Genomic DNA, 56866 nt, shown 5'->3' on the forward strand with positions numbered 1-56866 from the left:
TTACCTTTGGGGCAACCCCAACCGCCCGGCCCGGGGCCAACGCCCCCAACGCCCCCGGTCCCGCCCGCGGTCGGCTCCCCCCGGGCGGGCGGGGTGACCCCCCGCGCCGGAGCGGACCGCGCCGGAGCGGACCGGGCCCGAGGCCCGGCCCGCTCCGGAGTCGGCTGCGATCGCGCTGTGCTCAGGCCTTCCGGCGGCCGAGGCCGATCGCCACCAGGAGCGCCGCGGCGACCACGATCGCGACGTCGATCGCCAGCACCGTCCGCACCCCGTCGAAGAGCGAGGCCCGGGTGGTGGCCAGGACGCCGAGCAGCGGGATGCCGATCGTGAGGCCGACCTGCTGGGTGGTGGTGACCAGGCCGGTGGCCAGGCCCTGCTCCGAGTCGGGCACGCCGCTGGTCACGGTCACCCCGTACGAGATGATCGCGCCCAGGTGGAACATGCTGGCCACCGACACGGCGACGGTCGCGACCAGGGCGCCGGAGCCGCTGCCCACGGCGAGCAGGGCGGCGGTGAACAGGCCCTGGCCGAGCAGCGAGGCGACGAGCGTGCGGCGGGCGCCGAAGCGGCCGATGACCTTCGGGGCGTACGTACCGGCGAAGACGGAGGCGACGCCCTGGACGCCGAAGACCAGACCGGTCCGGAAGGACGACAGCCCCAGCGTCTCCTGGAGGTAGAGGGTCAGCACGAACACGACCGTCGACATCATCGAGAAGGTCACCAGACCGCCCACGTTGCCCCAGGCGACCGTGCGCCGCCTCAGCATCGGCAGGGACACGAGCGGGGCCGAGGACCGGGACTCCACCACCACGAACGCGGCGAGCAGCGCGAGTCCGGCGACGAGCGTGCCCCACACGTCCACACCGCCGAAGCCGCGCTGGGCCGCCGTCGACAGGGCGTAGATCAGCGCGAGCAGACCACCCGTGACGGTGACGGCGCCCGGCACGTCCAGGCGCGGCCGCTGCGGGGTGCGCGACTCGGGCAGCAGGCCGGGGGCGAGGAACAGCACGATCGCCGCGGCGACCGCGAGCAGCCCCATCGTGGACCGCCAGCCGAGGGTGTCGGTCATGACACCGCCGAGCACCATGCCGATGGTGAAGCCGAGGGACAGCAGGGTGCCGGAGATGCCGAGCGCCCTGTCGCGCAGCGGGCCCTCGGGGAAGGTCGTGGTCAGCAGGGACATGCCGGTCGGCACGATGACCGCCGCGCCCAGGCCCTGCAGTGCGCGCCCGGTCAGGAAGGACGCCGGGTCCCAGGCGAGGGTGGCGAGCAGGGAGGCCGCGCCGAAGACCGCGAGGCCGGTCAGGAACAGCTTCTTGCGGCCGTAGAGGTCGGCGATCCGGCCGAAGAGGAGCAGGAAGCCGCCGGACGGCAGTGCGAAGGCGGTGACCGCCCACTGGAGGGCGGACCGGCTCAGGCCCAGGTCCTTGCCGAGCGCCGGCAGGGCCACGTTCAGTACGGAGAAGTCGAGGGCCACCATGAACTGGGCGGCGCAGAGGACGAAGAGGACCAGCTTGGCCCGGCCGGAGAGCCGGTCGTTCTCGAGAGCCGCCGTGTGCGGCACGTTGGTTGTCGTGTGTGTGTCGATCGCCATGACCACTACCTTCGTGGCCCGGGAACGTCCGTGAAGAGTGGGAACTTATCCTGTTGCCGGCACCACCAGGCAGCCGACAGGGGGATTTTCGTGGCGACACCGATCGACAGGCACCGGCGGACGGAACTGCGCGAGTTCCTCATGAGCAGGCGCGCCAGGGTCAGTCCGGCCGAGGCCGGGCTGCCGGACGGCGGAGGCCGCCGGCGTACCCCGGGCCTGCGCCGCGAGGAGGTCGCCGTGCTGGCCGGGGTCGGGGTCTCCTGGTACCAGTGGCTGGAGCAGGGCCGCGACATCACCGTGTCCTCGCACGTCCTGGACGCGGTCAGCCGGGTGCTCAGGATGAGCAGCGCCGAGCGCCGGCACCTGTACGTGCTCTCCGGACTCAACCCGCCCGCCCTGGAGGTCGCGCCGGGCGACCGGGACATGTGCGACGGACTGAAGCGGCTGATCGACGCATGGATGCCGTTCCCCGCGCACATCATGGACTCGTACTGGAACACGGTGCTGTACAACGACGCGGCCGCGCTGGTGTTCGGGATGCGTCCGGAGATCGTGCAGAACTGCCTGATCGCCTTCTTCACCGACCCCCTGTACCGGGCCCGTTCCACGCAGTGGGAGGAGATCGCCTGCGACGTCGTGGCCCAGTTCCGGGCGGCCTGCTCCGAACACCCCGAGGACGAGGGGTTCCAGGCGGTCCTGGAGGAGGCGCGCGAGGTCAGCCCGGAGTTCGTCGCCCTGTGGGAGCGGGGCGACGTCCGGCCCGGGGGCCAGCTCCGCAAGCACATCGAACACCCCGTCGTCGGCGGGCTGCGCGTGGAGTCGACCCAACTGCGGGTCCCGGCCCGCCCCGACCTGTCGATCGTGCTGCACACCCCGCTTCCGGGCACCGACACGGCCGAGAAACTGGAGTGGCTGACCTCACCGGAGGGCCGGCGCGGCCTGATGTACCCCGTCGCGGGCTGATCCCGGCCGCGCCCCGCGGCGCCGTGCTACGGGGTCGGGCCAGGGCGTCGGGCTACGGGGTGCGCCGGCTGCCCAGAACCGTGACGGCGGCGATCATGCGGTCCCAGAAGCGTTCGGTGTCGAGCGTCACCGCGACCCGGGCGTTCACCGGGCGGCCCAGGTACTGGTGGAGGTCCACCACCGTGGCGCCTCGGGTGTGTTCGCCGTGCAGTTCCACCGTGACGTTCGCGTCGACGCACGTCACGATCGCCGGATCGATGACCCGGGCCACCGCGACGGGGTCGTGCAGCGGGGGGTGGGGCATGCCCCACAGTCGGCTGTAGGCGGAGGCGAAGTACGCCAGCAGCTCGGCGCAGATGTGCCCGAGTTCGGTGCCGAGTCCTTCGAAGCGGGCCAGTACCTGCGGTGTGGCCAGCGCCTGGTGGGTGACGTTGAGCCCGCACATGGTGAGGGGCACGCCGCTGCGGAAGACGATGTCCGCGGCTTCCGGGTCCGCGTGGATGTTGAACTCGGCCGCCGGGGTGCGGTTGCCCCGCTCGGTGGAGCCGCCCATCAGCACGATCTCGCGGATGTGGGCCGCGCTGTCGGGGTAGCGGGTCAGGAGCAGGGCGATGTTGGTCAGCGGGGCCGTCGGCACCAGGGTGACCGGTTGCGGGTGCTCCATGAGGATCCGGTGGATCAGGTCCACCGCGTGCTCGGGGACGACGTCGACCGTGGGCTCGGGGAACTCCGGTCCGTCCAGCCCCGATTCGCCGTGTACGTCGTCCGCGACCGCCAGCGGCTGGAGCAGCGGCCGGTCGCAGCCGGCCGCGATGGGTACGTCGGTGATCCCCGCCACCGTGCACACACGGCGGGCGTTGAGCGTCGTCTTCTCCAGGGTCTGGTTGCCGGCGACCGTGGTGATGGCGAGCAGGTCCACCGCGGGGTCGGCCGCCGCCAGCATGATGGCGAGGGCGTCGTCATGCCCGGGGTCGCAGTCGATGATGATCGGGACGGGCACGGGGCAATCCTCGCAGTCGGGGGCCGCTGATCTGCCCAGTCTGCCGTCGGCGTGGGTGTGGAAGCCGTCGGTTCCGCGCCAAATCCAAAGCTCGGTGGCGAATACACGTACCATCGGCGGCCCGCTCCGCCGGAACTCGCCCACCGAGGTGCGGAACCGATTCTGCGCGCGGTCGTTGACATGCTGGGTGCACCCCCCCGCTCCGGGCCCTCCGTTCCCCGGGGCGGGACTCACCCCTTCCCGCTCCAGCGCACCGGCAGCGCCGCCACCCCCCGGAGCATCGTGCCGGAGCGCCAGACGAGGGAGTCGGGCGCGGCGGCCAGGCCGAGGTCGGGGAAGCGCCGCAACAGGGTCGCGAGCGCGATCGAGCCCTCGGCGCGGGCGAGCGGAGCCCCCAGACAGTGGTGGACGCCGTGGCCGAAGGCCAGGTGGCCCCGGGGCGCCCGCCGGATGTCGAAGCGGTCCGGGTCGGGAAAGTGCCGGGGGTCCCGGGAGGCCGCGGCCAGGGAGAGCATCACGCTGTCGCCGGCGGGTATGAGGGTGCCGCCGATCTCCACCGGCTCGGCGGCGAAGCGGAACGCGGCCGCGGTGACGGGTCCTTCGTAGCGCAGCATCTCCTCGACGGCGCCGTCGAGCAGGCCCGTGTCGGCGCGCAGGGCGGCGAGCTGGTCGGGGTGGCGCAGCAGGTTCAGCAGGCCGCCGGAGATCAGGTTCACGGTGGTCTCGTGGCCGGCGACGAGCAGGAGGAAGGCCATGCCGAGCAGTTCCTCGGGGGACAGCCCGTCCTCGCGCGCGGATGCCGAGACGAGCGCGCCCATCAGGTCCGCGCCGGGATCACCGCCGGGATCACCCGCGGGAGCTCCGGCGGCCCCGCCGACCGCGGCGGCGCCCTTGCGCCGGATGAGCGCGGCGAAGTAGCCGGTCATCTCGGCCACGGCGGCGCCGGCCGCCTCGGGCGAGCTCGGTGCCACGATCTCGTTCGACCAGGTACGCAAGCTCACCGCGGCGCTCGGAGTCGACTGGAACCGCGCCGAAGTCCGCTACGGGGACGAGGAGTTCGTCGGGTAGTACGGCGACCTGTCCGGCCGCCCGCGGGCCGGTCTTCCGCCGTGGGCCGGGTCCGGGGTGGGGCAACGCGTGCCGCCCACCCCGCCCCGTCCCGCTATCCGGCCGCTGTTACGTCCACTGCTCGACCGGCGACTTGCCGGGGAGCGGCTTGCCGATGACGGCGAGCGGTATGAAGAAGTTGACCTGCCCGATCGCGACCGTCAGCGTGATGAGCGCCTTGGCGTCGTAGTGCGCGGACACCTCGGCGAACAGCTCGTCGGACACCCTCTCGCCGTCAACGGTCGGCTGCAGCACGGCCTCCACCAGCGCCAGCGCGGCGCGCTCGGCCTCGGTGAAGTACGGCGCGTCCCGCCAGGACGCCACCGCCGCGAGCCGCTCCTCGGTCTCCCCGCCCTTGCGCAGGAGATCCGAGTGCATGACGGTCAGATAGGTGTTGCCGACGATCTGCCCGGCCCGGAGGTGGACCAGGCCGATCGTGGTCCGGGGCACCGACTGGTTGGCGGTGGCCTTGTACAGCAGCCCAGCCACGTCCTCGATCTCGGGGACGAAGTCAACAGGGTTGGAGACGCGCGAGCGCAGCGTCCCCTCCGGGGTGGTCGAACGTGTTTCCATGGCCGGCTTCCTTTCAGGATCTTCAGGTTGTTGCCGGAGCCATGACGGAGCGCGGCGGACAGATGTGACCGCGGCCGGGCACACGGGGCGGATTTGGCTCGAATCAGGCCGACGGGGGCGCAACCCGCCCCGGGGCGTCCACGAGGCGTTGGAGCGCGGGCGCGTACAGGTCCGCCAGGCGTTCCGGGGACGTACGGGGTGTCGCGCCGTCGGGGCGGTGCAGGCTCAGTGTGGCGCCGAGTCCCAGCAGCAGGCCGGCGATCAGCTCCGCGCGCAGCTCCGCGTCCGGGCCGGGGAGCAGGCCGGCGATGCGGGCCGTCACCTGCTCGCGGAAGCGGTCGCGCAGGCGGGTCCGCTCGTCCTCGATGCCGAGGGAGAACACCACGCGCAGCAGGGGATCGCCCCGCAGGTCCTCGCGCAGCCGAAGCGTGGTCAGCACCAGGTGGCGGCCCAGGTCTGCGGGCTCCGCCCCGAGCAGGGCGTCGGCCGCAGCCCGGAAGTCGGTCACCGTGTCGAACAGCTCTTCCTTGCTGCCGAACCGCTTCACGATCAGCGACGGGCTGACACCCGCGTCCGCCGCGATGCCGCGCATGGTCACCTCCGCGTACGGGCGCAGCGTGAACGCCCGGCGCGCTGCGCGGACGATGGCGTCGCGGCCGGTTCCCGTACCCGTGGCGGGGTCCTCGGCAGGGGTCATGCGCTCTCCTGTGCGGCGGGCCGCGGGCTGCGGCGGCGGTCCTGCGACCGTACAGGCCGCCGCGCGGGCAACAGGAGCGCGGCGCCCAGCGCGGCGAGCGCCGTACCGCCGGCGATCAGGAAGATCAGCAGGTACGCGTGCAGCGTGGGTGCCTCCCGGCCGCCCGCCCGGAAGGTGACGTGGGCCAGCACCACCGTGACCACGGTGCTGCAACAGGCCTGGCCGACCGAGCGCATGAGGGTGTTCAGGCCGTTGGCCGCGCCGGTCTCGCTCACCGGCGCGGCCTGCATGACGAGCGCGGGCAGCGCCGAGTACGCGATGGCCGTGCCCGAGGCGACCACCGTGGCCCCGGCTACGATCGGCCAGAGGCTGTGGCTGGTGAAGAACCGTACGACGTACCCCGCGGCCATGACGGCGGCGGCGACCGCGAGCGCCGTCCGGGGCCCGTACCGGGCGGAGAGCCGCGCCGACACCGGGGACAGGGCGACCATCGCGAGGCCGCCCGGCAGCATGCACAGTCCGCTCTCCACGATGGACGCGCCGAGTCCGTAGCCGGTCGTGACCGGTTCCTGGACGAGCTGCGCGGTGACCAGGGAGTTGGCGTAGAAGGCGAAGCCGATGAGGAGGGCGGCGACGTTGGCGAGCAGCACCGCCGGCCGGGCGGACACCCGCAGGTCGACCATGGGGGAGGAGTGGCGGAGCTCGTAGCGGCCCCAGGCCAGGCCGACCAGGACGGATCCGGCGAGCAGGCCGAGGGTGCGCGGCGCGGCCCAGCCCCATTCCGGGCCCTGGGTGACCACCAGCAACAGGCCGACGAGAGTGGCGGCGAGCCCCAGCGCGCCCACCGTGTCGAACCGTCCCGGAGCCCTCTGCGACGAAGCCGGGACGATCCGGAGCACGAGCAGCACGTCCAGCAGGCCGAGCCCCGCGGAGGCCCAGAACATCGTGTGCCAGTCGAAGTGCTCGACGACCAGCGCGGCCACGGGCAGCCCCACGGCGGCGCCGATGCCGAGCGAGGAGCTCATCAGCGCGATCGAGGGCAGTACGCGCTCGGCCGGGAGCTCGTCGCGGATGATGCTGACCCCGAGGGGGATGACGGCGAGCGCGGCCCCCTGCAGGGCGCGGCCCGTGATGAGTACGCCGATGTCGGAGCTGACGGCGCACAGGACCGAGCCGGCGGTCAGCACCCAGAGCGAGGCGAGGAGCACCCGGCGCTTGCCGTACAGGTCGCCGACCCGGCCGAGGACGGGGGTGAAGACCGCGCCGGTCAGCAGGGTGACGGTGACCAGCCAGCCCGCGGCCGCCGGGGTGCTGCCCGTGAGCTCCGGGACGTGGGGCAGCAGGGGGACGACCAGGGTCTGCATGACGGCGACCACGACGCCGCAGAAGGCGAGGACGGGCACGACGAAGGTCGGCCGCGCGGGTATCGCTGGGTTCATGAGGCTCCAGACGCCGATCCGGGCAGGGGTGCACAAGCGTTCACCCCCAGGGTAAACGCTTGTGCACCCCTGCCCGGTCGACTCCTGGTCGCGCGGACCGGAGCGATCTGCGCCGACGACGTCGATCTACACCGCGAGCGCCTCGATGATCGCGGGAAGGCCCGGAGTCGGCAGGACCCGCTGGAGCCGGAAGCCCGCCCGGTCCAGCAGCGACTCGAACTCGGCGGCGGTGCGCTCGCGGCCCTTCAGGGCCATCAGCATGACGATGTCCAGCTCCAGCGCGGGATGCGGCGCGCTGTTCCCGGGCAGTACGGAGTCCACGACCAGCAGCCGGGCGCCGGTCTCCGCTGCCCGGCGGATCGAGCCGAGGATGCGCAGGCAGTCCTCGTCGTTCCAGTCGTGCAGGATGTGCTTGAGCAGGTAGAAGTCACCGCCGGACGGCACGGCGGTGAAGAAGTCGCCGCCCTCGGTCCGCCACCGCCCGGTGAGCCCGGGCCGGTCCAGGACGTGCTCGGCCACGGTGGCCGACTGGTCGAAGAGCACGCCGGCCAGGGACGGCTCCTGGCTCAGCACGGCCCCGAGCAGCCCGCCGCGGCCGCCGCCCACGTCGATCACCCGGGCGCCCGCCGGGAACGCGTAGCTCTGCGCGACCAGTTCGTCCTCGGCGCCGGAGAACGCCGCCATGCCGCTGTCGAAGGTGGCCCGGTCCTCGGGCGACTTCTGCAGGTGCTCGAAGAACGGCATGCCGTAGACGAGGTCGAAGGACGGCTGCCCGGTGTACAGGGTGTCCTGGAGCCGGGGCGCGGACCGCGCGAACATCGGGTCCGTGATCATCAGCACGCCGGCGTGCTGGGACCCCGGCACGTCGGTCCGCAGCGGATGCCCGTTCTCCTCCAGCCGGAAGGCGCCCCGGTCGTCCTCGAGGAAGAGGCCGCGGCTCGCCAGCAGCCGCAGGACGCGCCGCAGGGCGCCCGCGTCGGTGCCCGTACGGGAGGCGAGGTCCTCGGCGGTGCGCGGGCCTTCGGAGAGGTGGTCGGGGATCCGGTGGACGACCACGGCCCGCAGGGCGGCGGACTGGATGTGGCCGAACATCAGGTCGTGCAGCGGGGACGGGAGGAAGGGGTCGGCGGGCTCGGCGGGCTCGGCGGGGCTGGTCACAGGCGCGCTCCTGTCGGATCAGGGAGTACAGGGTGCGCCGTCATCGTCACCCGTGCCCCGGGCCCGCCGAGGGGCTTTCGGCCCGGCCGCCCGCAGTCAAGACGAGTTCAGGGCAGCCGGAGCGGATCCGGGCTGCCTGAGGCGTCAGGCAGTCGAGGCGTCAGGCAGCGGAAGCTTCAGACCACGGAAGCTTCAGACCACGGAAGCGTCAGACCGCCGCGAGTGACAGGTCCCGCAGGCGCTCCAGACGCTCGCGCGTCTCCTCGTCCAGCGGCACGTACGTCATCAGCCGCGGACCCGCCGCCGGCCCCAGCCACAGGTTGGTGTGCTCCACGTGCAGCAGGCCCACATGGGCGTTGCGGATGTACTTCACCTTCCCGCCCTGATCGACCACCTCGTGCCGGGCCCACACCTCACGGAACTCCGCCGACGCCGACTCCAGCCGGGCCAGCAGCGTCTTCCAGGCGGGCTCGGCCAGGTGCTCGGCCATCGCGGCCCGGAACTTGGCCGCCATCAACCGCCGCGCATCCGGCATGTCGACCACGGCCGCCTGCCAGTCCGGGTCGGTGAACGCCAGCCACATGCAGTTGCGGTCCTCGGGCCGCACCTTGTCCAGATCGCACAGCAGCCGCCCGTACGTCGTGTTGTACGCGAGGATGTCGTAGCGGCTGTTCTGGACGCAGGCCGGCAGCGGGTCCAGCTGGTCGAGCATCGCCCGCAGCGCCGGGGTCACGCTCGGGCACTGCGTGTGTGGAGCCGGATCCAGGGCGGCGGCCAGCGAGAACAGGTGCGTACGCTCGCTGGCGTCCAGCAGCAGGGCGCGCGCCAAGGCGTCCAGCACCTGCGGGGATACCTGGATCTCACGGGCCTGCTCCAGCCAGGTGTACCAGGTGACGCCGACGGCGGAGAGCTGCGCGACCTCCTCGCGGCGCAGCCCGGGCGTACGCCGACGGCGGCCCCGTACGAGCCCGACCTGCTCGGGAGTGATCCGCTCACGGCGGCTGCGCAGGAATTCCGCCAGCTCGTGCCGGCGTACGTCGCTCTCGGGGGCCACAGTGGTCATGGGTTCAGGGTGCCGCACCGCTCAGCCGGATGCCAGGTACTCCTGGTACCAGGATAAAGAGACTCTGGTACCAGGCTGAGAGCGGGAGGATCGTTTCGCTTCGTGAGCAAAACAACCATCGCCACGACCTACTCGTCCCCGTCGGCCCGCACCGGCACTGACGGCGCCGGCACCGGCCCCGGCACCGGCTCCGGCACCCACCAGGTCCCCGTCATCCGCCACGGAGCGGTGCTGGGTTCCCTCGGGCTGTTCACCGTGCTGCTGGGCGCCGCCCTCCCGCTGATCGACTTCTTCATCGTGAACGTCGCGCTGCCCGCCATCGACAGCGACCTCGCCGCAGGGCCCGCCATGCTGGAGCTGGTCGTCGGCGGCTACGGCGTCGCCTACGCGGTCCTGCTGGTGCTCGGCGGCCGCCTCGGCGACATGGCCGGCCGACGCAGGCTCTTCCTGATCGGCATGGCCGCCTTCGGCCTGACCTCCCTCGCCTGCGGCCTGGCCCCCACCGCCTGGACCCTGGTCGGCGCACGGGTGGCCCAGGGAGCCGCCGCCGCGCTGATGCTGCCGCAGGTGCTCGCCACCATCCAGGCCACCACCCAGGGCCCCCGCCGGGCGCGGGCGATGAGCCTCTACGGCGCCACCGCGGGGCTGTCCATGGTGTTCGGGCAGATCCTGGGCGGTGTCCTGGTCGCCGCCGACGTCGCCGGCCTCGGCTGGCGCTCGGTGTTCCTGGTGAACGTCCCCGTCGCGGTCCTCGGGCTGGTGCTCGCCCTCCGCTCCGTCCCCGAGACCCGCTCGGAGCGCCCGGCCTCCGTCGACGTACCCGGCACGCTGCTGCTCGCGCTGTCGCTCGTATCCCTGCTGCTGCCGCTGACCGAGGGCCGGGCCACCGGCTGGCCGCTGTGGACGTGGGTGTCGCTCGCCGTCTTCCCGCTCGCCGCCGTGGCCTTCTACCGCACCGAGCGCCGCGCCGACCGGCTCGGCCGTACCCCGCTGGTGCCGCCGAGCCTGCTGCGCCTGGAATCACTGCGGCGCGGACTGGTGATGGTGATGCCGTTCTCGATCGGCTTCAGCGGATTCATGTTCGTGATCGCGGTGGCCCTGCAACAGGGTCTGCGCATGGGGCCGGTGACGGCCGGACTCGCCCTGGTGCCGATGGCCGCCGCCTTCTTCGCGGCCTCTCTCGCAGGCCCGCGCCTGGTCGGCCGGTACGGCAGCCGGGTCGTCACCGCGGGCAGCGTGCTCCAGGCCGTGGGCGTGGCCCTGCTCCTGTTCACCGTCTGGCGCGACTGGCCCGGCCTCGGACTCGCCGCACTCGCCCCCGGCGTCGCCGTCGCCGGCCTCGGCCAGGGGCTCCAACTGCCGGTGCTGATGCGGCTGATGCTCTCGGACGTACCGGCCGACCGGGCCGGGGTGGGCGGCGGAGTCATGATCACCACCCAGCAGTCGGCCCTCGCCCTGGGCGTCGCGACCCTGGGCAGCCTCTTCCTCGCCCTGATCCCGGCGGTGGGCATGCGGGACGCCCTCGCCGTGACCCTGCTGGTCCAGCTCGGACTGATCGCCCTGACGGCCCTCCTCAGCCTGCGTCTGCCGCGCGTCATGCGCTGAGGGGGCCGCGGTCCGGGTCCCGCCCGCCTCAGCGCAGCCGGGTGAGCCGGGCGCCGAACGAGGGCTCGGGCAGGCCGTCCCGCGCCAGCACCGGCACGCTCTTGGCCCCCTCCCCGTCACCGACCGTCAGTACGCCGATCTCGGCGCCGGCCTTCGCGGAGTGCGGCACCGTCGCCGCGCCGGCCTTGAGGGAAACCCGCAACTGCTGGCCGGGTACGCCTGCCACGTTCAGGTCCTTGGCGGCCACCAGCGGCGCGCGGCCGCCGAACTTGTCGTCCACGTACCCCACGACCTGCCCCTGGCGGATGACCGGGGCCGAGGTGAGCCCCTGGCGGACCGACTCGATGACCTTCTTGCTGTTCGCCAGCACGAGGGCGAGGCTGCGCAGGGCATTGGGGTCGGAGCCCTCGGCCCGCTGTTCCATCAGGGCGCCGAGGATCAGCGGAGTTTCCTCGCCGACGCTCTTGTACGAGGCCCACATCAGCGCTCCGCCGGCGGGCGTGCTCGAACCGGTCTTGATGCCCATGACGCTCAGGCCGCGCTCCGCGAGCAGGCTGTTGTTGTTGACGAGCTGCTCGGGCAGACCGGGGATGGTGGCGCTCTGCAGCGAGACGACCGCGCGGAACGCGTCGAACTTCATGACGACCTCGGCGAGTTTCAGCTGGTCCACCGCGGTGCTGACGGTGCCCGCGTCCAGGCCGCTGGGGTCCGTGTACGTGGTGTCCTGCATGCCGAGTGCCGCGGCCGCGGCGTTCATCTTCGCGACGAAGGCCGCCTCGGAACCGCTGCCGGCGTCCCACCGGGCCAGCAGCCGGGCGATGTTGTTGCCCGAGGGGATCATCAGCATCTTGAGCATGTCCTGCTGGCTGTACTTCGTCCCCTCGACCAGCCCCTTCACCCGGGACTCGTTCTCGGAGGTGCCGTCGGCCACGGCCTTGGCGTCGATCGCGATCTGCGGGCCCGCTTCGGCCTTGCCCAGCGGGTGATCCTTGAGGATCACGTACGCCGTCATCACCTTGGCCACACTGGCCGTCGGCACCGGCTTCTGCTCGCCGAACGTGCCGATGTCGCCGGAGCCGGGGATGCGGATGGCGCCCTGGCCGTGGGCGGGCCACGGCAGTTTGAGCGCGCCGTCGAGGGTGTGGACCGACTCGGCGGACACGATTTCCGGCGCGGGCAGGGGGCGCGCCAGCTGGACGCCGGTGAAGGCGGCGGCGAGCAGGAGCAGGACCGGGGTCCACACTTTGACCCGGCGGGTCAGCGTCCGCCGCGGCGTCTCCGGCGGGGGAGCGGTGTTGGTGAGCTCGGCCAGCAGGTCCAGCGGGGGCAGCGGTGCCTCCCGGGTCGGCTCCACCACGACGGGCTCGCGCCGCTGCGGCTCCGCCGGGGCGGTGGGTACGGGGCTGTCGAGCGGCTTCAGCGCCACGAACCGCCTCGCCCGCCCAACATCCGCCGCCGCCCCGCCACCAGCCCGGACCTCAACCCCAGGACCACCCCCGGCCCCGGCCCCGGCCCCGGCTTCTGCCTCCGGCTTGGCCCCGGTCTCTGCCTCCGGCTTGGCCCCGGTCTCTGCCTCCGGCTTGGCCCCGGCTTCTGCCTCGGGCTCGGCCCCGGCCTCGGCCTCCGGCTCCGGCTCGGCCCCGGCCTCCGGCTCGGTCCCAGCCTCGGTCTCCGGCTCCGGCTCCGGCTCGGTCCCAGCCTCGGCCTCCGGCTCCGCCCCAGCCTCAGCCTCCGGCACGGTCCCAGCATCAGCCTCAGCCTCGGCTCCGGTCCCGGCTTCCGCCTTCTCGGTTCCGTCCCCGGTCTCGGCGATGGCCCCGGTCCCGGCCTTGGTACCGGTGCTGGCGTTCGTCCGGATCTCGGACTCGCCCTCGGTCCTGGTCGCGCTCCCGGCCTCGCCTTCGCCCTCGGCCCTGGCTTCGGTCCCAGCCTCGGTCTCGGTCCCGGCGTCCCCGTCGGCCCGGGTGTCGGCCCCGGCCTCAGCCCCGGCCCCGGCGTTTGTCCCGGTCCCGGTCTCAGCCTCGGTCTCGGCGCTCGTCTCCGTCCCGGCCTCGCCCTCGGCGTTGGTCCCGCGCTCGGCCCCGGCCTCGGCCCCGGCCCCGGCCTCGGGCTCGGCCGCGGGCTTCGCCCCGGGATCGGCGGCCGCGGCCGCCCCCGCCCCCGCCTCTGACTTGCGTTCAGCCGTTGCCTCGGGCTCCGAAGTCTCGGAGGGGCCACCCGTCACCGGTACCGCTTTCATCCCTGCGCCGCCTTGCTGTTCACATCCGGCGGCCGCCCGCCGGCTCTCCACGATTTCGTCCGGCGGGTACGCCGAAGCGCAGCCCGCCGACGGGATAGATGCCGCGCCCACCCGCACCGTTCCGCCCGTCGCGACCTGTGACCATTCGGTCATACTTCCGGCCTTCGCGCCCAAGTCCCTTCAACCAAAGCTGATCGGACATAATCCTTGGTTGCTTACCCTTGAGGGAGTGGTTACCCTCGCGTGCGCAGGAGCGTTCGCAACCAGCCAGAGTCCAGCGGGAGTATGCGTGAGTGAGAAGCCCTTCGCGGACCCGGTCGAGACCGTCAACCGCATCGTCCCGCTGCTCGACCGCGCGGGGCTCGACCGCGGGGACGTGTTGCGGGTCGCAGGCGAGGGCGGTCTGTCGTTCGCGTCGGGTCTGCCCGTCGCGGACGTGGAGGCGCTGCTCCGCGGAGAGCGGGTGCCGCGCGTCGCGGCCGGTGCGCCCGCACCGGATCCGGTGGAGGAGCGCCACCGCCAGGTGGTCGACCGGATCCTCTTCCTGCGCGCCACGCGCCTGCGCACCTCCCCGGACGGCAGCCGTCGGTTGTACTCGCTGGCGGAGATCGCGGCCGGCGCGGGCACCAGCGCGCAGTGGCTCGACAAGATGATCAAGACGGGCAAGGCCCCGAACCTCGATCACGCGGCCGGCATCGCGGGCTTCTTCGGCGAGAAGATCGAGTTCCTGATGGCTCCGCCCGCCGAGGCCCTGGACCGGGTCCTGCAACGGATCCACAAAGACCTGCTCGAACGGACCGTCGAGCAGCAGGACCAAGACCTCCAGCGCCTGAAGAGCACCGACCCGGCGGCGTACCTCTCCTCCGAGCTCGGAGTCGTCGGTTACGCCGCCCGCGCGCTGGCCGACGTACCCGACGACACCGCGCAGCCCATCATCGCCCTGATCGAATCGGTTGCCCGGCGCTCGCGCGAGGAGCGGGCGCGTGAGGCCCGGGCCGCCGCGGAAGGGCCCGTGGCACGGGATTGACAGGGGGCCGCGGTTCGGGGGAGCCGCGGCCCGTCGGCGGGTGAGCAAGGAACACGACGCATCAGGGGGAAACTGGTGCGTCCGGTGGGGAAAGACGGGTGGGACGCGGTGGGCATCTCCCGCGATATGAAGCGGCATCGAGACGAGCTGTTCACGGGGGTGGTGCAGCCCATCCCGGATTCACCGCGGGACCTGTTCGAGGCGATCTGTGCGTATCTGACCGAGAGCAGTGGACGTGAAGTCCGCCTGATGATGGAGTCGTTCCCGACCGACACGGTCAGCGGACTCTGGCTCGACATGGGCGACTACGACCTGATCGCGGTGGAGGTGAACACCTCGCCGCTGCACCAGATCGTGATCCTGGGACACGAGCTGTGGCACCGCAAGGAAGGACGCTGCGGTCATCACGGCAGCGGAGCCGGGGCAGCCGCCGCGGCACGCATGCTCGGAGACCGGTGGAGCATCGGCGACGCGGTGGCGTACGTCGCCGCGCGTACGGACGCCGACCTCGACGAGGAACGGCGCGCGGAGAAATTCGGCCGCCTGCTGGCGGCCAAGTTCCGTCCCTATCTGGAAGGGACACACAGCAGTACGCCCCGAGACGGCGTGGCGGGCCGCATCTGGGCATCGCTGGAAGGCTGACGGTGCAGGAAGGCGTCAACTACTACGTACCCGCAGCCGTGTTGGCCGTGGCCCTGTTGGCGAAACTGCCCGCCCTCCTCAGAGGGTGGCGCAGCCCGATGATCCGCACGGTGAACTTCGTGCTCTTCCTTCCGTGCGCGGGTTTCGTCTTCTCCGCCCCACCCACCGTCAGCCTGGTCAACCGGCTCAGCGGGATCAGCAACCTCTCGGCCCTCCTCGTCCACTGCATCCTCACCGCGTACTCCTGTGCCTGCCTGGTGCTCACGGAGCACTGGCGAGGGGATTCGAGGGCGGACACCGGCACACGACAGCGCGTACGCGGCTGGATCCGGGGCTGCCGCCTCGTGATCGCGGCCATCGTCGGCCTCTTCTGCCTGGGGGAGGCGCCGGTCGAGCGGCCGCGGGACTTCGACACCTACTACGCCACCACCCCCTTCATCCGCGAGATGCTCGTCCTCTACCTGCTCGCCTATGTCGTGGCCGCCCTGGCCACGACGGTGGTGTGCTGGGACTGGACGGTGGACATCAGCAGGAACAAGGGGAGGGAGGGAAGGACCCCGGTCGACGGGTCGCTGCGGGTCGGGCTGCTCGTCCTCGTCCTCGCCTCCCTGGCCAACATCATCTTCGGAGTCTTCAAACTCACCGCCATCGCCGCCCGCTGGGCCGGCCGGGACTGGGACGCCCTCAACGACAGCGTGGCACCCTTCATCTCGACCAGCGGGGTGATGGTCGGCTTCGGATTTCTCGTACCGGTCTTCGGCCCCCGGCTGATCGAGCGGGTCTGGCAGCCGTTCCTGACCGTCGTCGCCCTGAGGCCCCTGTGGCGCCTCGTCCGGCACCAGAGCACCGCCTCCCGCAACAGGGTGCTCCTCACCACGCCCTGGTACTCCGGCCCGGAACAGCTGCTGGTGTACCGGATGACCCACATCCACGACTGGATGCTGGACCTGTGCGCCTACTGCACGGACGAGGTACGCCGGCTGGCCCATCGCCGGGCGAAGGAGGACGGCTTCGAGGAGCGCGAGGCCGTGGCCCTGGGGCTGGCCGCCATGTTCAAGGCGGCGGCGCACGACCGCGCGCGCGAGTCCCCGGCCGATGAGGACCAGAGCGTTCTCGCCGCGCTCGCCCTGCGCTCGGCCGAGGCGCAGCACCGCGGCCTGCTGGTCGCGATCTCCCGGGCCCTGCCCGCCGCACCCGACCGGGCCGGGCTGCCGGGGCGCTCCCTTGCCCGGGGCCGTTGAGCGAGAAGGAGCCCTCCAGAGCGCGGTCGCGGTCTCCTGCCGGGCCGCCCCGCCCACCGGGACGCGTCGTCCAGGGGCGGGCGGGGCGGCCCGGTCGGTGTTACTTGCCGGCGGTGGCGGTGACGTCGACCGCGCCGGCGAGGCTGCCGGGGACCTCACGCCACGCGGTCCAGGTCTGGATGCCGCTGTCGAGGACGGCGCCCTGCACCTTGCCCGAGACGCCGACCGTGTAGACGTGGACGTTCTTCCCGGACGCGGTGCTGGTCAGACGGCTGAGGTCGGTGCCGCCGGCGTCGGTCCACGCCGTGTTCCAGCGGCCGGTGTCGTAGTTGCCGTACTGGGTCCAGAGGCCGCTGTTGATGCCGATGATCTGGAGTTCGACGTTGTTCCCGACGAGGCTGGCGGCGATGTCCTTGACGCCGACGGCGGCGCCGGGGAGCTCGCCCCAGCCGGTCCAGGCGCCGTTCTGGGTGTTGAGGTCGCGGCCGTAGACGCGGCCGTCGGCGACGGCGTAGAGGCGGACGGTCGCACCGGCCGTGACGCTGGTGATGCTGGTCAGGCCGGAGGCGGCGACGTTGGCCCAGGTGGTGTTCCAGCGGCCCGCGTTGTAGTCGCCGACCTGGGTGTGCAGCGAGCCGCCCGACCCCGCGATCTGGAGGTACACGACGTTGTTGACGATCGCGGCGGTGATGTCCTTCGCGCCTGCCGCGCCGCCGGGGATCTCGCCCCAGCCGGACCAGGTGCCGGTGCGGGTGTCGAGGTCGCGGCCGTAGACCTTGCCGCCCGCGATGCCGTAGTACCGGACGTAGTTCCCGGCGTCGACGCTGGTCAGACGGGTGACTTCGACGCCGCCGACCTGGGCCCACTGGGCGCCGAAGGAACCGGTGGCGAGGTCGCCCTTCTGGCTGTAGAGCGTGCCCTGGCTGCCCGCGGCCAGAGTGACCTTGGAAGGCGCCGCGACGGCGGTGGCGCTGACGTCGGAGCTGTTGGTGAGGCCGCCCGGGAGCTCCTTCCACGCCGTCCACGTGCCGGGGCCGCTCTCGAGGGTGGCGCTCTGGACCTTGCCGGAGGCGCCGACGGCGTAGACGTGGACGCTCTTTCCGACGGGGCTGCTGCTCAGGCGGGTGAGGTCGCTGCCGCCCGCCCGCGTCCAGGCGGTGTTCCACTGGCCGGAGTCGTAGTTGCCGTACTGCATCCAGACCGCGCCGTCCACGCCGATGATCTGAAGCTCGACGTTGTTCCCGACGAGGCTGGCGGCGATGTCCTTGACGCCGACGGCGCCGCCGGGCATCTCGCCCCAGCCGGTCCACGAACCGTTGCGGGTGTCGAGGTCGCGGCCGTAGACCCGGCCGTCCGCAACGGCGTAGAGGCGGACGGTCGTACCGGACGTGAGGCTGGTGACGCTGGTCAGGCCGGATGCGGCGACGTTGGCCCAGTTGGTGTTCCAGCGGCCCGCGTTGTAGTCGCCGACCTGGGTGTGCAGCGAGCCGCTCGAGCCGACGATCTGGAGGTGGACGACGTTGTTGACGATCGCGGCGCTGATGTCCTTGGCGCCCGCGGCGCCGCCGGGGATCTCGCTCCAGCCGGACCACTGGCCCGTACGGGTGTTGAGGTCCTGGCCGTAGACCTTGCCGCCGGCGATGCCGTACGCGCGCAGGTACTCGCCGGAACGCACGCTCGTCACCCGGGAGATGTCCTGGCCGTCAGCCTTGGCCCAGGCCTGACCGTACTCCCCGTAGCCGAGGTCGCCGGACTGGCTCCACATCGTCCCGCCCGCGCCGGCGAGCACGGAGACCTGCGAGCCGTTGCGCGGGGCGGTGGTCTGGTCGATCCACTGGCCGAAGTTGTCGGTACGGGCGGACACGGCTCCGGTACGGGTCTCGGCCGCGTCGGTGCCGAGGCAGCCACCCTGCCAGGAGCGGCTGTTGACGCCGACCAGCTCGCCGGCGGCGTTCAGGAGCGGGCCGCCGGTGTCGCCCTTGCAGAGGACGTCGGTGCCCTTGCCCGTGACGGCGAGCGTCGTGGCATCGGTGGTGTTGGTGGTGAAGGCGCCGGTGTGGAGCTTGCCCGGGACCCACTCGGTCTTCGTACGGCCGAAGCCGACCGCGGTCAGGTCGGTGCCGGCGGCGGGGGCGGAGGCGGCGCGCTTGACCGGGGCGATGTCGGTGACGGCGGTGTTGAGGCGGGCCAGGACCAGGTCACGGTCGGTGGCGCTCGCGGAGACCTCGACGATCTCGCGGGTCTGGCCGCCGGCGAAGGTCGCGGTGGTCTTCAGGGCGGGCTGCCCGGCGGTGATCGCGTCACCGGGCTTGGCGGCGAGGCAGGCGGCGGCGGTGAGCACCCAGCGCGCGTTGACCAGCGTCGCGGTGCAGGCGCGGCTGTTGGCCTCGTCGCCGATGGTCAGCTTCGCGGCGTAGGCGTACTTGCCGCCCGGCGCCTCGGGGCCCGTGAGGGCTTGGGCGGGGCCGGCCGAGATGAGACCGCCGGCCACCGCGGTGGCGGTGACGAGGAGGCCGGTCACCCGCGCGGAGCGCGGACCGAGAACAGACATGGTCTTCCTTAAGTGCGGAGTGGAGGCGGGGCTGCGGACCGGCCCCGCAGCGCCCTTCGGCACTGCGGGGCCGGGAGCCCGGGGCAGGTAGTGGTGTGCGACACCTGGTTGCCGGGTGGGACGGCGCGGCTGAAGACGCCGTTGCCCTCGCCGATCCAGAGCCGCAGGAGACCGGACTCGTCGCGGGCGGTGAGGTCGCTCCTGCCGTCGCTGAGCGCGGTGGGAGCCGAGAAGTCGGCGTCCTCGGCTCCGCGCCACAGCTTCAGCCGGCCGGAGCCGTCGCGGGCGCCCAGGTCGACAATGCCGTCGCAGACATGGGTCTTCCTTCGGGAAGAGTGGCTGCGAGTCGACCCCGCGGCGTCAGGAGCGGAGTGTCAGAGCGTGCCGGTGATGGTGATCGCACCGGGTGCCGCGGTGACGCCCTGAAGGGTGACCGCGCCCGTGGTGTTCCAGGTGCGGTTGACGTGGCGGACGGTGTGGAGCACCCGGCCGTCGGCCGTGGTGACCGCCAGCTGGAGCTCGCCGTCGACGGTCGCCGCCGCGACGGACTTGGCGGTGACGGTGCCGAGGACGTCCTTCAGCTCGGCGAACGCCTCCCAGGTGCCGCTGCCGTTGCGGATCGCGTGGTACTGGCGGGTGCCGTTGTCGGTGGCGACGACGATGTGGGCGTCGTTGCCGACGCCGGCCGTGGTCACGGAGGTGATGGGGCCGGTGGCACCGGCGGCCTGCGCGACGTTGCCCCAGACGCTCCACTGGCCCGCGGTGTTGCGGATGGTGTGGAAGGCCTTGCCGCCGGTGACGGTGGTGACCTGGAGCTGGCCGCCGGCGCTGGCGGTGGCCGCGGCGGTGACGGTGCCGATCGGGCCGGCGACGGTGGAGAGGTCGCCGAAGGAGGTCCAGTGGCCGGCGCCGGTGCGCATGGTGTGGAACACCTTGCCGTTGGCGACGACGACCACGTGCAGGTCGGTGCCGATGGAGACCGCGGAGACCTGGGTGACGCTGCCGAGGACGCCGGCGACGGCGCCGATGTCACCGAAGTTCGTCCAAGTGCCGTCCGCCTTGCGGATGGTGTGGCGCAGGGTGCCGTCGTTGGCCAGGGCCACTACGTGGGTGTCGCCGTTGATGCCGGCGGACGCGGCGGTACGGATGCCGCCGATGTCACCGGCCTTGGTCTGGACGTCGGTGAAGCCCGTCCAGTCGCCACCGGCCAGACGGATGCCCTGGTAGAGGGTGTTGCCGGCCTGGACGAGGGTTTCCGTCTTCCAGCCGGCGGCCAGGGTACGGACCTGGTCGATCCACTGGCCGAGGTCGTCGGTGCGTACGGAGACCGCCCCGGTGCGGGTCTCGGCGGGATCGGCCGCGAGGCAGCCGCCCTGCCAGGACTTGCTGTTGATGCCGACGAGCTCGCCCTTGGCGTTGAGCAGCGGGCCACCGGTGTCGCCCTTGCACAGGACGTCGGTGCCCTTGCCGGTGATGGCGAGGGTGGTGGCGTCGGTGGCGTTCGTGGTGAAGGTGCCGGTGTGGAGCTTGCCCGGGACCCACTCGGTCTTCGTACGGCCGAACCCGGCCGCCGTCAGGTCAACGCCGGCCGCCGGAGCGGCGCCGGCGCGCTTGACGCCGGCGATGCCGGTGGCCGGCGCCGCGAGGCGGGCCAGGACCAGGTCGCGGTCGGTACGCGGGGCGAGTTCGGTGACCTCCACGGCCGTACCGTTGCTCAGCGTGGCGGTGGTCTTCAGCGCGGGCTTGCCGGCCGGTACCTGCGCACCGGGCGTGGCGGCGAAGCAGGAGGCGGCGGTGGCGAGCCAGTACGAGTCGATCAGCGTGCCGGTGCAGCCGCGGCTGTTGGCCTCGTCGCCGAGGGTCAGCTTCACGGTGGCGGCGTACTGCCCCGCCGTGGCCTCGGGGCCGGAGACGGCCTGGGCGGCACCGGCCGAGAACAGGCCGGCCGTCACGGTGGTCGCGCCGACGATCAGGCCGGTGAAGCGCTTGGCGCGGGGACGGAGTGCAGACATGGGTGAGCTTCCTTACGAACGTGGGTCGGCGTTGGTGTGGGGAACCGGTGGTCAGCCGGTGACGCGGAGTTCGAGGAGGATGGAGCGCTCGCCGGTGTCGCCGGCCTCGCCGAAGGGCTTGTAGTCGTTGGCCGGGGCGTCGATGACGGTCTTGTCGGTGCCGTTGGCGGTGATGGTGGCCTTGACGGGGAACGCCTCGGTCCAGATGCCGAAGGCGTCGGGGAGCTCGAGGGTGACGTAGCCCTTGGGGGCGTTGACGTCGAAGCAGTACAGCTTCTGGCCGGTGCGGGACTTGACGGTGATGTCGGGGGTGCCGTCGCAGGTGGTGAGGGTGATGTGGCCGTCACCGCGCTTGAGGACGATCTGCTGCTCGGCCTGGATCTTCGCGGCGTTCGGGTACGCGAAGTCCTCGACGGCGGTGGGCATTTCGGTGCCGGCCGCGGCGGCGGCGCCGGACTGCGGGCCGGCGTACGCGACACCGAGCGAGGCCGCCGCGGCGAGCGCCGTGGCCGTGCCGACGAGACCGGTGAACAGTGCCTTGCGAGCGCGAGTGGTCGCCATTTTCATCCCCCATGGTGCAGGAAGGGCCGTGCGCGGTGCGCGGCCCTCAGAACAGATTCGTGTGGTCGTTCAAGAGGCTCGATCCGGTGGGGATTCGAGCCGGTGAGAGAGGCACGCGGCCTGGGAGGCCAGCCCCCGGGCTGCGCCGTCTCACACCACGGGCGCAGCACTGACGGCGGTCCCGTGGGTTTGATCTTTCGGGGGAGACGGTAGCGGCTGAACTCGGATCATTCAACCGCGAGTGAACACTGTTCAACTGTGGTTGATGCTTCTCGGACTCGTTCGTGACACTTGCGCACCTGCGCACGCGAGGCCGCGGCCAGGCGCTGCATTCGCCCCACCCGTTGCGGTTGGTAACGTCTCCCCCCATTTGCCAACCCTTGGCGAGATCATTACTGTCTCGCTCGCGGGGGGCGACGCATTCGACCGATGCGTCCGGTTGCACAGCACGTGGAAGGTTGATCATGGGGGAAGGGGTCAACTATTACGTGCCGGCGGTCGCGTTGGGCGTCGTGTTGTTGGCCAAACTGCCTGCCCTGGTGAGGGGTTGGCGCAGTCCGATGGTCCGCGCGGTGAACGCCCTGCTCGCGATGGCATGCGCCGCGTTCGCCTTCTCGGCACCGCCGACCATCGTGTTCGTCAACCGGTTCACCGGCGTGAGCAACTTCTCGGCGCCGTTCGTCTACTGCATCCTGTGCGCCTACTCCTGCGCCTGCCTGGTGCTGGTGGAGAACTGGCGTGAGGACTCCCGGGTCGAGACGCGTTCGCGGCGCCGCGTGCGGGCCTGGGTGGTGGCCTACGGCCTCGTGATCGTGGCCATCATCGGCTGTTTCATCGCGGGAGAGGCGCCGGTCGAGCGGCTGCTGGACTTCGACACCTACTACGCCACCACCCCCTTCATCCGCGAGATGCTGGTCCTCTACATGCTCGCGCACACGGTGGCGGCCTTCGCCACGACGGTCGTGTGCTGGAGGTGGGCCCTCGACATGAGCCGGGAGACCCGCAAGGCCGCCGTGTCCACGTCCGCCCGCTCGCTGCAAATCGGCCTCGTCTTCCTGGTGTTCGGGTTCCTCGTCAACGTGGTCTTCGGTGCGGTGAAGCTCATCGCTGTCGGCGCCCGCTGGGCGGGACACGACTGGGACGTGCTCAACCGGATGGCCGGGTCCTTCATTTCCCTCAATGCGGGCGTCTGCATGTGCGGTTTCCTGCTGCCCGTGTTCGGACCGTGGCTGCTCGAGCGCGTCTGGCGCCCCTGGCGTAGCTTCTCCACCTTGCGGCCCCTGAGCGAACTCGTCGGCACACCCGTCACCGGTCCCGGCAAGCAGATGTTCCTCACCACGCCCTGGTATTCCAGCCCCGAGCAACTGCTGATGTACCGCCTGACCAACATTCGTGACGCCATGCTCAGGCTGCGCGCGTACTGTGACGACGACGTACGCGAGGCCGCCCGCCAGGAGGCCGTGGCCCGAGGCGCGGACGAACAGGACGCCGTCGCGACCGGCCTCGCGGCCATGTTCAAGGCGGCGGCCGCCGACCGCGCCGGCAAGTCGCCCGCCGGCGCGGACCAGAGCTCCCGCGCCGCCCAGGCACTGCGCGCGGCCGAGGTCGAGGACCGCGGCCTGATGACCCGTATGGCCCGGGCCCTGCCCGGCCTGCCGCCCGCGAGGCCGTCGCGCCCGGCGGCCACTGCGGTCACTGTGGACGGTACGGAGCCTCAGGCCGCCGTCGTGGAGTAGCCGCCCCGGCCCGGGCCGCCCCGATGTGGCCGTCGCTGCGCTTAAAAGTGACGACACGGACGTGTGCCGTGTCCTGACGATCAGTGAGAACAGTAGTGGTTGAAACCGAGTGGTTCAACTGCGGTTGATCAATGCCCAACCATGGTTGTTTTTCACGCGGTTCGCCCATACGGTCGTGGAGGCCGGGAGACGCCGTCGCAGTGCGTTAAGGCGCCTCGGCGATGGTCACGGGGGTGTCATCGCCAAAATGGCCACAGCGAGGCCGGGCCAGTGCCCGGCCTCGCCTCAAAGCGGTTACTCCGCACACGCCTTGTGCATTGGCACTCGCATCACACCGACTCGGTCACACCGGCGATGTCGCGTGGAGTCGATTGCGGCGCCGGTGTCATGCACGTGTGCGTGGACGGCTGCCGCACATCGATCTAGGGGGAACCTGTCGCATGAGACGGCGCATACTCTTCAGCGGGGCGCAGCGCCCCGGCTCCGGCCGACGTAGGCCACGGGGCACATCCGGCCGGTACGTCGTCAGCGGCCTGGTGCTGCCCGCGGCGCTGGTGGCTGGTCTGCTCGGGACGTCTCCCGCCGCGGCTGCCGACGCCGAGCCGGTTCTCGCACCCTTCGACCGCATGCTGGTCGTCGAGTACTGGAAGACCGGCGGGGCCGGCATCAAGGAAGCCGCCGAGCGGGCGCTCCTCGGGTCGGACGCCGACATCAAGAAGTTCCTGGACGGCAAGGACGCCATCCAGTACGACGACGACTACGTCGACGCCAGCCGGGTCTTCAACTCCGGCGGTCCGGCGGTCCGGGCGGCGGCCAAGCAGGCGCTCAAGGGCACGCCCGCGCAGTTGGACACCTTCCTGAAGGACGGGTGGAGGGCTCCGCGGAACGAGGACCGTCAGGTCGAGGTCTCGCGGCTCATCAACCTGGGCGGCAACGGGGTCAAGGACGCGGGCAAGACCGCGCTCAAGGGCACCCCGGAGGACATCGCCAAGTTCCTGGACGAGGGCCAGTACGCGGCGCGCGAGATCGACAACGAGGTTGCCGTCTCGAAGCTGGCGTCTTCGGGTGGTCCGAACGTGAAGGCGGCCGCGAAGGTCGCCCTGCGCGGGACTCAGGACGACATGGTCGAGTTCCTCGAGGTCGGCCAGTTCACGGCTCGTAACCGGGACCAGGAGTACGCGACCGTCGCGCAGTTGACGGAGGACGCCAAGCAGGCCGGTATTCAGGCCGAGGACGCGACGAAGGCGGCCGAGGAGGCTTCGGCCAAGGCCATCGCTGCGGCCCAGCTCGCGAAGGAGGCGGCGCAGAAGGCGGCCAACGAGGCCGCCGCAGCCAAGAACGACGCCACGCGCGCCGCGGTGAAGGCGAAGCAGGCCGCCGACGCGGCCCGCGCCGCCGCCTCCGCCGCCCAGCAGGCCATCAGCTCGGCGAACGCCGCCAGCCGTGCCGCGCGCATTGCCGCGCTGGCTGCTGCTCAGACCGCGACCGCGGCCGCCAACGCGGCGAACGCCGCCAACGACGCGTACAACGCGGCCATCGCCGCGGGTAACGACGCCACGCAGGCCTCCAAGGCCAAGGACCTCGCGGGCATCGCCCGTGCGGCGGCCGGTCTCGTCGAGACGTCGGCGCTCGCCGCCGAGCAGGCCGGCAAGGCCTCTCTGGCCGCCGGACTGGCGGCCACTGCTTCCAAGAACGCGGGCGACAACGCCAACGCGGCGGCTGATGCCGCCGAGTCGGCCAACGACTACGCGGACCAGGCCGGGAACTCCTCGGCCGAGGCCCGCCAGGCCGCCGCCGACGCCCGTCGCCACGCCAATGCGGCCAACCGGGCGGCTGACCAGGCCTCCGCGCTGGCCCAGCGTTCCGCGAACGCGGCCTTCGAGGCCCGTGACGCGGCCCGCTCAGCGGCCAAGCACGCCCGTGCCGCGGCGGACGCCGCCGACGAGGCCGCCGCCCATGCAGGTCAGGCCGCGAACGCCGCCGCCGAGGCGAACAAGCACGCCGCCGCGGCCAAGACGGCCGCCGAGGCCGCCGACACCGCGGTCGCCACGGCGAAGAACGTCGTGCAGATCGCGCGGGAGACCGAGGCCGCGGAACTCGCGACCCGGACCGAGGCCGCCATCGAGCGCGCCAAGTCCCGCAAGGCGCGTACTGACGCCTACGTCTCGACGTCGGCCTCCGAGCAGCTCGAGGGCATCAACCTCGACAGCACCGCCACGGCGCTGGCGGCCGAGGCTGCGAAGCCTGACGTGGACATCAAGGCCACCGCCGCCAAGGGCCGTGCCCTGGCCATGAAGGCCATGAAGCTGCGCGGACCGTGGAGCCACGAGACCGCGGCCACCGCGCTGTCCGGCACCGACGCCGAAGTCCTGGACTACCTGCGCACCGGTTGGAAGCAGGCCGGTCGCGACGAGATCCGCGAGCGCGTCTTCCAGCTCAGCGGACAGAGCCCCTACCCATCGGTGCGCACGGCAGCGGCCGGCGCCCTGACGGGCAACGAGCAGCAGATCGCCGACTTCTACGCCAACGGCCAGTACACGGCCGGTGCGGACGACCTGGCGGTCGAGGTCTCGAAGTTCAACAACTTCGGCGGCCCGGGGGTCAAGGACGCCACGAAGAAGGCCCTCGCCGACGGCAGCGGCAAGGCGCTCGCCACCTTCCTCGCGGTCGGCCAGTACTCGGCGCGCAACAGCGACGAGCAGGTCATCGCCTCCAAGCTCGTCAACACGGGAGGCCCCGAGGTCAAGGCGGCGGCCAAGGTTGCTCTCGCGGGTCCCGCCGACCTGCTGCACGAGTTCGTCGCGGTGGGCCAGTTCATGGCGGACCGCAAGGACAAGCTGACCGAGCACCACAGGAACCAGGTCGACCGCCTGCTCGCCGAGGCCATCGGCATCGCCGCCAAGGCCAACGAGAACCGCTGGAAGGCAGCCGAGGCCGCCGCCAAGGCCAACGCGGCCAAGGACGCGGCCGACGCCGCAGCCCTCGAAGCCAAGAAGTCGGCGGAAGCCGCGGCCAAGTCCGCCTCGGACGCCAACAAGTCCGCCACCGCCGCCGAGGCCAGCGCCACCGCGGCGAAGAACTCCGCGGCCACCGCCCGCAACGCGGCAGCCGCCGCCGACCGCGACGCGGACGCCGCCGAGGAATCCGCCGCCCAGGCAGAGTTCTCCGCGAAGTACGCCCGCGAATCGGCCACCAAGGCGAACGAGTCCGCCTCTGCCGCCCGTCAGTCGGCGACCGCTGCGGGCAAGAGCGCGGAAGAGGCCAAGACCTTCGCCGCCGAGGCATGGACCGAGGTCCAGAAGAAGCGTGAGGCCGAAGAGGCCACCGCACGCCGCCTGGCGGAAGAGGAGCGCAAGAAGCAGGCCGAGGCCGCGAAGAAGACGAAGAAGAAGACCTGCTACGTCCCCGTCAACCGCGACAGCCTGCCCCCGTGCATGATGGGCGCCGAGCCTGACGAGATCCTCTTCGGGACCGTCGACCTCGCGGTGGCGAAGATCGTGGGGAAGATCGTCTGGGAGATCGTCGGCGGCGCCGACATCCAGCGGTGCATCGAGGATCCGGAGTGGGTCGGCTGCATCCTGGCCGTCGTCGGTGTGATCCCCGTCGGCAAGGTCGTCAAGGTCTTCAAGTGGGGCGCCAAGGCCCTGGACGAGATGGCCGAGGCCAGGAAGGCCAAGACTCTCATCGAGTGCGCGGTATCCCAGACCGTCAAGCACAGCTTCCCCGCGGGCACGCCGGTGCTCATGGCTGACGGTTCTTCGCGCCCGATCGAGCAGGTCTCCGTCGGCGACTGGGTCCGTGCCACCGACCCGGCGACCGGCATCACCGGTCCGCGCAGGGTGGACGACACGATCTACACCCCCGACGACCGCGACTTCACCGGCATCACCCTCGACGCCGCGCACGGTGGAGCAACCCTCACGGCCACCGACCACCACCCCTTCTGGTCCGAGAAGGACCGGAAGTGGACGAACGCGGGCGACCTGAACGCGGGTGACACCCTCCGCGTCGCGGACGGCACCACTGCGGAGATCAGCGGGGTACGGCACTGGAAGACCCTCCAGCCGGCGTACAACCTGACTGTCAACGATCTCCACACCTACTACGTGCTCGCAGGTGCCACGCCGGTACTGGTGCACAACTTCGACTGCCAGACCGGTGGCTTCAAGGTGCCGGTCAGCCCCGACGAGATCCGGGAGATCAACCGGAGCTTCGGCGGCGAGACGCTCCTGAGCGGCACGCCGGAGAACGCGATGATCAATGCCAGTCGGTACGCCAGCTTCTGGGAGAAGTCTGCCGTCATGATCCGGGACATCGCGGGCAGCCACATGTACAACAACGGAAACAAGCGGACCGCGCAGGCCGTCGTCGAGGAATTGATGCGGCGCAACAACGTGGTGAGTGGGCCGACTTCTGCCGACCTTCGAGGCGTCATCGACAGGGTGGGCAAGGGAGAGCTGCACGACATCGGAGAGATCGCGGAAGCCCTCAGGGGCTTCGCGAAGTAAGGTGCCCGAATGAACATCGAAAGAATCATGGAGGCGCTGGGGCGCGCCGGCGTATCGGTGATCTTGAAGGTGGACGACGAGAGGATGGCGGAGGGCGGCGACCCCTGGACGGTGGTGTTGTCCGGCGCCGCGCTCGGCGAGCGGGGATTCATCCGCGCCGAGACCACCAGCCTCGGCGAATGCATCGCACTGGCTCTCGCACAATTGCGTGAGCGCCCCGGCGACTGGGATCTGCCGGAAGCGATCTGACGAATGAACGTGGGACCCTGCCAGGAATATCGGGCAGGGTCCCACGCATTTCTGCTGCCGGTGCCGGCCGTTACGGTGCCTTCAGTACGTCCGGGTACGGGCCCAGGAATCGGAACGCGCCCGATCCTGCGCGGTAGAGATAGGAGCCCCGGTCGCCCGTCAGGGCGTGGGTGTTGACGTCGAACGCCAGCGGCTTGGCCAGGCCCTGGTACGTCGTACGGAAGAGCCGGCGGGACAGTCCCGAGCGGCCGCGCCCCTCCCCGTCCAGGCTGGTCAGGGCCGTTGCCAGCAGCCCGACGGAGTCGTAGGCCTCGGTCGTCCAGCGGGCGGGCGCCTCCCCGTACGCGGCGCGGTGTGCGGCGACGAACTCGGCCGCGGCGGGTACGGCCGACGGGTCCGCGAACACGGTGCTGAACAGCCAGCCCTCGGCCGCCGCACCGGCCGCCGTGAGGAACGCGGGCTCCATCGCGTCCTGGACGGTGATGCGCGGCCCCTTGAACCCGGCCTCGGTCAGCGCCCGGGCCAGCCGGGCCGCACGCTCCGGCGAGGTGCCGGCGAAGACGACGGACTCGGCACGCGCCTGGATCAGGTCGCGCACGGCCGCGGCGAAGTCCGAGCCGCCCGACGGGATCCGGTGCACGCTCACCGTGCCCTGAGCCGGCGGTGACTGCTCCATGACGCGGGTGAGCTGCCACGCGGACTCTCCCGCATCGGTGTCCTCCACGACGGCCGTTCGGTGCGAGGGCTGGACCCGGGACAGGTAGGAGAGCACCGGGACCGCGAGCCTGTCACCGGCGGGGCAGGTGGGGCACAGCGTCCGCCACTGGGCCTGCATGGTGCTCGCGCCGCTCACCGAAACCAGCAGCAGGGTGAGATCCGCGGCGAGGCAGGCCTCGGCCGCCCCGGGCAGCGCCGCGTCCCAGGTGGGGCCGGTGACCGCGACGACCGAGGGATCGGCGGCCAGCTCCTTGACGGCCTGCGCGGCGCGCGCCGTGTCCGCCCCGCCGTCGTCGGCGACGCGCAGGGCCAGCCGGAACGCGGAGTCCGTCCGGGCGTTGTGCCGGGCCACGGCGAGGCGCATGCCCCGCTCGTGGGCCTGCCCGGTCGCCTTGCCCGGCCCCGACAGATCGGCCTGCAGGGCGAGGGTGAGGGTCGCCAGGTCGCCGGCCGGTGGCGGTGCACCGCCGTGCCCGGGCCTGCGCGTGGTGAACCAGGCGATCGGCAGGCCGCCGGCGACGGCCGTCGCTCCGCCCGCCGCGAGCAGCCGCCTGCGGTTGAAGTACCGGCGAGCCTCCTTCGGTACGTCGATCCGGGTGGGCTCGGGGGCGGGCAACTCCAGGGCCCGGGTGGAACGTTCGGCGATGAGCCGCGGCAGCGGCGGCGGCAGCCAGTCCGCCGCGTCCACCGCGCGGGGATCGTCGCCGAGGAGGCCGCTGAGCTCCGCCGGCGTCGGCCGGACGGCCGGGTCCTTCGCCAGGCAGGCGCCGACGGCCTCCAGCAACTCCGGGGCCAGCCCCGACAGTTCCGGCGGGTCGTGCACCGTACGGAAGACCACCCCGGCCGGGTGCCCACCGCCGAACGGGCCGCGCCCGGTCGCCGCGTACGCCAGGACGCAGCCGAGGGAGAACACGTCCCCCGCCGGGCCCGGAGCGGGCCCGTCCGCCCGGGCCTGCTCCGGCGGCAGGTACCCCGGAGTGCCGACGACCGCGTCCACGGCCGTCAGCGTGGTCGCCCCGGCCGCCCGCGCGATCCCGAAGTCGATCAGCCGGGGCCCGTCGGGGGCGAGCAGGATGTTGCCCGGCTTGACGTCGCGGTGGACCAGCCCGGCGGCGTGCACCTGCGCCAGCGCCTCCGCGAGACGCGCGCCCAGCACCCGTACCGTACGGGCGGGCAGCGGACCGTACCCGTCCACCGCCTCGGACAGCGAGGGCCCCGGGATGAAGGGGGTGGCCAGCCACGGTTCGCGCGCGTCCGGGTCGGCGCCGATCACCGGGACCACCCAGCGGCCGGACAGCCCTCCGGCTGCCTGCGCCTCGCGGCGGAACCGGGCCCGGAAGGCGGGATCCGCCGCATGGTCGGCACGGATCACCTTGACCGCGACCAGGACGCCCGCCGGTGAGCGGCCGAGGTACACCGTGCCCATGCCGCCCGAGCCCAGCCGCCCGAGCAGCCGGTGGCCGCCGATCGCGGCCGGATCGGCCGGGGTCAGGGGACGCATGCGCCTGGCTCGCTATCCCGCTGCCGTCGGCTGGGCGATCGGGCCCGCGTAGCGGATGTGGCCGCCCTCCACCCGGTGCAGGAAGAAGAGGTTGCCCTTGACCTGCCGCATCTCGTCGAAGGTGTACTCCCTCGTCAGGCCGCGGTACGTGCCCTGCGTGAGGGCGGTCAGCAGAACGGCGCGGGCCGGGCGGGCGCCGCCGCCCGCGGCCGTCGCCAGCCGGTCGATGACCAGTCCGGCCGCGTCGTACGCCTCCGCCGTCCAGATCCCGGGAGCCGATCCGTAGGCCGCCTTGTGCGCGCGTGCCATGTCCGCTACCTGGGGGGCCTCCGGACCGGTGTACGGGGTGAGGAACTGCCAGCCCTCGGCGGCGGGACCGGCGGCGGTGAGGAACTCCGTTGTGGCGATGGAGTAGTCGGCGGCCCGCGGACCCTTGAAACCGGCCGCGGCGAGCGCCCCGGCGACCTTGCCCGCGCCCGTCGGCGTACCGGCGTAGAACAAGCCGTCGATGCCGTGGGCGAGCATGTCGGTGACCACCGGCGCCAGGTCCCGGGTGCCGCGGGGCACGACCCGTCCGTAGGAGGTGGCCCCGGGCGCGAAGATGTCCAGGGTGCGGTCCGTCAGCTGCGCGGCCTGCCAGGTCTCGCTGTCGCCGTCGCGGTCACACAGGACCCCCAGGCGGCGTACGCCCTGGTTCCGGGCCAGTTGGAGGTTGACGGCGGCGGCCTGGCCTGCGAAGAGGGGGCAGCCCTGGAAGAAGCTGCGCCGGTCGGTGGTGCTGAAGCTGCTGGCCAGGGCCGACACGGTGATCAGGGGTACGGCGGCCTCGCCGTACAGTTCGAGGCAGGGCGACACGGACGCGTTGCCGGTAGGCCCGATCACGGCGAGCACATCGCGGTTGCCGATGAGACCGGTGGCGGCGGCCGCGGAGCGGTCGGGCCGCCCGGCGTCGTCCGCGGTGGCGACCGCGAGGGTGAAGGGCTTGTCCTTGCGGGAGTTGAAGGCGTCGACGGCCAGCCGCACCCCGCGCTCCTGGGCCTGCCCGGCAGCCTTCTGCGGGCCGGTGAGGTCCGCGTGTACGCCGATCACCCACTGCCGGGGGGCCGGCCCGGCGGGGGTCTTCGCCTTGCCGTCGTCGCGCAGCGCCAGCCACGCGGCGATGCCGCCGCCCGCCGCGAGCACCGCCCCGCCGGAGGCGAGTGCGAGGAACCGGCGTCGCGACGGACCCTGCCCGCCCGGGGCGGGGGAGGCGTCGGGGTCCGCGACGGTCTCCTCGATGCCGGGCAGGGCGAGCAGGGCGGCGGCCCGCTCGGCGATGGTGGCCACGACGGGGTCGGGCAGCCAGTCGGTGCCCGTGTCCGGTGTGTCCTCGGTCAGCGCCTCGTCCAGTTCGTGCGCGGTGGGGCGGACGTCCGGGTGCTTGGCCAGGCAGGTGCGCAGCAGTGCGGCGAGCTCGGGATCCGCGAGGACCTCGGGGCCGAGGTCGGGTTCGTCGTGGACGGTGCGGTAGAGCACGGCGTCGACGGCGCCGGTACCGAAGGGCAGCCGGCCGGTGGCGGCGTACGCGAGCAGGCAGCCGAGCGAGAAGACGTCCCCGGCCGGTTCGGCCCCCTGCCCGCCGGCCTGCTCGGGCGGGAGGAATCCGGGGGTGCCGATGACGGCGTCGGTGGAGGTCAGGGCGGTGTGCTCGCCGCCCCGGGCGATCCCGAAGTCGATGAGCCGGGGCCGGTCCATGCCCAGCAGCACGTTGCCGGGTTTGACGTCCCGGTGCACCAGGCCCTGCTCGTGCATCACCCCGAGAGCCTTGGCCAAGGCCTTGCCGAGGACCCGTACGGCGCGCAGCGGGAGCGGCCCGTGGGCGGCGACGGCCTCGGCCAGGGAGGGGCCGGGGACGAAGGTGGTGGCCAGCCACGGCTCCGCGGCATCGGGATCGGCGCCGGTGACCCGTACGGCCCACGGGCTGTCCACCCGGGCGGCGATGTCGGCCTCACGGCGGAAGCGGGCCCGGAAGTCCGCCTCGTCGGCGTACTCCGCGCGGATCACCTTGACCGCGGCGAGCGCGCCGTCGTCCGTACGGCCGAGGTAGACGACGCCCATGCCGCCCGCGCCGAGCCGTCCGAGGAGCCGGTGGCCGGCGATCCGCGAGGGGTCCGAAGGGTGCAACCGTTCCATCAGCCCGCCGCCTTTCCGAACTCCTGCTCGGCGTGCTGCATCATCCGGCTGCCGCCCTGGATGACGGCCGTTTCGATGGCGGTGTCGGTGAAGCCTGCCGCGCCCTTGCCGGCGACGGCCACCGTGACCGGGCCGAACTGCGCCTGGTTCCAGATGTAGAGGTAGGGCCCGCCGCCCTCCGCGCCCACGTACTTGCCCCGCTCGTTGAAGGCGTCCTCGCTCCAGCCGTTCATCTGCTCGCCCTGGTACAGGACGCCGCCCCACAAACCCTTGATCTCTTCGTTCGCGCGCAGCCGCTGGTCGGGGCAGCGCAGAACCTCTTCCATGGCACGGGCGGTCTCCCAGCCGGACTCCTCGCGGCTGTGGTGCACGGTGACCGTGACGTTGAGCTGGAGGCGGCCCTGACCGTTCTTGGGCGGTATGTGGAAGTAGCGGGTGGTGGTGGCGAGGACGTCGGCGGGCAGCCCGGTGGTCTGCCACGCGCAGTCCTCGCCGAGCACGGGCCAGCGGCCGGGGTCGCTCTCGAAGGGGACGCTGTGCACGACGTCCGGACCGAAGACCTCCCGGTCGACGATGATCCGGCCGATCGCGGCGCGGGCCTCGGCGGCGGTCTTCGGCAGCTTGGTCTCGTCGAGGTCGGGCACGAGGTCCTCGGCGGTGCCGGCGGGCACGGCGGGCGAGGCACTCGGATGGCCTGAGCCGAAGGCCGTCGGAGCGGGCGAGGCGCGGGTGGGGCTCGGGCTCCGACCGCCCTCCGCCGTCCCCCCGGAAGAGCACGCCGCCAGCACGGACAGGCCCGCCAGTACACAGCCGCAGGTACGCAGGGCAAAGCCCCGTTCACGTGTCACATGTCCCCCCACGGCTGGGATGTTACCCCTCTGCCGGGTGCGCTAACTGGCATATCGAGCAATGAAGTTGATGCCGGGGCTCGGTGGGTCTCAGAGGCGCGCCGACCCCTCGCTCGTCCCGCGCAGGGCCTGGAGGACGGACCAGACGACCGAGACCAGCGGGACCGCGACCACCGCGCCCACCACCCCTGCGGTGCTGGCGCCCGCGATCACCGAGAGCGCGACGATCACCGGGTGCAGACGTACCGCCCAGCTCATCACCAACGGATGCAGCAGATGGCCCTCGATCTGTCCGATGACCACGATCAGGGCGATCACCAGGGCCGCGACGAGCGGGCCCTTGGTGGCGAGGGCGACCACGGCCGCCACGGCGAGGGCGACCGGCGAGCCGATGAGGGGGATGAACGCGGCGAAGAACTCCAGCAGCGCCAGCGGCACGGCCAGCGGGACCCCGAGCGCGAAGAGGGCGATCCCCACCAGCACGGCATTGGTCGCGGCCACCAGCACGATGCCGTGGGTGTACCCGGTGAAGGTCCGCCACGCCGCGCGCCCGGCGACCCGCACCCGCTCCTGCGCACCGAGCGGGAGCTGTCCGCAGAACCAGCTCCACTGCCGGTCCCCGGAGTGGATGAAGAAGACGGAGCAGAACAACCCCAGAACGCCGACGGTGACGATCACCACGAGCCGGCCGGCTCCGCTGACGGCCGTGGTGAGCAGCGTCTCCCGGTGGCTGGACAGGTACGCCCCGATCTTGTCCTGTACGTCGCCCAGCACATGGGAGTCCAGCCGCAGCGGCGGCCGCTCCAGCCACTGCTGGATGCGATCCAGGCCTTCCCTGAACTCCTTGACGAGCGTGTCCCATTCCCCGACCACCGCCTCACCCACGAAGGCCAGTACGCCCAGGACCAGGATGATGCTGCCGATCAGGGCGCAGGCCACGGCGAGCGGGCGAGCCATGAACCGGGCCAGCAGATCCGCCGCCGGCCGCAGCATCGCCGTCACGACGAGACCCAGGAACACGGCGATCGCGATCTCGTGGAACCGCCCCAGGGCGGCGAAGACCGCGTACCCGACGGCTCCCACCACCAGGAGCCGCCAGGCGTACGCGGCGACCGTCCGCAGGATCGGCGAGACGTGGGGGCTGTCCGTCCCGGGCGAGCCGTACGGCCGCATCCGGGCCCGCCGGGAGGCGGTACGGATGCGGGCGCGCCGGTCCTCCCCGCGCCGGCCGGTGGACCCGCGTGCGGACTGCGCGGAGCGCCTGGTCATGGACGGCCCCTCCCGGGTGTGGTGCCTACGAGGTACCACGCGCCCCCGCCCGCCTCACGCGCCCGGCGGCACATTAGCCCGAAGGCGTGTCGGCGAACGCCGTCGTCGTCCTTCCGGGCGCGTGCATCGTCGTATAAGTAAAGAGATCACAAATGATCGAACTCGTTAGCGTGTCGACCAGGTATGACCAGTCCATGGATGACGCGGAGCTGCTGTTCCAAGGGGTCGCCCGGCAGGCCGAACTCGTGCGTACGGGAAAGGTCTCCGCCCGCCGCCTGGCCGAGGCCTCGCTGCGGCGCATCGGCCTGCTGGACCCGAGCCTGAACGCCTTCCGCGTGGTACGCGCGGACCAGGCCTTGGCCGAGGCCGACGCGCGCGACGCGGCACGCGCGTCCGGCGCGGACGGCCCCCTGCTCGGTGTTCCGATCGCGGTCAAGGACGAGCTCGACGTCGCGGGGGAGGTGACGACGTACGGCGGCGCGGGCAACCGGACGCCGGTCGCCGAGGACGCCGAGGCGGTACGGCGCCTGCGGGCGGCCGGAGCGGTGATCATCGGGAAGACGACGATGCCGGAGTTCGGCCAGTGGCCGTTCACCGAGTCCGCGGCCCACGGATACACCCGCAACCCCTGGGACACCACGCGCACCACCGGCGGGTCGAGCGGAGGCAGCGCCGCCGCGGTGGCGGCCGGCCTGGTCGGCGCCGCGCTCGGCGGCGACGGCGGCGGATCCATCCGCATCCCGGCCGCCTGCTGCGGCCTGTTCGGCCTCAAACCCCAGCGCGGCCGCGTCTCCACCGCTCCGCACCCGCACCTGTGGTACGCCCTGGGCACCGTGGGACCGCTCACCCGCACCGTGGCGGACAGCGCCCTCCTCTACGACGTCCTCAGCGGCCCCGCCGACGGGGACCGCTGGGCCGCCCGCCCCGGCGCCACGAGCTTCACCCAGGCTCTGGCCACGACGCCGGGCAGGCTACGGATCGGGTACTCGGCCAAGCCCGCGGTGCGCGGCGTACGCCCCCACCCGGAACACGTGGAGGCCCTGCGCGCGACCGCCCAGGCGCTGCGCGAACTGGGCCACGACGTACGGGAGATCGACCCCCGGTACCCCGACACCACGGCCGCGTTCCTGCCGCAGTTCTGCGGCGGCGTACGGGCGGAGGCCGCGGCCATGGAGCGGCCGGAGCTGCTGGAGCGGCGGACCCGCCAGACACTGCGGCTGGCGCGGCTCGCGCCCGAGGGGGCCGTGGAATGGGCCGTCCGCGCCGGGGAGCGGCTGGCCGTGCGCGCGAACCGCGTGTTCACGGGAGCCGGATCCGGCCTGGACCTGCTGCTCACCCCGACGATCGCGCAGCGGCCCCGCCCCGTCGGCGTGCTGGACGGTGCGGGCCTGCTCACGGCGATGCTGCGCTCGTTGCCGATGATCGCCTACACGGCCCTGTGGAACGTCACCGGCAACCCGGCCGCTTCCGTCCCCGCGGGCCACGGCAGCGACGGACTCCCGCTGGCCGTACAGCTCGTGGGCGGGCAGCACGACGAGGTGACCGTCCTGCGGGTGGCGGCGCAGCTCGAAACCATCCGCCCGTGGGCCGACAGCCGGCCCCCGGACAACTGGACGACTGGACGACTGAGCGGTTGAACAGTCGGCCGATCAGGACGCGCGCGGCCTCAGGTGCGTGGTGAGGTGGTGCTGCAGGGGCTGGCCCACCGCCGCCATGTCGTGGACGACGGTCAACTCGCCGTCGCGCAGGCTGTAGCGACGCCGGGTGCCGGTGACCTCCTTGGCCAGGGGAGTCAGCGCCACGTCCTTGGTCTCGATCTCGATCTCCCCGTCGGACACCCGCCCGACGTACGTCTCGACGATCCCGGTGGGGTGGGCGAGCACCACCTCCAGCGTCGCGTCGGGCGTCACCCGCCACCATCCCGCCTCACGTCCCGCCGGGCGCACCGGGGCCCCGGACCCGTCGATCAGCCACGCGCGTGCCTCGTACCGGAGGAAGGGGCGGCCGTCGTGGCTGAAAGTGAGTTCCTGCTCGTACCGGAAGTCCTGTTCGAGGGTCGGATACTGCCCCTGTCCCCGGCCGTGCCAGCGCCCCAGCAGGGGCAGCACCGGCCGCAGCAGCGGGTGCGGCTCGGGGCCTTCGCCGAGGGTGTGGCTGTCGGGGTACGGATTTTCCTGCACCGGCTCGAACATGTTCGCCCTGTCTGTCTGCGTGTCCCCCCGCGGCGCGCAGCCTAGCGCGCGATCTTCAGCGCGACGCCCAGGGTCGTGGCCGACCGCCAGGACAAGTCGAAGCCTCCGGCATCGCGGCCAAGGCCGACCAGAACCGCCGGCGCGCAGCCGAAGTGGGCGTCGCAGCCGCCGAACCCGCCGTCGGGGACCAGTGGGCCGACCACCGTACAGGTGGTTGTGCCCTGCAATGACCAGGTCGGGGTGCCGCCGACGCAGTGGGCTCGGGGGCGCGCCGCCGGCCGTACACTCGGCCCATGGGTCGCACACGTTTCGTGAGGGAGTGCCTGCCCCAGGCCGCCTCCGAGGTGTGCCCGGGCGCCGCGGGTGCGGCTGTCCTCGCCCTGCACGGGCACGGCTAGCGATCGCCATGGGCCCCCCCGGGCCCGGCCGTCGGTTCGTCGATCTTCCCGCCCGCCGTGCGGTCTCTCCACGGGCGACGCCCTCTTCCGCCCTGCTCCACATCACCACCGCAGTCTCCGGCGTGCCGCCGGCGCTGTCGCCCGGCTACGCCCGCACGACCGGGGCCGCGCCGCCTCGAAGGGATCATTGTGAAGCTGAGCGACTTGCTGGCCGGGCAGGAGCACCACGTTCTCCGGGGTGACCCGGCGAAGACACTGATCACCGCGGGCATCACCTTCGACGTCGAAAGGGTGACACCGGGATCGGTGTTCATCGCGGTGCCGGGCCACCAGGAGGGTGGCCCCGTCTCCGTGCCGGCCGCCCTCGCACGCGGCGCCGCGGCCGTCGTCGTCGACGCCGGGGAACCGGACCTCACCGCGCCGATGTGGGCCTCCGGGGCAGCCGGGGCCGCCGCGTCCTTCGGCGCATGCGTCGTCGCGGTGCCGGACACCCGCACCGCCGCCGCCGTCGTGGCCTCCCGCCATTTCGGCGAGCCGGGCCGGCAGATGGACATGGTGGCGATCACGGGCACCAACGGCAAGACCTCGGTGTCCTACATGGTCGAGTCGGTCCTGCGGATCTCCGAGGGCGCGAAGGTCGGCGTCATCGGGACGGCGGGCAGCCGCATCGGCGATGAGCTGATCCCGATGCCGAGGTCCGTGCTGACCACGCCGGAATCGCCGGACCTCCAGTACCTCCTGGGGTACATGCGCGACCGCTCGACCTCCAGCGTGGTGCTCGAAGCCACGTCGATGGCCCTGCTGACCCACCGCGTGGACCGGACCTTCATCGACGTCGGAGTGTTCACCAACCTCACGCAGGACCACCTGGACGATCACGGGACCATGGCCAACTACCGCGATGCCAAACTGCGCCTGTTCCAGGGCCTGTGCCGGCGCGCGGTGGTCAACGCGGACGATCCGGTGGGCGCCGGGATCCGGTCGATGATGCCGGGCGCGGTGGCCACGTACGCCCTGGACGCCCCTGCGGACTACCGGGCCACCGACCTCGTCATGAGCGCCTCCGGCACGCGCTTCACCCTCCACCACGGCGGACGCGCGTATCCGGCCTCGATCCCGGTCCCGGGCCGGTTCTCGGTGGCCAATGCGCTGGGCACCGTGGCGGCCTGCCACGTCCTGGGCCACGATCTGGGCCCCCTGGTCGCGGCCCTGGACCGGATGCCGCCCGTCCCGGGCCGGTTCGAGCGCTTCCAGACCCCGCTGGGGACCTCCGTGGTCGTCGACTACGCGCACTCGCCCGACTCCCTGACCAAGGTCCTGACCGCGATCCGGGGCTTCGCCCGCGGCCGGGTCATCACCGTCTTCGGCTGCGGCGGGGACCGGGACACCACCAAGCGGGCCGAAATGGGCAGCATCGCCGGCGCCCATTCCGACCTGTGCGTCCTCACCTCGGACAATCCGCGCCACGAGGACCCCGAGGCCATCCTCGACCAGATCGCCCCCGGCCTCGAGGCGACCGGGACACCTTTCCGGCGGCTCCCCGACCGCCGTGAGGCGATCGCCTTCGCGCTGTCCGCCGCGGGTCCCGACGACACGGTGCTGATCGCGGGCAAGGGAAGCGAGCCGCACCAGATCGTCGGCGAGGAGCTGATCCCCTTCAGCGACATGGCGACCGTGCGCGAACTCGGCTGTCCCTGACAGAAACTGACCTGCTGTGTAATGTCACATAGCATGATGATGCCGTTACGCCGTGCGGCCCTCGCCGCCGCCCTGCTCGGGGTTGCCGCCCTCCTGCCACCCGCCACCGCACACGCGGACGCCGCCCCGGCCCCCGCCTGCCTCACCGCCACCCCCTCGCCCGACCCGGAGCAGAACCGACTCGCCGACCCCCGGACCGCCGCCTTCCCGGAGCGGGCCGCGCTCGACACCTTCGTACGCCGCTTCCCGGCCGCCCTCTGCGCCACCAGGAACGCCCCCGAGGCCGCGCGGCTCCTCGACGCGTGGGGCGAGGGGTTGTGGCAGGCCGCCGTGAACCGGGCGCAGGGGCGGCGGCCCGGCGGGGACCTGGCCACCGGGGACGACCGGCCGCTGTACTGGGCCAGACTGGCGATGACCGTCCAGCTCGCCCGCTGGCAGCCGGAGTTCCCCGTCGACCGGCAGGCCCTGCGCAGCAGGTTCGAGGACGCCTCCCGCGGCCTCACCTCCAACGAGTTCCGCACCGCGCCCGGTGTGCGGCGCGTGTTCATCAGCGGGTTCGACCCCTTCGGACTGGACGTCGAGCTGCGCCGCGCCAACCCCTCGGGCTCCGCCGCCCTCCAGCTCAACGGCCGCCGGGTGACCCTGGCCGACGGCACGATCGCGGAGATCCGGGCGGTCGTCCTGCCCGTGCGGTACGCCGACTTCGACGCCGGAATCGTGGAGCGCGCCTACGGCCCGCGCCTGGCGGCCGGCCCCCGCGCCGCCGACATGATCACCAGCATCAGCCAGGGCTACCCCGGCCTGTTCACCCTGGAGGCCTGGGCCGGACGGGCCCGCTCCGCGGATCCGTACCCGGACAACGCCAACGCCCTCTCGGGCGGCACGTACGACCGCCCCGTCACGGCGCCGGGGCTCGGGCCCGGAGCGGAGTTCCTGCGGACCAGCCTGCCCACGGACGCCATGACCGCCGTACAGACGCCGTATCCGGTACGGCTGAACACCGCCGTCACCGAGATACCGGCCGGGGAGCAGGACCCCGTGGACCGGGAGGACGGGCCCACCCCGGGCTCGCGCGCCGTGGCGGGCGGAGGCGGCGGCTACCTCTCCAACGAGGTCGCCTACCGCTCCAACCGGCTCCGCCTCGAAGTCCGCCCGCAGGTCCCCGGCGGCCACCTGCACACCCCCGTGCTCACCGGACTGCCCGCGGACCAGGCCCAGTTGACCGGCGCCGAGTTCGAGCGGAACGAGAGCGCGATCACCGCGCAGGTGCTGGCCGTGCTGCGGACCGGCGTGCCGGGGTAAGCAGGGGCGGTCGTGGGAGGCGCCCCCGGTGCCCGCTTAGGGTGGGGCGCATGGAGACCTACACCATTGGCCAGGCGGCCCGGCTGCTGGGCGTGAGCGTCGACACCGCCCGGCGGTGGGCGGACGCGGACCGCTTCCCCACCCGCCGCGAGGGCAACCGGCGCATCGTCGACGGTCCGGCCCTGGCGTCGTTCTGCGTGGAGGCGGCCCAGGACGGCGACGGGGGCGGGGAGGCCTCGTACACCTCGGCCCGCAACGCCTTCCCCGGCATCGTGACGGGGATCAGGCTCGGAGAGGTCTCCGCGCAGGTCGAGGTGCAGGCCGGACCGCACCGGGTGGTGTCGCTGCTGACCCGCGAGGCGGTCGAGGAGCTGGGCCTGGAGGTCGGCATGCGGGCCACCGCCCGGGTGAAGTCCACCAGCGTGCACATCGACCGCGGCTGACCCACGGCCCCGGTGCTCGCCCGTCGTCACCCGGACGGCAGGGGGCGGGCCCGGACGCCGTGGGCGGGTGCCTGCTGGCCGCCCGACGGGAGCATGCGCACTTCACCCTGGTCGCTGATCTCGGCCTGCACGATGCCGGTCACATCGGCATAGACGGGGTGTCCGCCGGGGCCGTTGCGCTCCGTACGGGCCACGATCACGACGTCCTGGTTCTGGTCCCGGCCGTCCTCGGGGCCGTCGGGGAACGTCAGCTCGTACCGCTCCGTGTCCATCGCGGACCCCCTTCCTTCCCTCCTCTCATCATGCGGGCGGGGGCGTCGGCCCGCAGAGTGGACACGGATCACCACAGATCGGGAGATTTCTATGAGCTGCATCAACCGGCGGGACCTCGCACTACTGGCCCTGCGCGCCGGTACCGGCGCGGTGCTCATGGCGCACGGGACCCAGAAGCTGTTCGGGTGGTTCGGCGGAGGGGGCCTGGCCGGGACCGCGGCCGGTATGGAGCACATGGGCTTCCGCCCCGGGAAGCAGAGCGCCATCGCCGCAGGCCTGGGGGAGGCCGGCGGCGGGGCCCTGCTGGTGCTGGGCCTGGCCACCCCGGCGGCCGGCGCCGCGGCGGCGGGGGCCATGGCGGGGGCCGTGGCGGTGCACGCGCCCGCCGGGTTCTTCGCGCAGGGCGGCGGGTACGAGTACCCGGCCTTCCTCGGGTTCACCGCGGCGGCCATCGGCCTCGCCGGCGCCGGCCGGTACTCCGTCGACCACGCCACCGGTCACCTCTTCGACCAGCCGTGGACGCTGATGCTCGCCTTCACCGGCAGCGCGCTCGCGGCGGCCGCCGTGCTCGCCAAGCGCGCCGCGGCGCAGTCGGACGAGGCACAGGAGTAGCCGACGGAGCAGGCGGATACAGCTGTGGCCCGGATCCGAGGATCCGGGCCACAGCCAGTGGTAGCGGGGACAGGATTTGAACCTGCGACCTCTGGGTTATGAGCCCAGCGAGCTACCGAGCTGCTCCACCCCGCGTCGGTGAACCCAACCCTACGGCACTCCGGGCGGCCGCCGGACCACGCTGTCCCCTGAAGCTCAGTGATCGGAGTAGCTGACGTCTCCCACGGTCCAGGCGCTGACGTCCTTGATGGCGACGCGGTACATCCCGCCCGTCTCGGGAATCCCGATCGAGCCTTGCAGGATCCGGGCCACGTGGAAGTGCAGGTGCGTGGGCGGACCGTCCCGGTCGGACCGCCGCGACGCCGGGTCCGTGGCGAAGATGCCGGAGAACGGACCCAGGCGGTCGGAGTCCGTCAGGACGTCCGATACGCGCTGCCTCCACACGGTTTCGGGAGCCAGTCGACCGGTGATCACCGCACCACCGACGACGACGGTCAGGGACATCTGATTGCTGCGCTCGGACTCCACGGTCGTGGCGATGTCAACGAGCAGCTCGTCAGGCTTCGACATGAAACCCGATTCTATTCACTCCCCGCGCCGCTGGCAGGCCGAGTCAGCCACGGGGTGGCTCCAGCGCCTTCGACCGGGCGATGACCAAGGCGACGTCGTCGTGGTCGTCCGGCCGTCGCAGGGAGTCCAGCAGCCGGTCGCAGGTCTCGTCCAGCGACCCGTCGGGCTCGGCGAGCAGGTCCAGCAGGACGGCGAGGCGGTCGTCGATGGGCTGGTCGCGCACCTCGACCAGACCGTCGGTGTAGAGGACCAGACGGTCGCCGGGATCCATCCGCACCGTGGTGGACTCGAAGGGCACGCCGCCCACGCCGAGGGGCGTACCGGTGGGCAGGTCGAGCAGCCGCGGGGCCTGGCCGGTACGGATCAGGACGGGCGGCAGGTGTCCGGCGACGGCGATGCGGCACTCGCCGCGGTGCGGGTCGTACACGGCGTAGAGGCAGGTGGCGATGGTCTCCTCGAGCGTGGCGGTCGCGAGGTCGAGCTGGCGGAGCACCTGGGCGGGGTCGAGGCCGAGCTCGGCGAGGGTCCGGGTCGCGGTGCGCAACTGCCCCATGCCGGCGGCGGCGTTGATGCCGCTGCCCATCACGTCCCCGACCACGAGGACGGTGGTGTCGTCCGAGCGGGGGATGGCGTCGAACCAGTCGCCGCCGATCTCGCTGGTGGCCGCCGCGGGCCGGTAGCGGTAGGCGACTTCCAGGCCCGGGGTGTGCGGCGGGTGGTGGGGGAGGAGGTGGTGCTGGAGGGCGAGCGCGGTGTGGTGCGCGTTGCGGTACCAGCGGGCGTTGTCGATGCAGACGGCGGCCCGGGCGGCGAGTTCGCCGGCCAGGATGATGTCGTCCTCGTCGAAGGGCAGCGGGTTGCGGGTGCGTTTGAGGTCGAGGGCGCCCAGGACCTCGCCGCGGGCGATGAGCGGCACGGCCAGGTAGGAGCGCAGGCCGGCGCGGGCCAGCAGGGCGCCGGCTTCCTCGTCGCGGGCGATGCGCGAGATGTCGTGGGCCTTCACGTGGGCCACGAGCACGGGATGGCCCGTGGTCACCGAGCGGGTGACCAGCCGGTCGGCTTCGTAGCGGGCGATGTCGCCCGGCGGATCAGCGGCCCGTACGGCCTCGCTGGGGTACGCGGCCGCCACCGCGAGCGCGCGGAACACCGCCGGCTCGTGGGCGGAGGACTTCAGGCTCGGGCGGCCTTCGAGGACGGAGTCGAGGATGTCCACCGCGGCGATGTCGGCCAGCTCGGGGACGACGACATCGGCCAGCTCGCGGGCGGTGAGATCCAGATCCAGGGTGGTCCCGATGCGGACGGTCGCGTCCGCGATCAGGGCGAGCCGCCGACGGCTCCGGGCGATCTCCTTGGCGGCCAGGTGGCTCTGGGTGACGTCCACGACCGAGATGGCCAGGCCCAGGACCTGCCCGGCGGCGTCTTCCAGCCGGTAGTACGACACCGACCAGGCGTGCTCGTGGTGCTGGTCACCGTGGGTGTGGCCCGCGGTGAACTGCTCGACCAGCGGTGTGCCCGTGGCCAGGACCTGGCGCATCGCGGACTCGACGGCCCCCGCGTCGTCGAGGAAGGACAGGGCCTCGCGTACTCCGCGGCCGATGTGCTCGGCCGCGGGCAGCCCGTTGATCCGTTCCAGCGTAGGGTTGACCAGGACGTAGCGCAGTTCGGTGTCCAGCACCGCGAGCCCGATCGGGGACTGCGCCACCAGACGGGCCGACAGGGCCAGGTCCCGCTCCAGATGTCGCAGCCTCGTACGGTCGGTCGCGATCCCCAGGGCGTAGATGTCCCCGTGCTCGTCCTGCAGCCGCATGTTGCGGAACTCCACCAGACGGCTGCTGCCGTCCTTGTGCAGGACCGGGAACGCGCCGGCCCAGTCCCCGGCGCCCCCCATGACCCGCGCGAACAGTTCCAGCACGAGGTCGACGTGCTCCTTGGCCGCCAGCAGCTTCGCGGCGGGCCGGCCGAGCGCCTCCTTGGCCGTCCATCCGAAGAGCTGCTCGGCCTGGGGGCTCCACAGGGCGATGCGCCCCTTCGCGTCGAGCACGACGGCGGCCACGTTCAATACGTCGAGCAGCCCGCTCGGCGGGGAGATCCCGACCATGGCGGGCTCGGCGCCAGGCATGCCGTGCGCATCGGACGCGTCCATAGCCGAGCTCCCTTCCGGCCCCGGGCCGGTTCGCGGGCCATCTCCCATCCTCCCTCCGTACGCCCCTCACGGCCCCCGGGCGCGCACGCCCGGGCGGCACGGCCGGCCTGAGGGCCGACGAAAATCTGCGGCCGTTTAGGTGATCGTTCCCTCTGGTGACGGTGTGTGTCGTCCGTGTAGCGTGACGGTAGCTGTCGTGGTTCGAAGTGCCTTCTGCCCGCGTCTTCTCGGTGTGGGCAGTCTTGCTGTGTTGTGCCGTTGGACCAAGGCGATCACCTCTGCCTCCCGCGCTGTGCTGGGGGCTTTCATCGACTGGAAGGCATGACCATGGCTACGGGAACTGTGAAGTGGTTCAACGCGGAGAAGGGCTTCGGCTTCATCGCCCAGGACGGCGGCGGCCCGGATGTGTTCGCCCACTACTCGGCGATCAACGCCTCGGGCTACCGGGAGCTCCAGGAGGGTCAGGCCGTGACGTTCGACATCACGCAGGGCCAGAAGGGCCCGCAGGCGGAGAACATCACCCCCGCGTGATCTCCGGCCGCAGAACCGTCCGCAGAACCGTTCCCTCGGTCGAGCGACGGCTCCGCGGCAACTGATCCGGGCCGGGGCCACGCCCCCGGCCCGGACCGCCTCCCTCGCGCGGGGGAGGACGCATCACGCCTGTGCACGATCCCGGACGGCGGGGATCCGGACAGGCTTGAGGCATGGCAGTCAACGCAATGCGTCCACCAGCCGCGGCCCCCGCACCGGCCCCGGCGTCGGCAGGGCCCGCGACCGAGAGGCCCGTCCCGCACTGGGCCCGGACGGTCGCCCGCCTCATCCCCCTGATCGGCTTGCCGGTGTGCCTGTGGCGGCTGCCCATCGGCTTCGGGTTCCAGATGGGGATGGACCTTCCCTCTTCGCCGCAACCGCTCTGGTTGACGGTGCCCTACGTCTTCACGCTGAGCCTGCTGTCCGAGGCGTTCGCCCTGCTCTGCTCCGGCCTGGTGCGCGGCTGGGGCGAGGTCGTGCCCGACGCCGTGCCCGTGTTCGGCGGCCGCCGCATCGCGCCCTCCGTCGTCATCGTGCCCGCGGCCGCCGCCGGGCTCGCCTTGACCTGGCTGACCGTCGACTGGGTGCTCGGCGTCTTCGGCGTCGCCGGGTTCTCGTTCGTCGGGTACACCAACGGCTGGTGGCGCGCTCTGGCCGTGACCGTGAGCGGTCTGTTCGTCCTGTGGGGCCCACTGCTGCTCGCCCTGACGTGTTCCTACCACCGGCGACGGTGCCGGCCGGCCCGTACATCGTGAACCGATGGCGAATGGTCCCTCGCCCCACGCCGCCGGTGGCTTACGATCACGACGGACGGTCACGTCCTGCGACCGCCGCCCACCCTGCCACAGTGGAGGTCACCCGTGTTCTGGACGGCCGAAGGACACCGCAGTCACCGCAGCACCTTCCGCAGCGGCTCCCGGATGCGCGTAGCGGCCGGTGCCGCGGCCGCCGCGGGAGTGTTCCTCGCCGCGGGCTGTTCCTCCTCCGGCGGCGGGAAGGGGGAGGCGGCCGGAGGCGTGCCCGTCGTCGAGAAGGGCAAGCTGACCACCTGCACCCACCTGCCCTACCCGCCCTTCCAGTTCGAGCAGAACGGCAAGGTCGTCGGCTTCGACGTGGCCCTGATCGACCTGGTCGCCAAGAACCTCAAGGTCGAACAGAAGATCCTCGACACGCCCTTCGAGAACTTCAAGACCGGCGCCTTCCTGAACTCGGGCGAATGCGACCTCGCCGCCGCCGGTATGACGATCACCGACGAGCGCAAGAAGAACGTCGACTTCTCCGTCCCGTACTTCGACGCGACCCAGGCACTGCTCGCGACCAAGAAGAGCGGGATCACCTCGCTCGCCGACGTGAAGGCGAAGAACAAGAAGCTCGGCGCCCAGGCCGAGACCACCGGCGAGAGCTACGCCAAGGCCCAGGGCTTCAACCCCGTCGCCTTCGAGAGCTCCGACGCGGTGCTCAACGGACTGCGCACGGGACAGGTCGACGCGGTCGTCATCGACTACCCGGTCGTCCAGGGCTGGCTCAAGGACCAGAAGAACGCCGGTGAGTTCGTCCTCGGGAAGCAGAGCATCGAGACGGGTGAGCAGTACGGCTTCTCCGTGAAGAAGGGCAACGCCGCCCTCCTCGCCGCGATCGACAAGGCGATCACGGACGCCAAGGCCGACGGCACCTACAAGAAGATCTACGAGCAGTGGATCGGCCCGCTGCCCCAGGCCACCTCGTGACCTCTCGGTTGACCCGGCGGCAGCGCCGCCGCCTCTGGCAGGGCATCCAGTACGCCGTTTTCGTGGCCGTACTGGTCCTGCTGGGCTTCCTCGCCGACTGGGACCGGCTGCAGAACCAGTTCGCCCAGAAGGACCTGGCCCAGCGCCTCTTCCCGGAGATCATCACCCTCGCCCTGCGCAACACGGTGGTGTACACGCTCTCGGGGTTCGTCTTCGGCCTGGTGCTGGGTCTGGTCATCGCGATGATGAGGCTGTCGTCGGTGGCCCCCTACCGGTGGGTCGCCGGCGTCTACATCGAACTGTTCCGCGGCCTGCCCGCCCTGTTGATCTTCATCTTCGTGGGCGTGGCGGTGCCGCTGGCGTTCCCCGGTACGGAGATCCCCGGCGGAACGTACGGCAAGGTCGCGCTCGGCCTCGGCCTGGTCGCCGCGGCGTACATGGCGGAAACGATTCGGGCCGGCATCCAGGCGGTGCCCAAGGGCCAGATGGAAGGGGCGCGTTCGCTGGGCTTCTCGCACGGCCGCGCCATGGTGTCGGTGATCATCCCGCAGGCCTTCCGCATCGTCATCCCGCCGCTCACCAACGAACTGGTCCTGCTGTTCAAGGACTCCTCGCTGGTGCTCTTCCTGGGCGTGACGCTGGAGGAACGGGAACTGACGAAGTTCGGCCGGGACCTCGCCAGCGAGACCGCCAACTCCACCCCGATCCTCGTCGCGGGCCTGTGCTACCTCCTCGTGACCGTGCCCCTGAGCTTCGTGGTGCGCCGGCTCGAGGCCCGCGCGGACAAGGCCACGTGAGGACGAGATGTCACAGAAGACGGGACCGCTGGACACGATGGCCACAGACCGCCCGGAGATCGAGATCCGGGGCCTGCACAAGTCCTTCGGGGACAACCACGTCCTGCGCGGCATCGACCTGGAGATCGCCCGCGGCGAGGTGGTGTGCGTCATCGGGCCGTCCGGCTCGGGCAAATCCACGCTGCTGCGCTGCGTGAACCTGCTGGAGGAGCCCAGCGAGGGCCAGGTCTTCGTCGGCGGTACGGAGGTCACCGACCTCGACGTCGACATCGACGCCGTACGACGCCGCATCGGCATGGTCTTCCAGCAGTTCAACCTGTTCCCGCACGTGAACGTCACCGAAAACCTCACCCTGCCGCAGCGGCGGGTGCTGGGCCGGGACAAGGCGCAGGCCGCCGCCGTCGCCCGGGAGAACCTGGAGCGCGTGGGCCTCTCGGACAAGGCGGCGGCCTACCCGGCTCAGCTGTCCGGCGGCCAGCAGCAGCGGGTGGCGATCGCCCGAGCCCTGTCGATGGGCCCGGCGGTGATGCTCTTCGACGAGCCGACCTCGGCGCTCGACCCCGAACTCGTCGGCGAGGTGCTGTCGGTGATGCGCGTACTGGCGGGGGAGGGCATGACGATGATGGTGGTCACCCACGAGATGAGCTTCGCCCGCGAGGTCGCCGACCGGGTCGTGTTCATGGACGGCGGAGTGATCGTCGAGCAGGGGCCGGCGGCGCAGGTGGTCGGCAATCCGCGGCACGAGCGCACCAGGAACTTCCTCAACCGCATCCTGGACCCGGCAGCGGTCGAACCCCCCGTCGTCGACGGCCCGCCCGAAGAGTGAGGTCCGGGCCGGGCCGTCCGGCGTCAGACGAGCGCCGCGGCCAGCAGGGCGGCGGTCTCGGCGACCAGCGGGTTGTCCACGGCGGCTTCGGGCCGGTCCTTGGTCGTCAGGACGGCCATGACGATCGGCGCCCGGCCGGGCGGCCAGGTGATGCCGACATCGTTGTTCGTGCCGTACTTGCCGCCACCGGTCTTGTCCGCAAGGGCCCACTCCGCGGGCAGGCCCTTGCGGAAACGCTCCGTGCTCGTCGTGTTGGCCAGCAGCCACCCCCTCAGCCGCGCCCGGTCCCGGGGTGCGAGCGCGTCGCCGAGAGCGAGGCGCTCGTAGGTCCGGCCGATGGCACGCGGGCTGGTGGTGTCCGTCAGCCGGTCCGGCTCCGCGGAGTTCAGAGCGGGCTCCCAACGGTCGAGCCGGGTGACCCCGTCCCCCACCGAACGACAGAAGTCGGTGATCGCGCCGGGCCCGCCGAGCTCGCGGAGCAGCAGGTTCCCGGCGGCGTTGTCGCTCTGGCAGATCGTGGCCGCGCACAGTTGCCCGACGGTCATTCCGTTGGCCACGTTCTCGGGCAGCCCGGTGACCGGGCCGTGTCCGGAATCCGTCACCTCCTGCTGCGTGTAGTGGATCCGCTTGGCCAGGAACTCCCCGTCCCGGTCCTTGTCGCGCAGCACCGCGGCCACCGCGAGGGTCTTGAAGACCGAGCACATCGCAAAGAGCTCGTCCGCCCGGTACAGGACCGTCCGCCCGGTGGCCGTGTCGCGGGCGAACACGCCCAGGCGGGCGCCATGCGCCCTCTCGAGCGCGCGCAGCTCGCGGACGATCCCCTCCTGCCGCGCCGGAGCCGCGTACGCCGTCCCGCCCAAGGTTGTCCCGGCCAGCGCCACTCCGGCTCCCGCGGCCAGTACGGCGCGGCGGGTCGGGCGGGCTCCTGAGGTCTCCACGATGCGATCTCCCGTTCTTCTGCGGTCCGTATGGAATCAGGACGCATCGGTAGCACCTTTGGTTCGCTCTGGCATCATTTGGCTCGATTCGGCGCGCCGGAGTCCGGTAACCGCCTGATGGCTCTAGCCTCGGTTCATGGCTGACATGTTCGAGCACACCCCTGAGGTGTGGACCGCGGCGAAACTGCGCGACGCCCTCTCCGGTCTCCCCGACGAGACCCCGATCCACATCGGCGTCGCGGACGGCCCCGGCGACTTCGCCGGATACGGAGAGTTCGTCCTGGTCAACGCGGAGCCGGTGGAGCTGGACCCCGCCGACGACGACACCGCCCCCGCCGGGCCCGAGGTCCAGTTCACGCTCTTCGCCGACGCCAAGGCGGGCGCGTACCACCTCGACCTGGACTGACCGGGCCACGCTCCTGATGTGATCACCGGGCCGCCGAAATACACTGGGCGTGCGTTTTGCACCAGAGCCCATAAGCGGCAGCACCCCGGAGCCGTCCATGACCCCCCACAGGTCCGCGCGGTCGGCGACCGCGGACGATTTGCTGACCCGGCTCGGGCGGCTCACCGCCCAGGCCAGGGAAGGGGCAGAGCTCCAGCAGGCCCGGGTCGAGCTGGCCGAGGCATTGCAGCGGGAGATCCTGCCCGCATCGCTGCCGGCCCTCCCAGGGCTGCGCACGGCGGCCCGGTACGCGCCCGCCCGCCACGGTCTGAGCATCGGCGGTGACTGGTACGACGGCTTCCGGCTGCCCGAGGGGGCCCTGGGGTTCTCCATAGGCGACGTCGAGGGGCACGACGTGGAGGCCGCCGCATTCATGGGGCAGGTCCGGATCGCCGTACGCGCGGTGGCCGCGGCCGCCGCCGACCCCGGCGAGGTGCTCAGCCGGGCCAACGAACTGCTCCTCTCCGTGGACTGCGACCTCTTCGCGACCTGCACCTTCGTACGGTTCGACCCCGCCGCCGGGGAGATCCAGAGCGCCCGCGCCGGGCACGTGCCCGGCGTCTGGGCCACGACCGACGGGCAGTACGGCATCGTGGAGGACGAGGGCGGTCTGCCGCTGGGCATGCTTCCGGGCGCGCAGTACCCCGTGACCAGGCGCCGGCTGACGGCCGCGGGCTCGTTCATCCTGGTCACCGACGGCGTCGTGGAAGGCCCCAGGTTCCCGATCGAAGCCGGGCTGGACCGCGTGGCCGAGGTGGTCAGGGCGGGGGCGGGCGCGGATCCCGGCGACCTGGCCGCCGAGGTGATGAAGGTCGCCGACTCCACCGGCCACGAGGACGACGCCGCGGTGCTCGTCCTGCGCCACGAGGCCTTCGCGGGTCCGCGGGGCGGCACGCGGAGTGCGGCGTAACGCGTGTCACGCACCTCCGGCGGGCGCTGGCTGTCGTCTGATGAAGCCATGCGCACCGAGGGCTTGCGACGTCTGTGCCTCACCGGGCTCTGGATCCTTGTCGTCGCCGCCGCCTACTTCGCGGGCGGCCGGGTGGGGCTGCTCCAGCAGGTCGTGCTCGACGGGGCCACCGTCACACCCCTGTGGCCGCCCACGGGCATCGCCGTCGCCTGTCTGCTCTGGCTCGGGCTTCGCGTCTGGCCGGGAATCGCGATCGGCGCCTACCTCGTCATCCAGTCGATCAGCCCGGTCGATCCCGTCGGGATCGGGATCATCGCCGGCAACACCCTCGCTCCGGTGTGTGCCTTCCTGATGCTCCGCCGAGTCGGCTTCCGCACGGCGCTGGACCGGTTCCGGGACGGATTGGCGCTGGTCTTCCTCGGTGGCCTGGCGCCGATGCTGATCAGCGCCACCGTCGGGACCTGGCTGCTGGTGCTCACCGACAGCCTGCCGAGCGGCGGATTTTGGACCGTGTGGTGGACCTGGTGGGCCGGCGACGCCATGGGCGTGCTCGTGATCACGCCGCTGCTCCTGGTCCTGCCCACGATCCGCCTGTCCGACGACGTCTACCGGTGGGCCGAGGCGGCCGCTCTGCTGCTCTCGGCCGTCCTGCTCACCCTCCTGGCCACCAGGACCGAGTCGGCGCTGCTCTTCCTCGTCTTCCCGCTCCTCATCTGGGCGGCCCTGCGCTTCCAGTTGGCGGGGAGCGCGCCGTGCATGCTGCTGGTGTCCGTGCTGGCGAACTCGGCCGCCATCGACCGCAGCGGTCCCTTCGCCGATCACACGCTGGTCGAGAGCATGGCCAACCTTCAGGCGCTCAACGGCAGCGCGGCCCTGACCTCGCTGCTCCTGTCGGCGCTCGTCACCGAGCAGAACTCCATCCGCCTGAGGATCGAGCAGGCCTGCCAGGACCTGGCCGAGGTGGTGGAGCAGCTCTCGCCGGGGAAGTCGGCGCGGCGTTGGCCCCCACCGGGGGAGTGACGCCTGCACGCCTGCCCGTTCGACCGCTCCGGTCGGACGGGCAGGCGAGCCGGGCCGGGGTCAGGCGATGCGCCACTGCTGGTACGTCGAGCCGTTGGCCGGCTGCTGGGTGACCAGGGCTCCGTCCGCGCCGGACGCGGTGGTCAGCAGGAGCCCGCTCTTCTTGTTGGCCACCGAGTAGCCGTCGGCGCCGAGCGCGGTGATCTTCCAGCGCTGGCTGTCACCGCCCGTGCAGGTTGCCTGGACGACGGCCGCGCCCGCGGTGGTGGAGCCGCCGGCGACGTCCGCGCACAGCTTCGAGGAGACGTTGACCAGGGTGTGGCTGCCGTCACTGCCCAGGGTCAGCTGCCACTGCTGGTTGGGTCCGCCGTGCGGTGTCCAGGTGATCAACTGGGTGCCGGAGGCGTTGGAGCTCGCCGGGTCGTCGAGCGCCTTGCCGCCCGCGGTGAGGGTGCGGACGCCGCCCAACTGGTTCCCGTACACCTCGAACTCGTACAGCGAGTAGCCGTACGTGGTCCCGCGCTGGGTGCCGTACACGCGGATGTGGCGGCCCGATCCGGTCAGGCCGGTCAGGTCCTGGGCCCCGCCGGCGCCGGTGGTCGTGGAGTGGATGGTGCGCCAGGTGGTGGCGTCGTCAGAGAGCTGGATCTGGAAGGACTTCCCGTACGCCGCCTCCCAGCGCAGTACGACGCGGTTGACGGTCTGGACGGAGCCGAGGTCGACCTGGATCCACTGCGGGTCGCCGTAGGCGCTGGACCACCGGGTGCCGGGGTCGCCGTCGGTGGCCGAAGCCGCCGGGAAGTTCACCGTCTCGGTGCTGGAGGCGGTGGTCGGGCGGCCCAGGGCGAGGTTGCCGGGCTGGGCGAGGCCCGGCCAGGCGGGGTTGTGGCCGACGGCCGCCGCGATCGGGGTGAAGGCGGCGTACGTCGTAGTCAACTTCGGGGAACCCCAGGTCTGTTGGGCCAGCGCGCGCAGCGGGTACATGATGCCGGCCGCGATCTGCTCCTCGGTCTCGGCGGTCGGGTTGTCACACCAGACGTGGATCAGTGAGCCGGGGTTCTTCGAGGGGTCGGACACGGTGTTGCCGCCCTCGAAGCGGTCCGGGGTCCAGGTCTCGTACATCCACTTGGTGTCGGGCTTCGCGCCCCCGAGGACGTAATACGTGGGCGTCCAGGACTCGTTGGCGACGACGTGCCCGGCGTCGGCCAGCTGTTGGGGCGTGAGGCCGTAGCTGTACCAGTACTCGACGAGGATGCCGGCGTTCGGTTTGACCGTCCCGTCACCGGACTTGATGCCGTCGTTCCACATCCGGGTGGTCTTGCCGCCGGCCCGGACCAGGTCGTCCGCCCAGTTCACGAACCCGTAGTAGGTGTCCTTGGCGGTCGCGTTCGCGCCGTAGTGGGCGCGGGCGTAGCTGAGCAGCTGCGGGTACTTGCCGTAGTCCGTGACGTATTCGTCCGCGCCGATGTGCCAGTACGGGGCCGGGAACAGCGGCAGGTACTCGTTCACCAGGTCCTTGATCAGTGCGTACGAACCCGGGAGCGAGAGGTCGATGAAGTCGGGGCTGACCGCGCCCGAGCTGCTCTTGAGCTTGAGCTCGGGATGGGCGGCCAGGACCGCGTTCATGTGTCCGGGGGTGTCGATCTCCGGGACGATCGTGACGTGGTACTTGCGGCCGAGGGCCACGAGATCGGCGATGTCCTGCTTGGAGTAGTGATCGGTGGAGACGATCTCCGGATGGGTGGAGCTCTCCAGGCGGAAGCCGTAGGTGTCCGACAGGTGGAAGTGGAAGTAGTTGAGCTTGAGGTACGCGAGCTCCTTGACGTGCTGCTTCAGCCAGTCGACGGTGAAGAACTTCCGCCCCTGGTCGACCATGAGCCCGCGCTCGGCCTTGGTCGGCCAGTCGACCGCCGTGCCGGCCGGGACCGAGGCGGACTGGTGCAGCAGTTGCAGGACGGTACGGGTGCCGTGGAACGCCCCGGTGTCCGTCCCGGCCTGGATGGTGAGCGCGCCCGCGACGGTCATCCGGTAGCCCTCGGCGGGCAGGGTGGCGTCACCGAGACCGAGCCCGATGTCGCCGGCCGCGGCGCTGCCGGTGACGACGGTCACGCTGCGGCCGGCCAGGGCGCCCAGGTCCTCGGCGAACGTGGCAGCCTCGTCGCCGAGTTGGGCGGTGTCGGCGGGATTGACGACGATGCGGCTCGTGCTGGTGAAGGTGTAGGTGCCGGCGGCGGACGTCCATTGACGCAGGGCCGGAACGGTCTGAGGGGGCCCGGCGGCCGCCTGGGCCGGGGTGACGGCGGGTAAGGCCAGCGCGGACACCGCGCAGGCGGTGGCGATCAGGAATCTCAGCAGACGCATGGAGTGTCCCCGAGTCGTGAGTGGGGGGCTAAGGGGGCACAAGTGCAGCGCAGAGCCGACTCCGTGTCAATAGATGCTCGAAACCAGGCTGGATCGCGCATGATTGCGCACGAGCCCGGTGGGGCGGAGCCCTCCGGCCACGTATCGCCGTCTGCTCACGCGTGCTGTTCCGGCACGGCGAACTCCCGCCACGCGGGTGCGTCCGGAGTGATGATCGTCCAGTGGTCCCGGGGGACTTCCGAGATGCCCGCCCCGAGGAACCGCCAGAAGTCCTGGAAGGCGAGTGTGTGACCCCGGGTGTATGCGTCATGGGGCTGGACACGGATGTCCCAGGGGTGATCGTCGACGCACCACAGGTCCTCGGGCTGCGGTGCGAGGTATTGCGCGGCGAGGGGCTCGCTCAGGCCGAGCCCCGGGAACGCCGTCACCACCAAGTCCGGCCGTCCAGCGGTCGGTTGGCCGGGAAACCAGTCGCCCTCCGCGGCCTCCTGCACGTAGCGGTCGATCGCCCGTCCGGCGGAGAACAGCTCGTACCCCCACCAGTCACCGTCGTAGACGAAGGTCAGCAGCCCGGAACAGTCCAGCACCCGCGAGACGTGCAACTGGGCCTTGCGGCGCAGATCCCACTCCCAGCCCCGGTCCCAGCCCAGCAGGGTCCAGCCTTCGTGTTCCGCGTGGAGGGTGTAGCGGTCGCGGACGGTCGAGTCCTCGCCCGCGTCGACGAGAGGCCGCCCCTGGGCCGACCAGATGTCCGACAGCGCCTCGTAGACCTGCTCGTGCCCCACGTCGCGAAAGAGGTTGTAGCGGAAGAAGAGTCCCATGAGGCGTATCTCCCTGTCCCAGACGGCCGCGCACGTCATCGTCAGCGTCATCGGAGCGGGTGGAAGTGGTCATTGCTCCGGAAGCTACCCGGGGAGGTGTGGCGGCGCACTCGGATATCGCGCAGGCGCGGTCACGGCACTAGCGTGACCCGCGTGACGGACACGGACTTCGAGGGTTTCTACCGGGCGCAGACCGCTCCTCTGGTCGCGTTCCTGTGTGTGCAGGGCGCCGCGCTGCCGGTCGCCGCCCGCGCCGCCCAGGACGCGATGGCCGTGGCCGGATCCTGGACGGCCCGGTTCGGCGCAGGTGTTCGTGTTCCGGACCTGCGGACGTGGACGTACCGGATCGCCCTCGACGGCCTGGCTGGGTGGGCCGAGCCGGAGGATCCGATACCGAACCCGCTCCTCGCGGACGAACCCGCCCGGGACCAACCGGCCGCCGGACTCGACCGGTTGGCCGAACTCAGCCCACGGCAACGGCGGGTGGTGGCCATGGCGATGGCCTCCTGCTCCGCCGGTGAGATCGGCTACGAACTCATGCTGCCCGCATACAAGGTGCGTCGGACCCTGCGCTACGCGGGCAAGTTGCTCGGAGCCACCACGCACGACGCCGTGGAGGCCCGGCTCCGCGACCTCCGGGCCGAGTTGGTGGGCGCGCTCGACCCCGCCCTGGACCTGGACGCGGGGCTTGCCGAAGCGCCCCGGGTGCTCGCGCAGACATCGGGACTCGGCTCCCGGCCACCGGTGCCGCCGTGCGGGGCTCCCGTCCCCGCGGTGCCGCCCGACGCCGTCAACGCGCCCGCCCCGGGCGGCCTACGGGAGTACGCCGCGGCTCTGGCCGCGCGCGACGACTCGTACCGCAGAGCGGAGCGGACGCGCTTTCCCGTGGCGGAGCTGGCCGCGGTCCGGCTCGGTGCCCTGTTCTCCTTCCACGCCGATCGATTCCGCCGCGACGCCGAACGGTCCGGCTACCGGGGCTCCCGCTTCGACTTCCCGGCAGCCGACGCGCGTGCGTACGTCGGCGCCCTGGCCCGGGACATCGCGTGCGCCTCGCCCATGTTCGACGCCATCCGCAGCTCCGGCTCCCGCTCCGGTACCGGTCCCGCGCGCCTCGCGTACCACCTGGAGTCGAGCCTGGAGCACGACGACCCCCATACCAACGAGGTCTCCTACGACGGCATCGACCTGGCCCTCGGGCTGGCCGAGTTCCGGCGCGGCGCCCTGAACCTGGCACTGCGGGCGCTCCCCCCGCACCACGGGCAGACCTCGGACCTGGCCGAGACGCTGAGGCGTTCCGCCTTCGACACCGCCAGGGTGACGGAGCAGCTCAGGAGCCTGAGCAGTGACCTCTCCGAGGCAGAGTCGACCCTCCCCGACGGTGTGTACGTCGACATGACCCGCGACTTCGCCGCTCACGAGGGCTACAACGCGGACCTCATCCACGGAATCGGCGCGGCCCAGGACACCCTGTCCCCGTTCGGGTGAGGACATCGGGGGCCGACGGCGGGGAGAACCGCAGCGTGTGAGGTTTCTGCAGGGCCGGCGGCGCCGGCGGAGCGTGCCCTGGGCAGGTGATCGATCCGGGATCATGCAGGGCTCGCTTCGAGGAAAGAAGGCACTGATGCAGGCAGCTTTACGCCGCCACGGACGCCCGGGCCGCCGCCCGACCGCAGCAATCCCGGCCGGAGCACTGCTGTGATCCCGGCGCAGGCCACTGGCGACGCCCGCGCCGCGAAGGACGCCCGCGCCGCGAAGGACGTACGCGTCGTGGTCGTCGGAGCGGGTTTCTCCGGGATCGGCGCCGGCATCCGGCTGCGCGAGGCAGGCTTCCGCGACGTGCTCATCCTGGAGAAGGGTCCGCAACTCGGCGGCACGTGGCGGGAGAACACCTACCCCGGCGCGGCCTGCGACGTGCCCTCGACGCTCTACAGCTACTCCTTCACCCCAGACACCGCCTGGACCCGGGTCTTCGCCGGGCAGCCGGAGATCCACGCCTACCTGCGCGCCACGGCCGAGCGCCACCGCATCGGCGACATGCTGCGCTGCGGAGTGCAGGTGCACGGGGCCCGATGGGACCAGCCGTCCGGCCGCTGGCTGCTGGAGACCAGCGACGGGCCCTACCGCGCCGCCGTGCTGGTCCTCGCCACCGGGCCGTGGCACACCCCGTACCGCCTCGACGTGCCCGGCATCGAGGACTTCGAGGGGCCCGTGCTGCACACCGCCCGCTGGGACCACGGCGTCGACCTGACCGGGCGCCGCGTGAGCGTGGTGGGGAGCGGAGCCTCCGCCGTCCAGGTCCTCCCCGCCATCCAGGAGGGGGCCGCGGCCGTGGACCTCTTCCAGCGCACCGCCCAGTGGGTGCTGCCCAAACCCGACCTGCCGCTGCC

Annotated in this window: 46 protein-coding genes and 1 tRNA gene (1 of these 47 only partly in view); 23 read left to right on the plus strand and 24 right to left on the minus strand. The window is 72.0% G+C overall.

Annotated elements, in window-relative coordinates; translation table 11 throughout:
* Positions 1 to 181: 181 nt before the first annotated feature.
* Positions 182 to 1594, minus strand: a complete 1413-nt coding sequence (locus ACFWBF_RS08470) for an MFS transporter (RefSeq protein WP_385597184.1) — start codon at positions 1592 to 1594, stop codon at positions 182 to 184.
* Positions 1595 to 1735: 141 nt separating this feature from the next.
* Between ACFWBF_RS08470 and ACFWBF_RS08475 the strand changes: the two genes are divergently transcribed.
* Entirely contained in the window at positions 1736 to 2557 is an 822-nt protein-coding gene (locus ACFWBF_RS08475) for a helix-turn-helix transcriptional regulator (protein ID WP_385597407.1), read from the plus strand.
* Between the two features lie 52 nt (positions 2558 to 2609).
* Here ACFWBF_RS08475 and ACFWBF_RS08480 read toward each other — a convergent pair whose 3' ends face one another.
* The 7 genes from ACFWBF_RS08480 to ACFWBF_RS08510 all read right to left on the minus strand — a co-directional run bounded on the left by ACFWBF_RS08480 (position 2610) and on the right by ACFWBF_RS08510 (position 9594).
* Complete coding sequence (locus ACFWBF_RS08480; protein ID WP_385597187.1) at positions 2610 to 3557, minus strand: nucleoside hydrolase; 948 nt, start codon at positions 3555 to 3557, stop codon at positions 2610 to 2612.
* Between the two features lie 230 nt (positions 3558 to 3787).
* Positions 3788 to 4558: a cytochrome P450 gene (locus ACFWBF_RS08485; protein WP_385597190.1), complete on the minus strand. Its 771-nt coding sequence runs from the start codon at positions 4556 to 4558 to the stop codon at positions 3788 to 3790.
* A gap of 175 nt (positions 4559 to 4733) precedes the next feature.
* The gene (locus tag ACFWBF_RS08490) at positions 4734 to 5237 is read right to left on the minus strand and encodes a carboxymuconolactone decarboxylase family protein (protein ID WP_385597193.1); all 504 of its coding nucleotides are present in this window, start codon (positions 5235 to 5237) and stop codon (positions 4734 to 4736) included.
* A gap of 103 nt (positions 5238 to 5340) precedes the next feature.
* The gene (locus ACFWBF_RS08495; RefSeq protein ID WP_385597196.1) at positions 5341 to 5934 is read right to left on the minus strand and encodes a TetR/AcrR family transcriptional regulator; all 594 of its coding nucleotides are present in this window, start codon (positions 5932 to 5934) and stop codon (positions 5341 to 5343) included.
* Complete coding sequence (locus ACFWBF_RS08500) at positions 5931 to 7373, minus strand: MFS transporter (protein WP_385597199.1); 1443 nt, start codon at positions 7371 to 7373, stop codon at positions 5931 to 5933. The genes ACFWBF_RS08495 and ACFWBF_RS08500 overlap by 4 nt, the downstream gene beginning before the upstream one ends.
* A gap of 126 nt (positions 7374 to 7499) precedes the next feature.
* Positions 7500 to 8531 (minus strand): methyltransferase, encoded by a 1032-nt coding sequence (locus ACFWBF_RS08505; RefSeq protein WP_385597202.1) that lies wholly within the window; start codon positions 8529 to 8531, stop codon positions 7500 to 7502.
* A gap of 208 nt (positions 8532 to 8739) precedes the next feature.
* Complete coding sequence (locus tag ACFWBF_RS08510) at positions 8740 to 9594, minus strand: helix-turn-helix domain-containing protein (RefSeq protein WP_385597205.1); 855 nt, start codon at positions 9592 to 9594, stop codon at positions 8740 to 8742.
* Positions 9595 to 9822: 228 nt separating this feature from the next.
* On the opposite strand from ACFWBF_RS08510, the gene ACFWBF_RS08515 reads away from it, so the two are divergent.
* Positions 9823 to 11199: an MFS transporter gene (locus ACFWBF_RS08515; RefSeq protein ID WP_385597410.1), complete on the plus strand. Its 1377-nt coding sequence runs from the start codon at positions 9823 to 9825 to the stop codon at positions 11197 to 11199.
* A 28-nt stretch (positions 11200 to 11227) separates the two neighbouring features.
* Here the strand turns inward: ACFWBF_RS08515 and ACFWBF_RS08520 are convergent, their stop codons facing one another.
* Entirely contained in the window at positions 11228 to 13438 is a 2211-nt protein-coding gene (locus tag ACFWBF_RS08520; protein WP_385597207.1) for a serine hydrolase, read from the minus strand.
* A gap of 289 nt (positions 13439 to 13727) precedes the next feature.
* On the opposite strand from ACFWBF_RS08520, the gene ACFWBF_RS08525 reads away from it, so the two are divergent.
* The 3 genes from ACFWBF_RS08525 (at position 13728) to ACFWBF_RS08535 (ending at position 16348) form a co-directional block, all read left to right on the plus strand.
* Positions 13728 to 14465 carry a hypothetical protein gene (locus ACFWBF_RS08525; protein ID WP_385597210.1) on the plus strand — a complete coding sequence of 246 codons (738 nt, stop codon included), beginning with the start codon at positions 13728 to 13730 and terminating at the stop codon, positions 14463 to 14465.
* Between the two features lie 108 nt (positions 14466 to 14573).
* Positions 14574 to 15107 carry a toxin-antitoxin system, toxin component gene (locus ACFWBF_RS08530; RefSeq protein ID WP_385597213.1) on the plus strand — a complete coding sequence of 178 codons (534 nt, stop codon included), beginning with the start codon at positions 14574 to 14576 and terminating at the stop codon, positions 15105 to 15107.
* A gap of 2 nt (positions 15108 to 15109) precedes the next feature.
* Positions 15110 to 16348, plus strand: a complete 1239-nt coding sequence (locus tag ACFWBF_RS08535) for a DUF6545 domain-containing protein (protein WP_385597216.1) — start codon at positions 15110 to 15112, stop codon at positions 16346 to 16348.
* Between the two features lie 100 nt (positions 16349 to 16448).
* On the opposite strand, the gene ACFWBF_RS08540 is transcribed toward ACFWBF_RS08535, so the two are convergent.
* The 3 genes from ACFWBF_RS08540 to ACFWBF_RS08550 all read right to left on the minus strand — a co-directional run bounded on the left by ACFWBF_RS08540 (position 16449) and on the right by ACFWBF_RS08550 (position 21472).
* Positions 16449 to 18899 carry a trypsin-like serine protease gene (locus tag ACFWBF_RS08540; RefSeq protein ID WP_385597218.1) on the minus strand — a complete coding sequence of 817 codons (2451 nt, stop codon included), beginning with the start codon at positions 18897 to 18899 and terminating at the stop codon, positions 16449 to 16451.
* Between the two features lie 374 nt (positions 18900 to 19273).
* On the minus strand, positions 19274 to 20911 hold the full coding sequence (locus ACFWBF_RS08545) for a trypsin-like serine protease (protein WP_385597221.1): 1638 nt from the start codon (positions 20909 to 20911) through the stop codon (positions 19274 to 19276).
* A 51-nt stretch (positions 20912 to 20962) separates the two neighbouring features.
* Positions 20963 to 21472: a hypothetical protein gene (locus tag ACFWBF_RS08550; protein ID WP_385597224.1), complete on the minus strand. Its 510-nt coding sequence runs from the start codon at positions 21470 to 21472 to the stop codon at positions 20963 to 20965.
* Between the two features lie 572 nt (positions 21473 to 22044).
* Here ACFWBF_RS08550 and ACFWBF_RS08555 point away from each other — a divergent pair.
* The 3 genes from ACFWBF_RS08555 to ACFWBF_RS08565 all read left to right on the plus strand — a co-directional run bounded on the left by ACFWBF_RS08555 (position 22045) and on the right by ACFWBF_RS08565 (position 27965).
* Positions 22045 to 23208, plus strand: coding sequence for a DUF6545 domain-containing protein (locus ACFWBF_RS08555; protein ID WP_385597227.1), 1164 nt, complete (start codon positions 22045 to 22047; stop codon positions 23206 to 23208).
* Between the two features lie 440 nt (positions 23209 to 23648).
* Positions 23649 to 27716, plus strand: a complete 4068-nt coding sequence (locus tag ACFWBF_RS08560) for a polymorphic toxin-type HINT domain-containing protein (RefSeq protein WP_385597230.1) — start codon at positions 23649 to 23651, stop codon at positions 27714 to 27716.
* Between the two features lie 9 nt (positions 27717 to 27725).
* Positions 27726 to 27965: a hypothetical protein gene (locus tag ACFWBF_RS08565; RefSeq protein WP_385597233.1), complete on the plus strand. Its 240-nt coding sequence runs from the start codon at positions 27726 to 27728 to the stop codon at positions 27963 to 27965.
* 70 nt (positions 27966 to 28035) lie between these two features.
* Here ACFWBF_RS08565 and ACFWBF_RS08570 read toward each other — a convergent pair whose 3' ends face one another.
* From ACFWBF_RS08570 to ACFWBF_RS08585, 4 genes are all read right to left on the minus strand, one after another.
* Entirely contained in the window at positions 28036 to 30183 is a 2148-nt protein-coding gene (locus tag ACFWBF_RS08570; RefSeq protein ID WP_385597236.1) for a bifunctional serine/threonine-protein kinase/ABC transporter substrate-binding protein, read from the minus strand.
* A 12-nt stretch (positions 30184 to 30195) separates the two neighbouring features.
* On the minus strand, positions 30196 to 32355 hold the full coding sequence (locus tag ACFWBF_RS08575; RefSeq protein WP_385597239.1) for a bifunctional serine/threonine-protein kinase/ABC transporter substrate-binding protein: 2160 nt from the start codon (positions 32353 to 32355) through the stop codon (positions 30196 to 30198).
* Positions 32355 to 33026 (minus strand): hypothetical protein, encoded by a 672-nt coding sequence (locus ACFWBF_RS08580; protein ID WP_385597242.1) that lies wholly within the window; start codon positions 33024 to 33026, stop codon positions 32355 to 32357. The genes ACFWBF_RS08575 and ACFWBF_RS08580 overlap by 1 nt, the downstream gene beginning before the upstream one ends.
* A gap of 267 nt (positions 33027 to 33293) precedes the next feature.
* On the minus strand, positions 33294 to 34376 hold the full coding sequence (locus ACFWBF_RS08585; RefSeq protein WP_385597412.1) for an AI-2E family transporter: 1083 nt from the start codon (positions 34374 to 34376) through the stop codon (positions 33294 to 33296).
* A 248-nt stretch (positions 34377 to 34624) separates the two neighbouring features.
* Between ACFWBF_RS08585 and ACFWBF_RS08590 the strand changes: the two genes are divergently transcribed.
* The gene (locus tag ACFWBF_RS08590) at positions 34625 to 36109 is read left to right on the plus strand and encodes an amidase (RefSeq protein ID WP_385597245.1); all 1485 of its coding nucleotides are present in this window, start codon (positions 34625 to 34627) and stop codon (positions 36107 to 36109) included.
* Positions 36110 to 36121: 12 nt separating this feature from the next.
* On the opposite strand, the gene ACFWBF_RS08595 is transcribed toward ACFWBF_RS08590, so the two are convergent.
* Positions 36122 to 36664: an FABP family protein gene (locus ACFWBF_RS08595; protein ID WP_385597247.1), complete on the minus strand. Its 543-nt coding sequence runs from the start codon at positions 36662 to 36664 to the stop codon at positions 36122 to 36124.
* Positions 36665 to 37251: 587 nt separating this feature from the next.
* Here ACFWBF_RS08595 and ACFWBF_RS08600 point away from each other — a divergent pair.
* From ACFWBF_RS08600 to ACFWBF_RS08610, 3 genes are read left to right on the plus strand one after another with little or no spacing between them, the layout of a single operon-like run.
* Positions 37252 to 38760, plus strand: a complete 1509-nt coding sequence (locus tag ACFWBF_RS08600) for a UDP-N-acetylmuramoyl-L-alanyl-D-glutamate--2,6-diaminopimelate ligase (protein ID WP_385597249.1) — start codon at positions 37252 to 37254, stop codon at positions 38758 to 38760.
* A 33-nt stretch (positions 38761 to 38793) separates the two neighbouring features.
* Positions 38794 to 40062: a pyroglutamyl peptidase gene (locus ACFWBF_RS08605; protein WP_385597252.1), complete on the plus strand. Its 1269-nt coding sequence runs from the start codon at positions 38794 to 38796 to the stop codon at positions 40060 to 40062.
* Between the two features lie 50 nt (positions 40063 to 40112).
* Positions 40113 to 40505: a molybdopterin-binding protein gene (locus tag ACFWBF_RS08610; RefSeq protein ID WP_385597255.1), complete on the plus strand. Its 393-nt coding sequence runs from the start codon at positions 40113 to 40115 to the stop codon at positions 40503 to 40505.
* Positions 40506 to 40531: 26 nt separating this feature from the next.
* Here the strand turns inward: ACFWBF_RS08610 and ACFWBF_RS08615 are convergent, their stop codons facing one another.
* Complete coding sequence (locus ACFWBF_RS08615; RefSeq protein ID WP_385597257.1) at positions 40532 to 40777, minus strand: DUF6296 family protein; 246 nt, start codon at positions 40775 to 40777, stop codon at positions 40532 to 40534.
* Positions 40778 to 40868: 91 nt separating this feature from the next.
* Here ACFWBF_RS08615 and ACFWBF_RS08620 point away from each other — a divergent pair, with 91 nt between their 5' ends.
* Positions 40869 to 41390 carry a DoxX family membrane protein gene (locus ACFWBF_RS08620; RefSeq protein WP_385597260.1) on the plus strand — a complete coding sequence of 174 codons (522 nt, stop codon included), beginning with the start codon at positions 40869 to 40871 and terminating at the stop codon, positions 41388 to 41390.
* 58 nt (positions 41391 to 41448) lie between these two features.
* Here ACFWBF_RS08620 and ACFWBF_RS08625 read toward each other — a convergent pair.
* From ACFWBF_RS08625 to ACFWBF_RS08635, 3 genes are all read right to left on the minus strand, one after another.
* Positions 41449 to 41525 (minus strand) — tRNA-Met (locus tag ACFWBF_RS08625).
* Positions 41526 to 41585: 60 nt separating this feature from the next.
* A complete protein-coding gene (locus ACFWBF_RS08630; RefSeq protein ID WP_385597263.1) occupies positions 41586 to 41960 on the minus strand; it encodes a hypothetical protein in 375 nt (124 codons plus the stop codon).
* A 43-nt stretch (positions 41961 to 42003) separates the two neighbouring features.
* Positions 42004 to 44103: a SpoIIE family protein phosphatase gene (locus ACFWBF_RS08635; protein WP_385597266.1), complete on the minus strand. Its 2100-nt coding sequence runs from the start codon at positions 44101 to 44103 to the stop codon at positions 42004 to 42006.
* A gap of 327 nt (positions 44104 to 44430) precedes the next feature.
* Between ACFWBF_RS08635 and ACFWBF_RS08640 the strand changes: the two genes are divergently transcribed.
* The 5 genes from ACFWBF_RS08640 to ACFWBF_RS08660 all read left to right on the plus strand — a co-directional run bounded on the left by ACFWBF_RS08640 (position 44431) and on the right by ACFWBF_RS08660 (position 47984).
* Complete coding sequence (locus ACFWBF_RS08640; RefSeq protein WP_267726646.1) at positions 44431 to 44634, plus strand: cold-shock protein; 204 nt, start codon at positions 44431 to 44433, stop codon at positions 44632 to 44634.
* Between the two features lie 173 nt (positions 44635 to 44807).
* Entirely contained in the window at positions 44808 to 45389 is a 582-nt protein-coding gene (locus tag ACFWBF_RS08645) for a hypothetical protein (protein WP_385597269.1), read from the plus strand.
* Positions 45390 to 45554: 165 nt separating this feature from the next.
* Complete coding sequence (locus tag ACFWBF_RS08650; protein WP_385597414.1) at positions 45555 to 46361, plus strand: ABC transporter substrate-binding protein; 807 nt, start codon at positions 45555 to 45557, stop codon at positions 46359 to 46361.
* A complete protein-coding gene (locus ACFWBF_RS08655; RefSeq protein WP_385597273.1) occupies positions 46358 to 47158 on the plus strand; it encodes an amino acid ABC transporter permease in 801 nt (266 codons plus the stop codon). The genes ACFWBF_RS08650 and ACFWBF_RS08655 overlap by 4 nt, the downstream gene beginning before the upstream one ends.
* A 7-nt stretch (positions 47159 to 47165) precedes the next feature.
* Positions 47166 to 47984, plus strand: coding sequence for an amino acid ABC transporter ATP-binding protein (locus tag ACFWBF_RS08660; protein ID WP_385597277.1), 819 nt, complete (start codon positions 47166 to 47168; stop codon positions 47982 to 47984).
* A gap of 23 nt (positions 47985 to 48007) precedes the next feature.
* Here the strand turns inward: ACFWBF_RS08660 and bla are convergent, their stop codons facing one another.
* On the minus strand, positions 48008 to 48922 hold the full coding sequence (gene bla / locus ACFWBF_RS08665) for a class A beta-lactamase (RefSeq protein ID WP_385597280.1): 915 nt from the start codon (positions 48920 to 48922) through the stop codon (positions 48008 to 48010).
* Between the two features lie 136 nt (positions 48923 to 49058).
* Here bla and ACFWBF_RS08670 point away from each other — a divergent pair, with 136 nt between their 5' ends.
* The 3 genes from ACFWBF_RS08670 to ACFWBF_RS08680 all read left to right on the plus strand — a co-directional run bounded on the left by ACFWBF_RS08670 (position 49059) and on the right by ACFWBF_RS08680 (position 51297).
* On the plus strand, positions 49059 to 49328 hold the full coding sequence (locus tag ACFWBF_RS08670) for a DUF6225 family protein (protein ID WP_385597283.1): 270 nt from the start codon (positions 49059 to 49061) through the stop codon (positions 49326 to 49328).
* Positions 49329 to 49425: 97 nt separating this feature from the next.
* The gene (locus ACFWBF_RS08675; RefSeq protein WP_385597287.1) at positions 49426 to 50277 is read left to right on the plus strand and encodes a PP2C family protein-serine/threonine phosphatase; all 852 of its coding nucleotides are present in this window, start codon (positions 49426 to 49428) and stop codon (positions 50275 to 50277) included.
* Between the two features lie 48 nt (positions 50278 to 50325).
* Positions 50326 to 51297, plus strand: a complete 972-nt coding sequence (locus ACFWBF_RS08680) for an MASE1 domain-containing protein (RefSeq protein WP_385597290.1) — start codon at positions 50326 to 50328, stop codon at positions 51295 to 51297.
* A gap of 60 nt (positions 51298 to 51357) precedes the next feature.
* On the opposite strand, the gene ACFWBF_RS08685 is transcribed toward ACFWBF_RS08680, so the two are convergent.
* On the minus strand, positions 51358 to 53658 hold the full coding sequence (locus tag ACFWBF_RS08685) for a family 20 glycosylhydrolase (protein WP_385597293.1): 2301 nt from the start codon (positions 53656 to 53658) through the stop codon (positions 51358 to 51360).
* Between the two features lie 155 nt (positions 53659 to 53813).
* On the minus strand, positions 53814 to 54479 hold the full coding sequence (locus ACFWBF_RS08690) for a hypothetical protein (protein WP_385597296.1): 666 nt from the start codon (positions 54477 to 54479) through the stop codon (positions 53814 to 53816).
* A 153-nt stretch (positions 54480 to 54632) separates the two neighbouring features.
* Here ACFWBF_RS08690 and ACFWBF_RS08695 point away from each other — a divergent pair, with 153 nt between their 5' ends.
* A complete protein-coding gene (locus tag ACFWBF_RS08695; RefSeq protein ID WP_385597299.1) occupies positions 54633 to 55964 on the plus strand; it encodes a hypothetical protein in 1332 nt (443 codons plus the stop codon).
* 210 nt (positions 55965 to 56174) lie between these two features.
* On the plus strand, positions 56175 to 56866 hold the start of the coding sequence (locus ACFWBF_RS08700; protein ID WP_385597302.1) for a flavin-containing monooxygenase. Its footprint extends 877 nt past the window's final position; the window shows 692 of its 1569 coding nt (coding positions 1-692); the start codon lies at positions 56175 to 56177; its stop codon lies off the right edge, out of view.

Origin of the sequence: Streptomyces sp. NPDC060028 (assembly GCF_042736725.1) — a bacterium.
Taxonomy (GTDB): domain Bacteria; phylum Actinomycetota; class Actinomycetes; order Streptomycetales; family Streptomycetaceae; genus Streptomyces.

What these genes read in the sequence shown, in the direction of transcription:
- ACFWBF_RS08645 (WP_385597269.1), top strand. Translation starts at nt 44,808, where the DNA reads ATGGCAGTCAACGCAATGCGTCCACCAGCCGCGGCCCCCGCACCGGCC.
- ACFWBF_RS08675 (WP_385597287.1), top strand. Translation starts at nt 49,426, where the DNA reads ATGACCCCCCACAGGTCCGCGCGGTCGGCGACCGCGGACGATTTGCTG.
- ACFWBF_RS08660 (WP_385597277.1), top strand. Translation starts at nt 47,166, where the DNA reads ATGTCACAGAAGACGGGACCGCTGGACACGATGGCCACAGACCGCCCG.
- ACFWBF_RS08620 (WP_385597260.1), top strand. Translation starts at nt 40,869, where the DNA reads ATGAGCTGCATCAACCGGCGGGACCTCGCACTACTGGCCCTGCGCGCC.
- ACFWBF_RS08595 (WP_385597247.1), bottom strand. Translation starts at nt 36,664, where the DNA reads ATGTTCGAGCCGGTGCAGGAAAATCCGTACCCCGACAGCCACACCCTC.
- ACFWBF_RS08630 (WP_385597263.1), bottom strand. Translation starts at nt 41,960, where the DNA reads ATGTCGAAGCCTGACGAGCTGCTCGTTGACATCGCCACGACCGTGGAG.
- ACFWBF_RS08495 (WP_385597196.1), bottom strand. Translation starts at nt 5,934, where the DNA reads ATGACCCCTGCCGAGGACCCCGCCACGGGTACGGGAACCGGCCGCGAC.
- ACFWBF_RS08470 (WP_385597184.1), bottom strand. Translation starts at nt 1,594, where the DNA reads ATGGCGATCGACACACACACGACAACCAACGTGCCGCACACGGCGGCT.
- ACFWBF_RS08685 (WP_385597293.1), bottom strand. Translation starts at nt 53,658, where the DNA reads ATGCGTCTGCTGAGATTCCTGATCGCCACCGCCTGCGCGGTGTCCGCG.
- ACFWBF_RS08670 (WP_385597283.1), top strand. Translation starts at nt 49,059, where the DNA reads ATGGCTGACATGTTCGAGCACACCCCTGAGGTGTGGACCGCGGCGAAA.
- ACFWBF_RS08490 (WP_385597193.1), bottom strand. Translation starts at nt 5,237, where the DNA reads ATGGAAACACGTTCGACCACCCCGGAGGGGACGCTGCGCTCGCGCGTC.
- ACFWBF_RS08540 (WP_385597218.1), bottom strand. Translation starts at nt 18,899, where the DNA reads ATGTCTGTTCTCGGTCCGCGCTCCGCGCGGGTGACCGGCCTCCTCGTC.
- ACFWBF_RS08680 (WP_385597290.1), top strand. Translation starts at nt 50,326, where the DNA reads ATGCGCACCGAGGGCTTGCGACGTCTGTGCCTCACCGGGCTCTGGATC.
- ACFWBF_RS08575 (WP_385597239.1), bottom strand. Translation starts at nt 32,355, where the DNA reads ATGGAACGGTTGCACCCTTCGGACCCCTCGCGGATCGCCGGCCACCGG.
- ACFWBF_RS08520 (WP_385597207.1), bottom strand. Translation starts at nt 13,438, where the DNA reads ATGAAAGCGGTACCGGTGACGGGTGGCCCCTCCGAGACTTCGGAGCCC.
- ACFWBF_RS08590 (WP_385597245.1), top strand. Translation starts at nt 34,625, where the DNA reads ATGATCGAACTCGTTAGCGTGTCGACCAGGTATGACCAGTCCATGGAT.
- ACFWBF_RS08640 (WP_267726646.1), top strand. Translation starts at nt 44,431, where the DNA reads ATGGCTACGGGAACTGTGAAGTGGTTCAACGCGGAGAAGGGCTTCGGC.
- ACFWBF_RS08615 (WP_385597257.1), bottom strand. Translation starts at nt 40,777, where the DNA reads ATGGACACGGAGCGGTACGAGCTGACGTTCCCCGACGGCCCCGAGGAC.
- ACFWBF_RS08650 (WP_385597414.1), top strand. Translation starts at nt 45,555, where the DNA reads ATGCGCGTAGCGGCCGGTGCCGCGGCCGCCGCGGGAGTGTTCCTCGCC.
- ACFWBF_RS08510 (WP_385597205.1), bottom strand. Translation starts at nt 9,594, where the DNA reads ATGACCACTGTGGCCCCCGAGAGCGACGTACGCCGGCACGAGCTGGCG.
- ACFWBF_RS08545 (WP_385597221.1), bottom strand. Translation starts at nt 20,911, where the DNA reads ATGTCTGCACTCCGTCCCCGCGCCAAGCGCTTCACCGGCCTGATCGTC.
- ACFWBF_RS08550 (WP_385597224.1), bottom strand. Translation starts at nt 21,472, where the DNA reads ATGGCGACCACTCGCGCTCGCAAGGCACTGTTCACCGGTCTCGTCGGC.
- ACFWBF_RS08585 (WP_385597412.1), bottom strand. Translation starts at nt 34,376, where the DNA reads ATGCGGCCGTACGGCTCGCCCGGGACGGACAGCCCCCACGTCTCGCCG.
- ACFWBF_RS08560 (WP_385597230.1), top strand. Translation starts at nt 23,649, where the DNA reads ATGAGACGGCGCATACTCTTCAGCGGGGCGCAGCGCCCCGGCTCCGGC.
- ACFWBF_RS08565 (WP_385597233.1), top strand. Translation starts at nt 27,726, where the DNA reads ATGAACATCGAAAGAATCATGGAGGCGCTGGGGCGCGCCGGCGTATCG.
- ACFWBF_RS08610 (WP_385597255.1), top strand. Translation starts at nt 40,113, where the DNA reads ATGGAGACCTACACCATTGGCCAGGCGGCCCGGCTGCTGGGCGTGAGC.
- ACFWBF_RS08605 (WP_385597252.1), top strand. Translation starts at nt 38,794, where the DNA reads ATGATGATGCCGTTACGCCGTGCGGCCCTCGCCGCCGCCCTGCTCGGG.
- ACFWBF_RS08500 (WP_385597199.1), bottom strand. Translation starts at nt 7,373, where the DNA reads ATGAACCCAGCGATACCCGCGCGGCCGACCTTCGTCGTGCCCGTCCTC.
- ACFWBF_RS08475 (WP_385597407.1), top strand. Translation starts at nt 1,736, where the DNA reads ATGAGCAGGCGCGCCAGGGTCAGTCCGGCCGAGGCCGGGCTGCCGGAC.
- ACFWBF_RS08635 (WP_385597266.1), bottom strand. Translation starts at nt 44,103, where the DNA reads ATGGACGCGTCCGATGCGCACGGCATGCCTGGCGCCGAGCCCGCCATG.
- ACFWBF_RS08570 (WP_385597236.1), bottom strand. Translation starts at nt 30,183, where the DNA reads ATGCGTCCCCTGACCCCGGCCGATCCGGCCGCGATCGGCGGCCACCGG.
- ACFWBF_RS08690 (WP_385597296.1), bottom strand. Translation starts at nt 54,479, where the DNA reads ATGGGACTCTTCTTCCGCTACAACCTCTTTCGCGACGTGGGGCACGAG.